This is a genomic window from Streptomyces sp. 35G-GA-8 (assembly GCF_023534745.1).
In the GTDB taxonomy this organism is placed as follows: Bacteria; Actinomycetota; Actinomycetes; order Streptomycetales; family Streptomycetaceae; genus Streptomyces.
The window spans coordinates 276,337-334,007 of record NZ_JAMHJQ010000007.1; the positions used below are offsets into that span (position 1 = coordinate 276,337).

Genomic DNA, 57,671 nt, shown 5'->3' on the forward strand with positions numbered 1-57,671 from the left:
TGCCGAGCCAGTGGGTGACGCCGTCGCGCTCGGTGAGGGTGGCGGCGGACCGTACCCCGATGAAGGAGTAGCGGGACCAGGAGCGGCCGTTCTCCGCGGACTCCAGCAGGAAGGTGCCGGGGCGCTCGGCGGCGAGCTTGCGGTACAGGCCGACCGGGGTGTCGCCGTCCGCGAGGAGGCGCCGGCTGACGGGGATGACGCGGCGGTCCACCGCCAGCTTGCGGAAGGTCTCAAGGTCCATGGCCGCTGACCCTACTCGTTGGACGGGAGGCGTTGGGCGCGGACTGTGGAACACCCGCTCCGTACGGTCACCACGCGCAGGTCACCGCCCGCGAGATGACCCCGTACGGCCACCGCCGGAACACCCTGACGCCCCTGAGGCCGTCACCCGGACGTCAGCGGCCGAGCGGCAGTACGTCGGCGTCGAAGCAGGTCCGCGCGCCGGTGTGGCAGGCGGCGCCCACCTGGTCGACCTGGACCAGGACGGTGTCGGCGTCGCAGTCCAGGGCGACGGACTTCACGTGCTGGACATGGCCCGAGGTGTCGCCCTTGACCCAGTACTCCCGCCGGCTGCGCGACCAGTAGGTGCAGCGGCCGGTGGTCAGGGTGCGGTGCAGGGCCTCGTCGTCCATCCACCCGAGCATCAGCACCTCGCCGGTGTCGTACTGCTGGGCGATGGCCGGGACGAGGCCGTCGGCGCTGCGCTTGAGCCGGTCGGCGATGGCGGGGTCGAGTCCGCCGGCCGGACCCGCGGGTGGGGGCGTGCTGGTCATACGGCCATTGTGCCGCGCCCGCGGGACGGGCGACCTGGACGTCCACTGGGCGGACGGGACCCGGCCGCCGTAGGCTTACGGTATGTCGACCCATGCGAAGCGTGAACGACTCTTGCTCGCCGACCTGTTGGAGGCGGCGGGCCCCGATGCGCCGACGCTCTGCGAAGGCTGGCTGACCCGCGACCTCGCGGCCCATGTCGTGGTCCGTGAGCGCCGCCCCGACGCGGCGGGCGGGATGGTGCTCGCCGCGCTCAAGAACCGGCTCGAACGGGTGCAGGCGGAATTTCTCGCCAAGCCGTACGAGGAGCTGATCCAGCTGATCCGGACGGGCCCGCCCCGGATGTCCCCGTTCGGTGTCAAGCAGATCGACGAGGCCGCGAACACCGTCGAGTTCTATGTCCACACCGAGGACGTACGGCGGGCGCAGCCGGACTGGACGCCCCGGGAGCTGGACAGCGTCTTCGCGAACACGCTGTGGTCGCGGCTGGAGAAGGGCGGCCGGATGATGGGCCGGAAGTCCCCGGTCGGTCTGGTGCTGCGCCGTCCGGACGGCCAGACGGCCGTGGCCCACCGCGGCACACCGGTGGTGACGGTCACCGGCGAGCCGGGTGAGCTGCTGCTCTTCGCGTTCGGCCGGCAGGCGGCGGCGAATGTGGAGCTCGACGGCGACAAGGACGCCGTCGCACGTCTCCAGGAAGCGAAGCTCGGGATCTAGCACCCCTGGCGGCACGGGGGTGTGTTCCGATTCGGCGCCCGACCCACCGGATCCGTCCTCGCGTCAGCGCACCGGATGCCCCGACTCGCGCAGCGCGCCCTTGACCTCCGAGATCCGCAGATCACCGAAGTGGAAGACGGAGGCGGCCAGCACGGCGTCGGCGCCCGCCTCGATGGCCGGCGCGAAGTCACCGAGCCTGCCCGCGCCCCCGGAGGCGATGACGGGCACGGTGACATGCTCGCGTACGGCCGCGATCATCTCCGTGTCGTAGCCGTCCTTCGTACCGTCGGCGTCCATCGAGTTGAGCAGGATCTCGCCCGCTCCCAACTCGGCCGCGCGGTGGGCCCATTCGACGGCGTCGATGCCGGTGCCCCTGCGTCCGCCGTGCGTCGTCACCTCGAAGGCCCCGGACGGGGTGCGCCGCGCGTCGACCGACAGCACCAGCACCTGCCGCCCGAAGCGCTCGGCGATCTCCCGTATGAGGTCGGGGCGGGCGATGGCCGCGGTGTTGACGCCCACCTTGTCCGCGCCGGCCCGCAGCAGCTTGTCGACGTCCTCGGGCGTGCGTACGCCACCACCGACGGTGAGCGGGATGAAGACCTGCTCGGCGGTGCGGCGCACCACGTCGTACGTTGTCTCGCGGTCGCCGGAGGAGGCGGTGATGTCGAGGAACGTCAGCTCGTCGGCGCCCTCGGCGTCGTACAGCTTGGCCATCTCGACCGGGTCGCCCGCGTCCCGCAGGTTCTGGAAGTTGACGCCCTTCACCACCCGGCCGTTGTCCACGTCCAGGCAGGGAATGACCCGTACGGCGAGAGTCATCGGGCACCTCCCCGGTACGCCTCGACCTCGACCTCCACGACCAGACTCGGGTCGATGAAGCCGGAGACGACGATCATCGACGCGGCGGGGCGTACGGCGTCGAACAGCTCCTTGTGTGCGCGGCCCACCTCGTCGGAGTCCCGGACGTGGGTGATGTACATGCGTGTGCGCACCACATGCTCCGCGCCGAGCCCCAGCTCCTCCAGCGCCTTGACGGCGACCCCGAAGGCGACCCTGGCCTGTTCGTAGGGGCCACCCGCCGAGATCCTGCCGTCGACCATCGCCGTGCACCCGGCCACCAGCACAAGGCCGTTGGGGAGTTCCACCGCGCGGGAGTAGCCGATGGACTCCTCCCACGGACCGCCGGACGAGATCTTCCGTACCTCTCCGGCGCGTGCGCCCTCGCGTACGTCGTCGCTCATCCGGACACCGCCGCCAGCGCCTCTTCCAGGGTGAACGCCTTGGCGTACAGCGCCTTGCCGACGATCGCGCCCTCGACGCCCTCGGGCACCAGCGTGGCGATCGCGCGCAGATCGTCCAGCGAGGAGACCCCGCCGGAGGCGACGACCGGCTTGTCGGTGACGGCGCAGACGTTCTTGAGCAGCTCCAGGTTGGGGCCCTGGAGGGTGCCGTCCTTGGCGATGTCGGTGACGACGTAGCGCGCACAGCCCTCGGAGTCCAGCCGGGCCAGTGTCTCGTAGAGGTCACCGCCGTCACGGGTCCAGCCGCGCCCGCGCAGTGTCGTACCGCGTACGTCGAGGCCGACCGCGATCCGGTCGCCGTGCTCGGCGATGATCTTGGCGACCCACTCGGGGGTCTCCAGCGCGGCCGTACCGAGGTTGACCCGCGTACAGCCGGTGGCGAGAGCCGCGGCCAGCGAGGCGTCGTCGCGGATCCCGCCGGACAGTTCGACCTTGATGTCCATGGCTTCGGTGACCTCGGCGATCAGCGCGCGGTTGTCGCCGGTGCCGAACGCCGCGTCGAGGTCGACCAGATGCAGCCACTCGGCGCCCGAGCGCTGCCAGGCGAGGGCCGCTTCGAGCGGGGAGCCGTACGACGTCTCCGTACCGGACTCGCCGTGGACCAGCCGGACGGCCTGGCCGTCGCGGACGTCGACGGCGGGCAGGAGTTCAAGCTTCGGCACAAGGGCCTCGGGTGACATCAGAGGGTTCCGATCCAGTTGGTCAGCAGCTGGGCGCCGGCGTCGCCGGACTTCTCGGGGTGGAACTGGGTGGCCCACAGGGCGCCGTTCTCCACGGCGGCGACGAACGGCTCGCCGTGGGTGGCCCAGGTGACCTTGGGGGCGCGGATCTTGGGGTTGGTGACCTCAAGGCCCCACTCGTGCACGGCGTAGGAGTGCACGAAGTAGAAGCGGGCCTCCGGGTCGAGCCCGGCGAACAGCTCACTGCCCTCCGGCGCCTCGACGGTGTTCCACCCCATGTGCGGCACGATCGGAGCCTTGAGCGGCGAGACCGTACCGGGCCACTCGTCAAGGCCTTCGGTCTCCACGCCGTGCTCGATACCGCGCTCGAAGAGGATCTGCATCCCGACGCAGATCCCCATGACGGGCCTGCCACCGGCGAGCCTGCGGCCGATGATCCACTCGCCGCGGGCGGCGGTGAGCCCCTTCATACAGGCGGAGAAGGCCCCGACGCCCGGTACGAGCAGGCCGTCGGCGTTCATGGCGCGGTCGAAGTCGCGGGTGATCTCGACATCGGCGCCGGCTCGCGCGAGAGCGCGCTCGGCGGAGCGGACATTGCCGAATCCGTAGTCGAAGACGACGACGTTCTTGCTCATCCCCAGATCCCCTGGATACGCAGGACTCCGGCCACCAGACACAGCACGGAGCAGATCCCCAGCAGCACGATCACACCTATGGGCAGCTTCTGCTTGTGGAACGAGTACACACCGCCGGCGAGGAAGAGCCCCACGATGATCAGAATGGTCGACAGACCTGTCACAGGGCACCCTTGGTAGAAGGAAGAATCCCAACAGCACGCGGATCGCGCTCGGAGGCGTACCGCAGGGCACGGGCGAGCGCCTTGAACTGGCACTCCACGATGTGGTGCGCGTTGCGCCCGTACGGAACGTGTACGTGCAGCGCGATCTGCGCCTGCGCGACGAACGACTCCAGGATGTGCCGGGTCATGGTCGTGTCGTACTCGCCGATCATCGGCGCCATGTTCTCGGGCTCGGTGTGCACGAGATACGGCCGCCCCGACAGGTCCACCGTCACCTGGGCCAGCGACTCGTCCAGCGGGACGGTGCAGTTGCCGAAGCGGTAGATGCCCACCTTGTCGCCGAGGGCCTGCTTGAAGGCGGCGCCCAGGGCCAGCGCGGTGTCCTCGATGGTGTGGTGCGAGTCGATGTGCAGATCGCCCTCGGTCTTCACCGTGAGGTCGAACAGGCCGTGCCTGCCGAGCTGGTCGAGCATGTGGTCGTAGAAGCCGACTCCTGTCGAAACCTCCACATCGCCGTGACCGTCGAGATCGATCTCGACGACGACGGAGGTCTCCTTCGTACTGCGTTCGACACGGCCGATGCGGCTCATGCGCGCTCCTTCTTCAGTTCACGTACCGCGTCGAGGAACGCGTCGTTCTCGGACGGGGTGCCCGCGGTGACCCGCAGCCAGCCCGGTACGCCGTTGTCACGGATGAGGACACCCCGGTCGAGGATCCGCTGCCAGGCCGAGTGGGAGTCCTCGAAACGGCCGAACTGGACGAAGTTCGCGTCCGACTCGGTGACCTCGTAACCGATCGCCCGCAACTCCCCTACCAGCCGGTCCCGCTCGGCCTTGAGCGTCTCGACGTACCCGAGCAGCGTATCCGTGTGCTCCAGCGCGGCGAGCGCGGTGGCCTGGGTGACGGCGGAGAGGTGGTACGGCAGGCGCACCAGCTGGACGGCGTCGACCACGGCGGGGTGCGCGGCGAGATAGCCCAGGCGCAGCCCGGCCGCCCCGAACGCCTTGGACATCGTGCGGGACACGACGAGCCGCGACCGGCCCTCGATGAGCGGCAGCAGGGAGTCCCGGTGACTGAATTCGACGTATGCCTCGTCGACCACGACCAGGGACGGCTTGGCGGCCTGGGCGGCCTCGTAGAGCGCGAGGACGGTCCCGGCATCGACCGCCGTGCCCGTGGGGTTGTTGGGCGAGGTGATGAAGACGACGTCGGGGCGGTGCTCGGCGATGGCCTTGCGCGCCGCCTCGACATCGATGGTGAAGTCCTCGTTGCGCGGTCCCGAGAGCCAGCCGGTGCCGGTGCCGCGGGCGATCAGGCCGTGCATCGAGTACGAGGGCTCGAAACCGATCGCCGTACGGCCGGGACCACCGAAGGTCTGCAACAGCTGCTGGATGACCTCGTTGGAGCCATTGGCGGCCCAGACGTTCGCGGCGGTCAGCGGGTGCTTTCCGGTCCGGCTGAGATACCGGGCCAGCTCGGTGCGCAGCTCGACCGCGTCCCGGTCCGGGTAGCGGTTGAGGCTCCGCGCGGCCTCGCGGACGCGCTCGGTGATCCGCTCGACCAGCGGCTCGGGCAGCGGGTACGGGTTCTCGTTCGTGTTCAGCTGTACGGGGACGTCCAGCTGGGGCGCGCCGTAGGGGGACTTGCCGCGCAGCTCGTCCCGTACCGGCAGCTCATCGAAGTCAGGACTGCCGAAGGTCACTTTCCCGGCACCTTCCACGCGAACCTCGCCTTGATCGCCGCGCCGTGCGCGGGCAGGTCCTCGGCCTCGGCGAGCGTCACCACATGGTGGGCGACCTCGGCGAGCGCCTCCTCGCTGTAGTCCACGATGTGGATGCCGCGCAGGAAGGATTGGACGGAGAGCCCCGAGGAGTGGCAGGCGCAACCGCCGGTCGGCAGTACGTGGTTGGAGCCCGCGCAGTAGTCGCCGAGCGAGACCGGGGCGTACGGTCCGACGAAGATCGCGCCGGCGTTGCGCACCCGCGCGGCCAGCGCGGCGGCGTCGGCGGTCTGGATCTCCAGGTGCTCGGCGCCGTACGCGTCGACGACCCGCAGGCCGTCCTCGACGGAGTCGACCAGCACGATCGCGGACTGCCGGCCGGAGAGCGCGGGGACCACCCGGTCGTCGATGTGCCTGGTCGCCGCCACCTGCGGCGCCAGCTCCTTCTCGACCGCGTCGGCCAGCTCGGCCGAGTCGGTGACCAGGACGGCGGCGGCGAGCGGGTCGTGCTCGGCCTGGCTGATCAGGTCGGCCGCGACATGCACCGGGTCGGCGGTCGCGTCCGCGAGGACCGCGATCTCGGTCGGGCCCGCCTCGGCGTCGATACCGATCCGGCCGGTGAAGTAGCGCTTGGCGGCGGCGACCCAGATATTGCCGGGGCCGGTGACCATGTTGGCGGGCTCGCAGCCGTCGGGGCCCGGGACGCCGTACGCGAACATCGCGACGGCCGAGGCGCCACCGGCCGCGTACACCTCGTCGATCCCCAGCAGCGCGCACGCGGCGAGGATCGTCGGGTGCGGCAGCCCCCCGAATTCCTTCTGCGCGGGAGAGGCCAGGGCGATCGACTCGACACCGGCCTCCTGGGCCGGCACCACGTTCATGATCACGGATGAGGGGTAGACCGACCGGCCGCCGGGCGCGTACAGCCCCACCCGCCCGACCGGCACCCACTTCTCGGTGACCGTGCCGCCGGGCACGACCTGAGTGGTGTGCGAGGAGCGCCGCTGCGCGCGGTGGACCAGCCTCGCGCGCCGGATCGACTCCTCCAGCGCGGCCCGTACGGCCGGATCAAGCGCTTCCAGGGCGTCAGCGAGGGCCTTTTCGGGCACCCGGACCCGCTCCAGCGTCACTCCGTCGTACTTCTCCGCGGACTCGATCAGTGCCGCCGTGCCCCTATGGCGCACGTCCTCGCAGAGCGGGCGCACCTTCTCCAGGGCGGCTTCCACGTCGAACTCGGCTCGGGGCAGCAGGTCACGCAGGTCTCCACCCTCGGGGAGGGTGTCGCCACGCAGATCGATTCGTGAGATCACGGGGTCAATTCTCGCAGACCGGATCAGGCCGTCGGTCGCGCGTATCACTGGCTGATACACGCCATGTTCACTACGGGTCACCATTAGCGTTCAGCACGTCACTCAGCGGGAACAACGCATGTACGACCACCTTTCATCAGTCGCACAGACCATCCGTCATCAGTTGTACGGACCATCCGTACGCACAGGGGAAGCGGAGGCGCGGCCGTGACCGAGCCGCAGAACGACGAATCTCCGGACTGGCTCAGCGCGGCGGAACTCGGCATGTGGCAGTCGTTCCGCAACGGCAGCACGTACGACCTGAGCACTCCGGACGCCTTACTGAACGACCCCTTCGCGCCGCGTCCCTGGGGCACGGACCGCAGCGTCCGCGCCAGGGTCATCGCGCTGCTGCTGCTCAACGGCCCGGCCGCGCTGCCCGGCCGGGTCGCCGCGCTCAAGCTCCGCGGGGTGCAGATCACCGGCACGCTCAATCTCGCGGGTGGCACCATCGCCCCGTACGTCGAGCTGAACCACTGCCGTTTCGAGAACGAGGTGGTGCTGCCCGAGTCGCACTTCACCACCCTGCGCATGGTGGGCTGTGCCATCCCCCGGCTGGAGGCGGCCCGGCTGCACACCGAGGGAGATCTCCATCTGCCGCGCTGCCGGGTCGAGCGTGGCATCCGGCTGACCGACGCGCAGATCGGTACGGATCTGCTGATCAGCCAGATCGATGTACGTCCCGACCGGCTGGGCCGGGCGATCACCGCGGACGGAATGTCCGTCGCCCAGGACCTCCAGGCCGATCAGATCGAGACATATGGCGAGGTCAGTCTGCGCGGCGCCAAGATCGGCGTGTCACTGAGCCTGCGCGGCAGCCGGCTGCGCGCCGCGGAGGAGCGGCGGGCGCTCAACGCCCCGCAGCTGACGGTGGAGCGGTCGCTGTACATGACGGGCGCGTGGGTGAGCACGGACACCGGCGATCCGGGGATGACGCCGCCGCACGGCGTCGGCAGCGTCGCCACACCGCTCCTCGGCACGCGGTTGCAGCGCTTCGAGTGCCGGGGCGGGGTGCGGCTGGACGACGGCCGCTTCGGCGACGCGGTCGACATGGACCAGGCGCGGTTCTATCTCGCGCCCACGGAGGAGCTGTCGCTGCGCCGGATCAACACCCCCGAGCTGCGGTTCAAGTGCGAGCGGGTGGAGGACGGCAGGGTCGTCCTGAGCGGTGCGAAGATCATCACGCTGGTCGACATGTCGACCAGCTGGCCGGGCCCCGGCGGGCTCGCGATGGGCGGTTTCGCCTACGAGAACCTCGTACCGTTCGGCCACTTCCCGCTGATCAGGCGGTTGGAGTGGGTGGCGGCGGCGACCCCGGAGTACTCCCCCGAGCCGTACGAGCGGCTGGCCCAGGTCCTGCGCAACAGCGGCGAGGACGCGGACGCGCGCGAAGTACTCCTCGCCAAGCAGCGCAGGCGGCGCGAGACGCTGCCGCTCGCGGCGAAGCTCTGGGGCTATCTCCAGGACTGGACGGTGGCCTACGGCTACCGGCCCGGCCGGGCGGCGCTGTGGATGGCGGTGCTGTGGGGAGCCAGTACGGTCGCCTTCGCCCGGCACGCCCCGCCGCCGATCAAGGGCGACGGACACCCGGCGTGGAACCCTGCGCTGTTCGCCCTGGATCTGCTGATCCCGGTGATCGATCTGGGCCAGGACGGCCACTGGCTGCTGGAGGGCGGCTGGCAGTGGGCGGCGGCGGTGCTGATCATGCTGGGCTGGATCCTGGCGACGACGGTGGCGGCGGGAGCGTCCCGACTGCTGCGGCGAGGCTAGGGCGTGTATCGAAAGTCCCGCCTGGCTCGCGACGCCCGGCACGCACGCTCGCTGCGTTGTCGGAGTCGTCCAAGTAGCTCCGCTACGAGGACGATCCTCCGCCTTGCGATCGCACGCGCCGGACGCCGCGAGCCCCGCCCTGCGGGCGGACGGCGCTACTTTCGATACACGCCCTAGTGCCCCTCCCGGCAATAGATCCTGTCCGGCCGGACAGGACCCAAGGGCCCCGACCCAGCCGGATCCGCACCCGGGATGTAACGGCATCCCGGGGTTTCTTTACCTTGCCTTGACTTTGGGCGCTACAACCTTTTCGCCCGATACGAAAGCTTCACAGCCGCCCCCTGGCGCGTCCTCGACCTGCGGTTTTCAATGGTCCGCACCATGTCATTGCTCCGCGCCCTGATCAGCACCGCGCGTATGGTCCGGCACACCCCGCAGCTCGCCGCCGGGCTGCCGCCGGACGACGCGGTGCTGCTCGACGCTCCCGACGAGCGGCTCGCTCCCGCGCTCGTCGCCGCCGCTCTCGGCGAGTACGAACCCGCGGCGAAGCTGCTCGCGACGACGCGCGAGGCCGCCGAGTGGGAGAACCGCGACCGCTATGTGATGCGGCTCGCCGCGTTCGCGCACGGCCGTGACGGCTGGCTCACGGCCTGGCTGCGATCGGCGCCCCGCGATCCCGACGCGCTGCTCGTCCGGGCCGAGCTGGTCATCCGCAGGGCCTGGGAGTCACCGGCCCGCGCCGAGCGGCTGCGCGAGACGGGCCCGATGATCGACGCGGCGGCCGACGGCGATCCACGCGATCCGGTGCCCTGGCGGGTCGCGCTCGACCACGCGCGCGGTACGCACGCCACCCACACCGCCTTCGAGTCGCTGTGGGAGCAGGCCGTGCGCCGCTCCTCGCACCACTACGGCTGCCATGTCGCGGCCCTCCAGTACCTCTCGGCCGAGTGGTACGGCTCGCACCGCGAGTGCTTCGACTTCGCCGAACAGGCGGCGCACGACGCCCTGCCCGGCTCCCTCGTACGCGCGCTGCCCGTGCGCGCCGCCCTCACCCTGCTGCTGAGCGGCGAGCCCACCTCCGTACAGGCGGACCGGATCGACGCGGCGGCCGATCTCGCCATCGCGGTCTCCGCCGAGTACGCGGCGGGCGACCCGTGGCTCGCCGAGGTGCGCAATCTGCTGGTGTACGTACTGCTTGAGCGGGGGCGCTGGAAGGAGGCGCTGGAGCAGTTCCGGCTGATCGGGCCGCACGCGACCTCCTTCCCGTGGACCTCGTTCACGGACGATCCGCTGGGTCAGTTCCTCGAATCGCGGCACGCCGTACGGATCCAAGTGGCCTCGGCGATGCCTTTGCGGAGCAGGACAGAACGGAGAGGGCCCCGCGGCCACTACGCTTGACCGTTGTGACCACCGCACGCCTCCCTCTCTTCCCGCTGAACGCGGTGCTGTTCCCGGGCCTCGTCCTGCCTCTGAACGTGTTCGAGGAGCGCTACCGCGCGATGATGCGCGAGCTGCTCAAGACCGATGAGTCCGAGCCGCGCCGCTTCGCCGTGGTCGCCATCCGCGACGGACACCAGGTCGCGCCGACAGCGGCCGGGATGCCGGACGGAACGGCGCTGACCCATCGCGGGCCCGCCGCCGGCTTCGACCCCGACCCCCTGAAATCCTTCCACCCCGTGGGGTGCGTCGCGGACGCGGCGACGATACGCGAGCGCCCCGACGGCAGCTTCGAGGTGGTCGCCACCGGCACCACCCGGGTCCGGCTGCTCTCGGTCGACGCCAGCGGCTCGTATCTGACGGCCGAGGTGGAAGAGCTGCCCGAGGAGACGGGCGACGGCGCGGGCGCGCTCGCCGAGGGCGTGCTCCGCGCGTTCCGGAGCTACCAGAAGCGGCTGGCCGGGGCGCGCGAGCGCTCGCTCTCCGGCGACGAACTGCCCGACGAGCCCTCGGTGGTGTCCTATCTGGTCGCCGCGGCGGCCGTACTCGACATCCCGGCCAAGCAGCGGCTGCTCGAGGCCCCGGACATCGCGGCCCGGCTGCGTGAGGAGCTGAAGCTGCTGCGGGCCGAGACGGCGGTGATCCGCCATCTGCCCTCGCTGCCCGCCGTGACCCTGACGCACACGCCGTCCAGCCCCAACTGACCCAGCTCAACTCACCGGGGGAAGACCCGCCTTGGCGAAGAAGTCCAAGAAGCAGCAGTCCGGTGGCACGCCGGCGACGGTCGCCCTGACGGCCGCCGGCACGCCGTACACCCTCCACGCGTACGAGCACGACCCGGCTTCGCCCTCGTACGGCGAGGAGGCGGCCGATGCCCTGGGTGTCTCTCCCGACCGGGTCTTCAAGACCCTGGTCGCGGACGTCGACGGCGAACTGACCGTGGCCGTCGTGCCGGTCGCCGGTTCGCTCGATCTGAAGGCTCTCGCGGCGGCGGTCGGCGGCAAACGCGCCTCGATGGCGGACCCGGTGACCGCGGAACGTACGACAGGTTATGTACGCGGGGGAATCTCGCCCTTGGGGCAGCGCAAGCGGCTACGGACCGTAGTGGACGCCTCCGCGGAGGCGCATGCGACGATCTGTGTCTCGGCGGGCCGCCGGGGCCTGGAGGTCGAGCTGTCCCCGGCGGATCTGGCGTCGCATACGTCGGCGGTCCTGGCCCCCATCGGCCGACGCTAGGTTCTGTCCGTCGGGGCGTCGTCGGGCGCCGGACCGTACGCCGGGCCCCAGCCGTCCCAGCGCGGCTCCGGATCGCGCGGACCGAACAGCGCCGTCAGGGCCAGATGGACCACCATCGCCGCGATCGGCCACGCCAGCAGCGCGCCCTTCGCGTTCAATTCGAGCGGCGCGTCGAACGTGACGCCCTTGCCGACCGCCCTGGCGTGCGCCACCACGTCCGACGTGGGGCCGAACCAGACACCGATCCGCCAGGCGAGCACCGCGCCCAGCAGCCCGCCCAGCGCCAGGCCCACCACCAACGGGATACCGCCGCGCCTGCGGAAGAGGAAGACCAGCACCGCGCTGACCACCCCGAAGGCGAGCGCCAGCAGCAGGAACGTACCGTCCACCGCGATCGCCTCCTCGCCCTCGGTGTCCTTGAGGAACACCGCCGTCTCGTCCGAGATCAACGGGATGCGCGGCGAGAGCCACAGCCACAGCAGTCCGAGCGCCAGACCGGAGAGCGCGACCACCACCATCACCACGACGGCCTGGCGCAGTTCGGTCGCCATATCGGGCCCCTTCTCCGCTTCGGCCCCGGAATAGGGCGATCCCCCGGCCTGCGGTGTCTGCCAGGGATCGTCGTGCGGCGGTTGGTGGGGCGGTGTCAAAGGTGCGGTCACTGTGCCATCGTGCCAGTCCTGGCCAGGGGGTGCCTCATCGGACCGCCGCCCGCCGGTATGCCCAGGTGGCCACAGCCAGCGAGCAGACCCCCACCGCCGCGCACACCGCGAGATCGAAAGCCACCACCGGCCAGTCGGGACGGGCGTCGAACGTACGGGCAAGAGCCTCCACCCCGTACGTGGAAGGCAGCAGATCACGCGCGTACGCGATCGGTCCTGGCAGCCGGTCACCGGGCAGCACGCCCAGCAGCAGCGCCGCCGACATGCCCAGCTGGCCCAGCAGCGTCGCCAGCTCCTGCCGGGGCGCGAGCAGCCCGAGCGCCGCCCCCAGACCGGCGAGCGCCGCACCCGACAGCGGGATCACCGCGACCAGCACCCAGAGATGGGTGAGCGGCAGTTGGAAGAGCACACTGCCGGTGACGGCCGTGACCGCCGTGCCCGGCACCGTGAACGAGGCATAGGCACCGGCCGCGCCGAGCACCACCGCCGCGGGCGGCACGGGCAGCGTGGCGTAGTGGTCGAGCCCGCCGCTCGCGCGCAGCTGACCGAAGTACTGGGCGAGCAGATTGAGCGCCACGAACGCGACGACGAGCACACTCGACCCGGCGACCACCGCCCGTGCCTCGTCACCCCCGTCCACCACGCCCCGCATCAGGATCATGATCCCGACCGACTGGAACGTCGCCACGAAAAGCAGCGGGATCCGCGCGACCCGGGCCCGGGACAGCTGGGCGCGGTACACGGCGGCGAGCGAGGGCAGCAGCCGCGCCCGGGGCGCGAGCGGCGCGGGCGCACCGTCCGCCGGCTCGTTCGCGGTCGCGGTCCCGACCCTCCCGGACACGGCCTCCGCGGGCACGATGCTCACGTGGTACTGCTCCTGTTCGGTACGGGCGTACATCCGTCGCTCACGCCTTGACCAGCCCCTTCGCCCGGCCGCCGAGCGCCAGATAGACATCTTCCAGACTCGGCGTCGCCAGGGTGAAATCGTCCAGCGCCGCGAAGGCGGCGCCACCGGTCACCGCGGCGACCGCCGCGCGCGCCTCGTCCGGTGCGAGCCGCAGCACCCAGCGGCGCCCCGACTCCTGCGCCGAGTCCCGCAGCGCCGCGACCTCGGGAACATCGAGCGGCGCGCGCTCGCGCCACACCAGCTCCACCCGCACCTCGCCGGCGACCTCTTCCTTGAGCCCGGACGGGGTGTCACAGGCGATGACCTTGCCCCGCTCCAGCACGGCCACGCGGTCCAGCACGGTCTCGGCCTCGATGACGTTGTGGGTGACGAGCAGTACGGTCACACCGTGCTCGGCCCGCCGCCGGTCCACGGCCGCCCACACCGCGCGCCGCGCGACCGGGTCCATCCCGGTGGTCGGCTCGTCAAGTACGAGCACGGGCCGCTCCCCCACCAGCGCGGCGGCGAAACAGGCCAGCCGCCGCTGGCCCCCCGACAACTTCTTCAGGGGCCGCCCGGCGATCTCGGTGAGTCCCAGCTCCGCCAGCACATCGTCCCGCGCGGCCCGAGCGACCCGCAGCGACAGTCCACGCAGCCGGCCGGTGGTCTCCGCCGCGAGCGCGACGGTCAGTTCGTCCAGCGCGGTCGACTCCTGGCCGAGATAGCCGATGAGCCGGGAGGCGCGCTCGGGATGCCGCACCAGATCGTGCCCCAGGACCTCGACCTCACCGGAGTCGGGCCGCATCAGACCCGTGAGCTGGCGTACGAGCGTGGACTTACCCGCGCCGTTGGGCCCGAGCAGACCGAAGATCTCACCGCGCCGCACATCGAGGGAAACCCCATCGGTGGCCCGCACCGCGGGCGTCCCGGGAACGCCGCGTCTGCCGCGCGCGGCGGGGTACGTCTTGACCACATCGCGCACCACGCACACCGTACTCACGAGCAAGGACCTTACGTTGTAGGGGTTCGCCGGTCTTTGGCCGGGGCGGGTTTTCGTGTGCGGGTTGTCGCCGGGGTGCGTTTCGGCTAAGTCCGGTGGTGGTGTGCGGGTTGTCGCCGGTGGTCGCTCCGGGCCCGCGCCCGGGACTGCATGCTGTGCTTTCCCGGGGGACACCCCCGGACCCCCGTACGGCGCGCAGCTGCCCAGACGTTGGTTCGGGCGTTCGCGCGCCACAAATCACGCTCTACGTCCCGGACACGACCCCTGCGCGCCCCCCTTCACCGCCCGCACAAGCAGCCCAGCCGACCGCGAGGGCAAGTGCGCCCACGGGCAGGAGGGGGCCGGGGTCGGAGGAGGTGCGTGTCCGGACACTAAAGCGTGATTTGTGGCGCGCGGACGCCCGAACCAACGACAGGCCAGAACCGCGCCGTAAATCATGCCGTCCGGACATGTACCTCCGGAGGCCCCGGCCCCCGGCANCACTAAAGCGTGATTTGTGGCGCGCGGACGCCCGAACCAACGACAGGCCAGAACCGCGCCGTAAATCATGCCGTCCGGACATGTACCTCCGGAGACCCCGGCCCCCGGCACCACAACGCACGCACCCGCGCCCGCAAACCCCGGACACCTACGGCGAAGCCGTATCCGCCGCCGCCCGCACATCGATCTCCCGCCAGAACCCCGCCCGAATCGCATACCGATCATGCTCATCGATCTGGTCGTCCTTGTGCGCCAGCAGCCCGAACCGCGCCGCATACCGCAGCAGCTCCCCATCGATACGGTGCGGAACCCGCGGATACATCACGGACAGCTTCTGCACATGCCCCGCGTCCGGCAGCCGTTCCATCCACCGGCGCGCGAACACCTGCCCCACCTCGAACGGGTCACCCCCCACCGTCGTGATGTCCTCCTCCCGGTCCGCCCAGCGCTGCTCCGCGCTGGTGAGCTGGGCCAGGGTCGGCAGCGAGGCCGTCTCCGGCGGCTCGCCCGCCGTGCCGCTGCCCGGCCGCTCGACCCATCCCTTGTCGGAGGACCACCGCAGCGTCGCCCCCGCCGGATGCTGCCCGGACTGCTGGCCGGACTGCTGCCCGGACGGGCCCTGGGCCGAGGCGGCGGGCCCCCGCAGGCCCGCCAGGTCCTTGGGCGTCGGGACGCCCTTGCTGCCCGTGCCCGCGGGATGGGGTTCCGCACCGGGCCCTCCGGGCGCGGACGCCGACGACGAGCCGTTCCGCTCGGCACCAGCGGCACCGGCGACACCGGAAACACCACCGACACCACCGACACCAGAGACACCGGCGGCTCCGCCGCCCCCCGCCTCCGCCGCCCGCTCCGCAGACGCGGCCAGCGCGGATTCGGGCAACGGCGCCGAAAGAATCGCCGCGATCTCGGGCCGCGGCGCCGGCGGTGGCGCGCAGACGCCGCCCAGGTCCTTGGCCCGTACCGCCTTGGTGATCCAGGCCCGGTCGAGCACCCGCCGCTCATCGGCCTCGGCGACCAGATCCTCGGACTGGTTGTAGTCGCCGTCGGCGGCCTGCACGGCCCAGAGATGGACCGCGACGCCATGCTCCTTCGCGGACATCAGGCCGGGTAGCAGATCCCCGTCCCCCGTCACCAGCACCACATCCGAGCACGCACGATTTCTGGCCAGCTCGGTCAGCTCCGCGTGCATCGCCGCGTCCACCCCCTTCTGCGCCCAGCGCCCGTCGCTGCGCGTGAGCGCGCCGAGCCGGACGGTGACGCGTGACATGACCCGCAGCCGACGGTGCTCGGGTTGGGGGACCCGGTCGGGGGCGCCGTCGAACCAGTAGATGCGGAGCAGCGGCTGTTCCGTATCGGCCTCGGCCCGTTCTCGAAGGCCCTGGATGAGGGCGGCGTGGTCGACGGTGATGCGGGAACGGGCCGGTTCTCCGGCGAGGAGACTCGCGGCGGCGCCCAGCAGATAGCCGGCGTCCACCAGGACGACGCAGCGGTCCACGTGTTCCACCTTCTTTCGGGAACCTCGGGATCGTGAGATCGGGAGTTACTGCGGGTTTCCTTCGAGTCTGCCCGACGGCAAGAGGGTTAACGTCCGGAACTCGATCATCGGCGTGGCGTATCGATGCCCCGGAAGCCGATCAAGCCGCTGACAAGGGACCACTACACACGGCAATGATCCAAAATGCGCCAATTGGCGGCTTATGTGAGGCTGAACCCGGCCTGGCATCCAAACCCCGGCAGGAGGCAGCACCATGGCCAAGAACAAGAACCGGGATCGCAGCAACAAGCAGCACGCGCAGCACGCGCAACACGCCCGCTCCGACGCGGAGCGTGGCACCGAAGAGTCGAAGTCCTCGTCGATGGAGGACCGGTCGGAGCAGGTGCAGTCGAGGATCACGCCGACGGATGAACCCCACAAGGGCAAGCAGAAGCGATTCGGCCACAACTGACCCCACCACCCGCCGTCCGTAACCGTATGAGGGGCATCCCCTGTGCTGGGGGTGCCCCTCATACGCGTCCGTCCACCGTGGCGCGGCTACCCGGCCAGGCAGGACGGGCCGAGCAGGACCTTCAGATCGCCGAAGAGCGCCGGGTCGGGCTGGACGCGGTGCCGGTCGAGCCGGAGCACCGTGGTCTTCCTGGCGCCCTGGAGTTTGATCCTGACCTCGGAGTTGCCCCGGTGGTGGCTGAGGATCTCACCGAGCCTGCTGACCATCGGAGGGGTGAGCTTCACCGTCGGGATGGTGATGGTGACGGGAGCGTCGGTGCCCGCCGACGACACGTCCGGGACCTGGAGTTCCATGGCGACGAGGCGGGGGATGTCCTCGCGCTTGTCGAGCCGGCCCTTGACGAAGACGACCGTGTCCTCGACCAGTTGGGTGGAGACCAGCTGATAGGTCGCGGGGAAGAACATGCACTCGATGGAGCCGGCCAGATCCTCGACCGTCGCGATCGCCCACGCGTTGCCCTGCTTGGTCATCTTGCGCTGGAGACCGGAGATGATGCCGCCGATGGTGACCACCGCGCCGTCCGCGTGCTCACCGCCGGTCAGTTGGGAGATCGCGGCGTCGGACTTGTCGGACAGGACATGCTCGATACCGAAGAGCGGGTGGTCGGAGACGTACAGCCCGAGCATCTCCCGCTCCTGGGCGAGCAGATACGACTTGTCCCACTCGATGTCCGAGAACTCGACGTCGAGTCCGAAGCCGGGCTCGCTGGTCTCCTCCTCGCCCATGCCGCCGAAGAGATCGAACTGCCCCTCGGCCTCCTTGCGCTTGACCTGCACGACGTTGTCGATCATCGGCTCGTGATGGGCGACCAGCCCCTTGCGGGTATGGCCCATCTCATCGAAGGCACCGGCCTTGATCAGCGATTCGACGGTCCGCTTGTTGCAGACGACGGCCTCGACCTTGTCGAGGAAGTCGGGGAACGTCGCATACTTCCCCTTCGCTTTACGGCACCGAATGATCGAATCCACCACGTTCTGCCCTACGTTCCTGATCGCCGTCAGGCCGAACAGGATCACATCGTCACCCTGCGCGGCGAAGTTCGACTGCGACTCATTCACATTGGGCGGCAGCACCTTGATGCCCATGCGCCGGCATTCGTTGAGATAGACCGCCGACTTGTCCTTGTCGTCCTTCACCGAGGTGAGCAGCGCCGCCATGTATTCGGCGGGGTGGTTCGCCTTGAGATACGCGGTCCAGTAGGTGACCAGGCCGTACGCGGAGGAGTGCGCCTTGTTGAAGGCGTATCCGGCGAACGGGACCAGCACGTCCCACAGGGCCTGGATCGCCTCGTCCGAGTAATTGTTCTTCTTGGCCCCGGCCTGGAACAGGACGAAGTTCTTCGCCAGTTCGTCGGCCTTCTTCTTGCCCATCACGCGGCGCAGGATGTCGGCCTCGCCGAGCGAGTAGCCGGCGATGATCTGGGCGGCCTTCTGGACCTGCTCCTGATACACGATCAGACCGTGTGTCAGGCCGAGGACCTCCTTGAGAGGCTCCTCCAGCTCCGGGTGGATCGGCGTGATCTCCTGCTGGCCGTTCTTGCGCAGCGCGTAGTTCGTATGCGAGTTCATGCCCATCGGGCCCGGCCGGTACAGGGCCGAGACGGCGGAAATGTCCTCGAAGTTGTCGGGCTTCATCAGCCGCAGCAGCGAACGCATCGGTCCGCCGTCGAACTGGAAGACACCGAGCGTGTCGCCGCGGCAGAGCAGTTCGTAGGTCTTCGGGTCGTCCAGCGGCAGGGCGAGCAGGTCGAGGTCGATGCCCTTGTTGGCCTTCACCATCTTGACGGCGTCGTCCATGATGGTCAGGTTCCGCAGGCCGAGGAAGTCCATCTTCAGCAGGCCGAGCGACTCACAGCTCGGATAGTCCCACTGTGTGATCGTGACGCCGTCGGTGTGCCGCACCCAGACCGGCACATGATCGGTGATCGTCTCACTCGACATGATCACGCCGGCCGCGTGCACACCCATCTGCCGGACCAGGCCCTCCACACCCTTCGCGGTGTCGATGACCTTCTTCACATCCGGCTCGTTCTCGTACATCCCCCGGATCTCCCCCGCCTCGCCGTAGCGGGGGTGCTTGGGGTCGGTGATGCCGTTGAGGTCGATGCCCTTGCCGAGGACATCGGCGGGCATGGCCTTCGTGAGCCGGTCGCCCATCGCATACGGGTAACCCAGCACCCGCGCGGAGTCCTTGATCGCGTTCTTCGCCTTGATCTTGCCGTACGTACCGATCATGGCGACCTTGTCGTGGCCGTACTTCTCCGTCACATAACGGATCACCTCACCGCGCCGACGCTCGTCGAAGTCGATGTCGACATCGGGCATGGAGATGCGCTCGGGGTTGAGGAACCGTTCGAAGATCAGACCGTGCTCGATCGGGTCGAGGTCGGTGATCCCCATGGCGTACGCGACGATCGAACCGGCGGCGGAACCACGGCCGGGGCCGACCGCGATGCCGTTGTTCTTGGCCCACATGATGAAGTCGGCGACCACGAGGAAGTACCCCGGGAAGCCCATCTCGATGATGATGCCCATCTCGTACTCGACCTGCTTGAGCCGGTCCTCCGGGATGCCGTTCGGGTAGCGGCGGGCCATGCCGCGCAGCGTCTCCTCACGGAACCAGGTGACCTCGGTGAAGCCCTCGGGCACATCGAACTTGGGCATCAGATTCCGCTCCTGGAACCAGCCCTCGGTGTCGATCTGCTCGGCGACCAGGCGCGTGTTGGCGCACCCTTCCTGCCAGGCGTCGGAGGAGTCCACGGCGTACATCTCATCGGTGGACTTGAGGTAGTAGCCGGTGCCGTCGAAGCGGAAGCGGTCCGGGTCCGAGAGGTTCTTGCCGGTCTGGATGCAGAGCAGCGCGTCGTGGGCGGTGGCCTCGTTCGCGTACGTGTAGTGCGAGTCATTGGTGACCAGCGGCGGGATCCCCAGCTTCTTGCCGACCTCGAGCAGCCCGTCCCGCACGCGCCGCTCGATCTCGATGCCGTGGTCCATCAGCTCCAGGAAATACCGGTCCTTGCCGAAGATGTCCTGGTACTCGGAGGCCGCCTTCAGCGCCTCGTCGAACTGGCCCAGGCGCAGCCGGGTCTGGAGCTCCCCCGAGGGACAGCCGGTCGAGGCGATCAGCCCCTCCGACCATTTGGCGATGGTCTCCTTGTCCATCCGCGGCCACTTCTGGAGCCAGCCCTCCGCGTACGCGTCCGAGGACAGCCGGAAGAGATTGTGCAGACCGGTCTGGTTCGCCGCCCAGATCGTCTTGTGCGTATAGCCACCGGAACCGGACACATCGTCCCGCTTCTGATGCGGCTGGCCCCACTGGATCTTCCGTTTGACGCGCCGCGACTCCGGCGCCACATACGCCTCGATCCCGATGATCGGCGTCACCCCCGCCTTCTTCGCCTGATGGAAGAAGTCGTAGGCGCCATGCAGATTGCCATGGTCCGTCATCGCGATATGCGACATGCCCATCTCTTTGCAGGCGTTGAACATGTCCCCCAGCCGCGCGGCACCGTCCAGCAGCGAGTACTGGGTGTGAACGTGCAGGTGCGTGAACGGCGGCTTGGTCACGGCGAGGGCCTCCAGCGAGCGGACGACACGGTGTGGTTTCCAGGAGTGAACCTGTTGTTTCCAGGGCTGAACCCCGGGTCCCACAGCGCTGCGGACAGTCTGGGGGGACAGCCTCGAAGTCTACGTCTCGGGACTGACAGCGGCGGGCACTCGCGAGTAGCGTCACGCGTTGCCCACACCGAGGGGCGGCCACGCCCCTCGCTCCACTGTCATGCACCAGGAGGCACCCCGCGATGTCCGTCCCGCGACCCGTTGAAACAGCTGATGAGCAGCGCGGCGAGGAGATCCTCGCCGTTTTCGACACCGCGTTCGGTGAGCTCCTGGCGGCCGATCCCGCCGCTTTCCGGGTGAAGTTCCGGAAGATGGCGGCGTCCGCGTTCGCCTTCTACCGGGGCACGGCGTGCCTCTTCTACCACGACCAGGAGCGGGAGCACGGGGCCACCGGCTCGTTCCTCGACGAACGCACGGGCCGGGTGTGGATCCACGGCGATCTGCACGCCGAGAACTTCGGCACGTACATGGACGCCAACGGGCGGCTGATCTTCAACGTCAATGACTTCGACGAGGCGTACGTCGGCCCCTTCACCTGGGACCTGAAGCGCTTCGCCGCCTCCCTCGCCCTGATCGGCTACACCAAGGCACTCAGTGACGAGCAGATCACCGAACTGGTGGAGATCTACGCGGGCGCCTACCGCGAGCGGATCCACGCGCTGGCCACCGGCGCCAAGAACGACGAGGTCCCGCCGTTCACCCTGGACACGGCGCAGGGCCCGCTGCTCGCCGCCCTGCGCTCGGCCCGCTCGCTGACCCGTTTCGGGCTGCTCGACTCGATGACCGAGATCAGGGAGTACGAGCGCCGCTTCGCGCCGGGCGGCGGCTCCATCGAGCTGGACGCCGCCACCCGCTACAAGATCCTCGCGGCCTTCGACGGCTATCTGGAGACCCTTCCGGAGTCCAGCCTGGCCCGCCCCGACTCCTACCGCGTCAAGGACGTCGTCGGACGGCGCGGCATCGGCATCGGCTCCGCGGGGCTGCCCTCGTACAACATCCTGCTGGAGGGCAACAGCGACGCCCTGGAGAACGACGTCGTGATCTATATGAAGCAGGCGCAGACCCCGGCGGTCTCGCGGCACATCACCGACCGGGCGGTACGGGAGTACTTCCAGCACGAGGGCCACCGCACCGTGATCTCACAGCGGGCGCTCCAGGCCCACGCCGACCCGTGGCTGGGCTGGACCGAGCTGGCGGGTACGGGACAGCTGGTGGCGGAGGTCTCGCCGTACGCCGTGGATCTGGACTGGTCGGATCTGGACGATCCCGAGGAGATCGCGGCGGTCGTCGCCGACCTCGGCCGCGCGACGGCCACGATGCACGCGGCGGCGGACAACGAGAGCGGCCACTCGCTGGTGCCGTTCTCCACGGAGCGCTCCATCGACGCGGCGATCGCGGCCGACGAGGAGAGCTTCGGCGCGCTGCTGGTGGACTTCGCGCACACATACGGAGCCCGGGCCAGGGCCGACCACCAGATCTTCGTCGACCTGTTCCGCAACGGCAGGCTGGGCTGAGCCCGGGCCGCCCGGACGGATCCTTAAGGACCGCTTACAGGGACGCATGGCACACTCGGCGACGATGGACATATCGGGGACGCGGCTCAGGGCGGCGCGGGCAGCACTGTTCACGGCACTGGTCGTGACACTGTCCGCGGGCTCGCATGTGCTGCTGTCCCGGGCCCCGCTGCCCCTGACCGTCGTCGCCGTGCTCAGCGTCGTGGTGTTCCTGGTCGCCTACGCGGCGGCGGGCCGCGAGCGGGGCTTCTGGCGCATCGCGGCCCTGCTCGTCCCGCTCGAACTGGCCGCGGACACCGTCTTCACCAGCGGTCAGCACGCCTGTTACGGCCCGGCCGGCGGTCCCGTGGCGGGGTCGCTGCGCTCGGTCGGCTTCGATGTCCTGTGCGGGGGCGTCTTCGGTACGCCGCTGCCCGGTGTGGTCTCCCCCGAGGGCGCCGCGGCCACGCTGCTGAACTCTCCCGACCCGGCTCTGCCCTGGCTGCTGCTGGCCGCCCATGTCTCGATCGGGCTGCTCGCCGCGTTCTGGCTGCGGCACGGCGAGTCCGCGCTGTCCCGGCTGGTCCGGGCCGCGGGCGCCCGCGCCTTCCGCCCGCTGCTGATCGCTGTCGCGGCGGCGGGCACGGTCCGCCGGACCGTACGGCGCGGGCCGCGCCCGGCGGACCGCCCGCGGCCGTCCCGTACCCGCCTTCTCGTGCACTCCGTAGGACGGCGGGGGCCACCGCGCCTCGCGCTCAGCACTGTCTGAGCCCCGCGCCCGTCCCCCAGCAGTAGTCATGTCATCACACGGAGTGAATCATCATGAGCGCACGTAACAACAAGGCCAACAAGGCGGCAGCCCGCGAGCGACTGCGCGAGGAGCGCGAGCGGCAGGCGAAGAAGGACAGGGTCCGCCGGCAGCTCGTCGTCCTCGGCTCGGCCGTCGTGGTCCTCGCGATAGCCGGCGGCGTGGGCTTCGCCGTCGTCCAGGCCAACAAGCCCTCGCACTGGGAGGCGATGAAGGACGAGACGTCCGTCGTCGCCCCGAAGAACACCGAGGGCACGAACGGTACGACCGTCGTCATCGGCAAGGCCGACGCCAAGAACACGCTGGAGCTGTACGAGGACTCCCGCTGCCCGGTCTGCGCGACCTTCGAGCAGACGGTCGGCGAGACCGTGCAGAACGGTGTCGACTCCGGCAAGTTCAAGATCAAGTATGTCGGCGCGACCTTTATCGACAACTCCGACAACGGCACCGGCTCGAAGAACGCCCTGTCGGCGCTGGGCGCGGCGCTCAATGTGAGCCCCGAGGCGTTCCTCCAGTACAAGACCGCTCTCTACTCGGCGGAGTTCCACCCCGAGGAGACCAACGACAAGTTCGCCAAGGACAGTTATCTGATCCAGGTGGCGGACTCGGTGAGCGCGCTCAAGGGCAACAAGGCGTTCCAGAAGGACGTCACGGACGGTACGTACGACGCCTGGGCGATGAAGATGTCCGCCGTCTTCGACAAGAGCGGGGTGGGCGGCACCCCGACGCTGAAGCTGGACGGCAAGAAGCTCACCAGCGAGGGCACCGAGAACCCGCCCATGACGGTGGCGGAGTTCAACGCGGCGGTCACCAAGGCCCTCAAGGGCTGAGGCCCCGGAGGCGGGCCCCCGGTCCGGAGCGAGTCCCCGGTCGGCGGGCGGGCCCCCGGTCCGGAGGCGCGAACCCTCCGGGCCGTGACCGCCGGGCAGCCGGTGTTCGACGGGCAGGCGAATTTTCCCGATTCGCCTGCCCCGTCGCCGTACCGGTCAGTAATCTGATCGTCCGTGACCAGTCTCCCGGCTCCTTCGCCGCGTCGCCGCACGGTCGTCAAGGCCGCTGCCGCCACCGCCACCGCCGCCGCTCTCGCCGCCCCGGTCGTTCTCGGCGGCACCACCACCGCCTCCGCCGCCGAGGCGCCCGCCTTCCTCCACGGTGTCGCCTCCGGCGATCCGCTCCCCGACGGTGTCCTGCTGTGGACCCGCGTCACCCCCGCGCCCGACGCCGTACCCGGCTCGGGCAGGGGAGCGGACACCGAAGTGCTCTGGGAGGTCGCCGAGGACGAGCGGTTCACGTCCGTCGTCGCCCGGGGCACCACCACCGCGCGCGCCGCGTCGGACCATACGGTCAAGGTCGATGTAAGGGGTCTGCGCCAGGCGGCCGTTCATTACTTCCGGTTCACCGCGGGCGGCACCGTCTCCCCCGTCGGCCGTACGCGTACGACGTCCGCGCCCGACACCGCCGCTCCCGGTGTGCGCTTCGGCGTGGTCTCCTGTGCCAACTGGGAGGCCGGTTACTTCTCCGCGTACCGGCATCTGGCCACCCGCCCCGACCTCGACGCCGTCCTCCATCTCGGCGACTACCTCTACGAGTACGCGACCGGCGGCTTCCCGGGGACGGACGGTGTCGTACGGCAGCACGAACCGACCCACGAGATCATCAGCCTCGCCGACTACCGCGCGCGGCACGGCCGCTACAAATCCGATGCCGACCTGCGGGCGCTGCACGCCGCCCACCCCGTGATCGCCATCTGGGACGACCACGAGTTCGCCAATGACGCCTGGTCGGGCGGCGCGGAGAACCACACGCCCGGCACGGAGGGCGCCTGGGCCGACCGGGCGGCGGCTGCCAGGCAGGCGTACTTCGAGTGGATGCCCGTCCGCGCCTCCACCGAGGGCACCGTCTACCGCAGGCTGCGCTTCGGCGCGCTCGCCGACCTCCATCTGCTGGATCTGCGGTCGTTCCGCTCCCAGCAGACGACGATCGGCGACGGCGCGGTGGACGATCCGGACCGTACGATCACCGGCCGCGCCCAGCTCGACTGGCTGAAGGCGGGTCTGGCGGGATCGGACGCCGCCTGGCAGCTGGTCGGCACGTCAGTGATGATCTCGCCGGTCGCCTTCGGCTCGCTGCCCGCCCATCTGCTGGGCCCGATAGCCGAGTTGCTTGGCCTGCCCAAGGAAGGTCTCGCCATCAATGTCGACCAGTGGGACGGGTATACGGACGACCGCAAGGAACTGCTCGCGCATCTGACCGGGCGCGGGATCCGGAACACGGTCTTCCTGACCGGTGACATCCATATGGCGTGGGCCAACGATGTGCCGGTCACGGCGGCCACGTATCCGCTCTCCCGCTCCGCCGCCACGGAGTTCGTGGTCACCTCGGTCACCTCCGACAACCTGGACGACCTGCTGCATGTGCCGGCGGGGACGCTCTCGGTGGTCGCGTCCGCCGCGGTCAGGGCCGCCAACCGCCATGTGAAGTGGGTGGACATGGACCACCACGGCTATGGCGTGCTCGATGTCACGACCGAGCGTACGCAGATGGATTACTACACGATCTCCGACCGGACCGATCCGGCCGCCACCACCGCCTGGGCCCGCTCGTATCGCACGGCGTCGGGCTCACAGCGGGTGGAACGGGCCGATCAGCCCGTCCGCTGACCGGCGCGCGGGCCGCGGAGCTCGCGCGCCGCAGCGCTCCCCGGCCCGCCGCCGCGCGAATCTCAGAGCGAGTCGATGAAGGCGAGGCCGGTCCGCCAGGTCTCCTCGGCGGCCGACTCGTCGTAGTCCGGCAGATCGGGGTCGGTATAGAGATGCCCTGCCCCCGGGTAGCGGTAGATCTCCACATCGGCCCCGGCCTGCCGCATCCTCAGATACCAGGCGGTCAGCCAGTCGTGCGGCTCGAACGGGTCCGGGTCCGCGACATGCAGTTGTACGGGCAGATCGTCCACGGACGCGTTCTCCGCGATGTCGGACGTACCGTGCATCAGCAGCAGCCCGCGCGCCTTGGTGTCGCCGAGCGCCAGCGTCTGCGCGATCGAGCCGCCGAGCGAGAAACCCGCGTACACCAGACCGCGATCCGAATACGGCGCGGCGGCCAGCACCGCGCGGCGCAGCAGTTCGTCCTTGCCGATCTTGTCCTTCAGGGCCCTGCCCTCCTCCACAGAGGCCGCGGTTTGGCCCTCGAAGAGGTCGGGCACGCGCACCTGGTGTCCGGCGGCACGCAGCCGGTCCGCGGCGGCGTGCACGGCAGGGCGCAGACCGTGGACGGAATGGAAGAGCATGATGTCCATCAGGACATCCTGCCAGCCCGTATCGGAACCCGACGAGGGAGCCATGGAGAACGTACTGCGCCCACTTCTCGTGCTCGGCGGCTCGGTGCTGCTGACGCTCGCGCTCGGCTGGGTCGTCGATCTGGTGCTGCGCCGCGCGGACGCCCGGCACTCCGAGACCCCGCTGTGGGGGCTGCTGCGGCGCTGCCGGCTGCCGCTCCAGGTGGTCGTGCTCACGGCGCTGCTGCGCGGTACCTTCCGGGAGACCCGGTGGCGGATCATCGAGAGCCACCACGACGGGATCGGCCGGGCGCTCTCACTGGTGCTCATCGGCGCCGGTGCCTGGCTGGTGGTGGGGGTCGTCTCGGCGGCGGTGGAGTCCACGTACGCCCGGTACGCGGCCTCGACCCGGGACGCGGCCCGCCTGCGCCGGGTCCGTACACAGGTGACGCTGATCATGCGGATCGTCACGGCCGTCGTCGTGGTGGTCGCGGTGGCGGCGATCCTGCTCACCTTCCCCGACATGCGTGCGGTCGGCACCTCGATCCTGGCCTCCGCGGGCATCATCGGCATCGTCGCCGGTGTGGCCGCGCAGTCCACGCTCGGCAATCTCTTCGCGGGCTTCCAGATCGCGTTCGGGGACATGGTGCGGATCGGCGACACGGTGGTGGTGGACGGCGAGTGGGGCGTGGTCGAGGAGGTCACGCTCACCTTCCTCGCCGTACGGACCTGGGACGAGCGGCGCATCACGATGCCGGTGTCGTACTTCACCAGCAAGCCCTTCGAGAACTGGTCGCGCGGCGGGGTCCAGATGACCGGCACCGTCTTCTTCCAGCTGGATCACTCGGCGCCGATGGGGCCGATGCGCGAGAAGCTGCACGAGATCCTGCTGGCCTGCCCGGCCTGGGACGGCAGGGCCTGGAACCTGGCGGTCACCGACACCGCGACGACCACGATGGAGGTGCGCGCGGTGGTCACGGCCAAGGACGCGGACGACATCTGGACGGTGCGCTGCGCGGTACGCGAGGAGATGATCGGCTGGCTGGTGGAGAACCATCCGTACGCGCTGCCCAGGATCTCGACGGATCTCGCCCACGGACTTCTTCCGCGCGGCCGGAGCCCGCTGCCCGCGGAGCGGACCGAGCGCGACGAGCGTGATACCGGCGAGCGGCGGGACCGCGAGTCCTCCGGGAACAACGAGGACGCCGAGAACACGGAGGACACGGACCGTCCCCGCACGGGCCGCGCCTGAGACCACGCCCCCGGCTCAGCGGCGGCGGCTCAGCGGTATCGGCTCAGCGGCGCCGGCTCAGCGCATGCTGCGCACGTCCAGATGGCGCAGGACACGGTCCACGATCTCGGGGTCCGAGCCCGGCTCGTTGCGGGCCGACAGCACCTCGTGACGGGCCGCCGACATCATCTCGCGCTGAATGCGCTGGACGGTCTTCACGCGCTCCACCCGCTTGGTGAACCACTCACGCCGCTCGTCATCGATCAGATCGGGGCTGATCCGCACACCGATGTCACCGGCGCCCCGCTGGAGCCGTTCGCTGACCTCCTCCGGCAGGTCCTCGACATCCTCGATCTCCCTGAGCCGGCGCTTGGCCGCCTTGGCGGCGCGGATCGCGAGCGAGTGCTCCAGCTCGCGTTCCGCGTCCGCGTCCGCCCGTACGCCGAGCTTCCGCACCAGCCAGGGCAGGGTCAGGCCCTGGAAGACCAGCGTCGCCATGATGACCGCGAACGCGATGAAGATGATCTCCTCGCGGCCGGGGAACGGCTCGCCGCTGTCGGTCTTCAGCGGGATCGCCAGCGCCAGGGCGACCGAGGCCACCCCGCGCATCCCGGCCCACCACATGATCACGGTCTCGCGCCAGCTGGTCGGGATCTCCTCGTCGTAGTCCCGGAGTTTGTGCATCCGCTTGGCCAGCCAGGTCGCGGGCAGCAGCCACAGCAGCCGTACGAACACGACGACCCCGATGATCGCCGCGCCCCAGCCCAGCATTTCGTACGCGTGGCCGCCGGCCGCGCCGAAGGCGTTGTGGAGCTCCAGCCCGATCAGCCCGAAGGCGACCCCGGTCACCAGGGTGTCGACGACCTGCCAGAAGGAGTTGCCGGCCAGCCGCCCCATCACGTCGTCGGCGTCCGCCGTGTGCGTGGCGAGGAAGAGCGCGGTGGTCAGGACGGCGAGCACACCCGAGCCGTGCAGCTCCTCGGCCAGCACATAGCTGACGAACGGCACCAGCAGCGAGAGCCCGATCTGGAGTGTCGCGTCACCGAGCACCGACATCAGCTTGTTGGAGATCCAGCCGAGCACGAGCCCCACCGCCACGGCGACCACCGCCGACAGAACGAGCGAGCCGGCCGCGCCCGGCCAGGAGAACGTTCCGCTGACGACCGCGGCGATCGCCACGTGGTAGAGGACGATCGCGGTGACATCGTTGAACAGCCCCTCGCCCTCCAGGATCGAGACCAGCCGCCGGGGCAGTCCGAGGGAGCCCGCGACGGCGGTCGCGGCCACCGGGTCGGGCGGGGCGACGAGCGCCCCGAGCGCGACCGCGGCGGCGATCGGCAGTCCGGGCACGATGGAGTTGGCCACCACCGCGACGGCCGCCGTCGTGACGAAGACCAGCGCGACCGCGAGCAGCAGGATAGGACGCACATTCGCCGCGAACTGCCGCCAGGAGGTGCGTTGCACGGCGGCGTACAGCAGCGGCGGCAAGAGAAGCGGAAGGATAAACTCCGGCGGCACGTGCACATTCGGTACGAACGGCAGCAGGGCCAGGACGATCCCCACCAGGGTCATCAGCACCGGCGAGGGCAGCCCCAGCCGCTCCCCGAGCGGCACCGTGACCACCGCACCCAGCAACAGCACGAGCAGCAGCGCCAACTGGTCCACGGTGGGCCCTCCCGTGATCGAAAGCCTGACGGCAGACATCGGTGATCAGGGGCTCCACCCTGTCACGCACGCTGTCCGGATCTCCCCAGGGGGTGGCTGAAAAACGCTACGGAGGCGACCCCGCCCGCTAGGCCAGCCTCTGGAGCGTCCGGCGCATCGACCGGTGGGCGATGCCCGCGTCCTGGAACTCGGGGCCGTACGCCGCGTATCCCAGCCGCTCGTAGAAGCCCAGCGCGTGCGACTGCGCGTGCAGGTCCACCACCGTGAGGCCGCGCTCGCGGGCCGCTTCCTCGACGGCCCGTACCAGCGCCACGCCGATACCGAGCCCCCGGGCCGACGCGACGACCGCCAGCCGTCCCAGCGAACCGACGGACGGGTCCCCGCCGGTGCGGTCGGCGGCCTCGGGCCCGTACAGCAGCCGAGCGGTGCCCAGCGGTGTCCCGTCCTCGCGGAGGGCGAGCAGGTGGAGCGCCCGCTCGTCACGGCCGTCGTACTCGATGTCCTCGGCGACCCGCTGCTCGACGACGAAGACCTCCTTGCGGACCGCGAAGCACGCCTCGATGTCCGCCGGTCCGGTCGCGATCCGCACGAGGAAGCCGGAGCCGTCGCCGCCCGGGGTCATATGTTGCTCTCCGCCCTGACCTTGTCCAGCGCGCTCTGGAGATCGTCGGGGTAGCCGCTGGAGTACTCCACCCACCGCCCGTCCGACGGGTGCTCGAAGCCGAGCCGTACGGCGTGCAGCCACTGCCGGGTCAGCCCCAGCCGCTTGGCCAGCGTCGGATCGGCGCCATAGGTCAGATCGCCCACGCACGGATGGCGGTGGGCGGACATGTGCACCCGGATCTGGTGCGTACGGCCCGTCTCCAGCTTGATGTCGAGCAGCGAGGCCGACCGGAACGCCTCGATCAGGTCGTAGTGCGTCACCGACGGCTTGCCCTCGGCGGTGACCGCCCACTTGTAGTCGTGGTTCGGGTGGCGGCCGATGGGGGCGTCGATGGTGCCGCTCATCGGGTCGGGATGGCCCTGCACCAGCGCGTGGTAGCGCTTGTCGACGACCCGCTCCTTGAACTGCGCCTTGAGCAGGGTGTACGCGCGCTCCGACTTGGCCACCACCATCAGCCCGGAGGTGCCGACGTCCAGCCGGTGCACGATGCCCTGCCGCTCGGCCGCCCCCGAGGTGGAGATGCGGTAGCCGGCGGCGGCCAGACCGCCGATGACGGTCGTACCGCTCCAGCCGGGGCTGGGGTGCGCGGCGACACCGACCGGCTTGACGATCACCACGATGTCGTCGTCGTCGTGCACGATCTCCATGCCCTCGACGGGCTCGGCCACGATCTGCACGGGGACGGCGGCCCCCGGCATCTCGACCTCCAGCCAGGCCCCGCCGTTCACCCGCTCGGACTTCCCGACGACGGAGCCGTCGACCTGTACCTTCCCGGAGGCGGCCAGCTCGGCCGCCTTCGTACGGGAGAACCCGAACATACGGGCGATGGCGGCGTCGACGCGCTCGCCCTCCAGGCCATCGGGCACGGGCAGCGTTCTGATCTCGGGAAAGCTCACCTGTCGAGTATGCCTTGTCGTCACAAGGCACCGGACCGCACAAGGCACCGGACCGCGCGCCCGGGGACCCTCAGTCCTTGTGAACGGTCCCGTCGGGGTCGAGGCCACGGAACGACAGCAGCACGATGAGGATGCCCCCGCAGACGATCGCGGAGTCGGCGAGGTTGAAGACCGCGAAGTGCGCGGGCGCGATGAAGTCGACCACGGCGCCCTGGAAGACCCCCGGCGCACGGAAGATCCGGTCGGTGAGATTGCCCAGCGCGCCACCGAGCAGCAGCCCCAGCGCGATCGCCCAGGGCAGGCTGTAGAGCTTGCGGGCCAGCCGCGCGATCACCACGATCACCGCCGCCGCGATACACGTGAAGATCACCGTGAACGCCTCGCCGATACCGAAGGCGGCGCCCGGGTTCCTGATCGCCTCGAACTTCAGCAGCTCGCCGATCACCTCGATCGGCTCGTGGTGCTCCAGCTTGGCCACCACGAGCATCTTGCTGCCGAGGTCCAGCAGATAAGCCACCACGGCGACGGCGAAGAGCGCGGCGATCCTGCGCTTCCCTCTGGGCCGCTCGGCGGCAGCCGCGGCCTCGTCGTCAACCTCCGGCGTACCGATGCTGCGCTCCGCCTCTGCCACGTAAGTTCCTCAACCCTCTAGGTACCTGACTGAGGACGAGCGTACGGCACACCTGTACGCGTTCAGCCTCGACGTTCCTGTTTCTGCTTGTCCTCGACACAGAGTGTGGCCCGGGGGAACGCCTGCATCCTGGCCTTGCCGATCGGCTTTCCGCAGATCTCGCAGAGCCCGTACGTCCCGGCGTCGAGCCGCTGGAGCGCGCGCTCGGTCTGCTCCAGCATCTCGCGGGCGTTGGCGGCGAGCGACATCTCGTGCTCCCGCGTGATGTTCTTCGTGCCGGTGTCCGCGTCGTCGTCACCGGCGCCGTCCCCGGAGTCCCGCATCAGCCCGGCCAGCGCGGTCTCGGACGAGGTGATCTCGGCGCGCAGTCTGGCCGCCTCGCTCTCCAGCACGGCGCGGGCCGCCGCGACCTCCTCCGGCGTCCAGGGATCCTCGCCCGGCCGTACGGCCAGCTCCTCCGGGGATGTGGCGGTGGCGCGCGCGACGGGCACCGCCGTCGCGGCCCCCGATCCACGCCGACCGGCCGCCGTACCCCCGCCGTCCGCGGTCTTCTTCGCTCCCACCGTGCTGGCTCCCGTCTGTTCCGCGGCCTGGGCCGCCCCCTCGGCCGCGGACGCGGCCTTCTTCGCGGTCTCATCGGCGGACGCCCGGCCGGGCGCCGCCTTCTTGGCCGCGGACTTCCTCGCGGCCGACTTCTTCGCCGGTGCCTTCTTGGCCGCCTTCTTCGCCGCGGACTTCTTCGCCGGTGCTCTCTTGGCCGCCGCTTTCGTGGCCGGTGTCTTCTTGGCCGGTGCTTTCTTGGCCGCCGTCTTCTTGGCCGGTGTCGTCTTCGCCGCCGACTTCGCTGTGGCCTTCGCCGTGGTCCTGGCCGCGCCCTCGGTCGCCGGTTTCGCCACGGTCGTCTTCTTCGCGGCGGTCTTCTTCGCCACCATGGCCGCGGCCCCTTCACATAGGGTGATCTTGCTCGCGAATCGTGCTGGGACGATAAATCGACCCCAGCCGCGCGGCAACGGGGCACGCCGCCGGATCGACCCTCCCCACGTCCGCGACAAGACCAGCCTGCATCCGTTGTGCCCAGCTCGCCGCCCGGTAATCCGCCGGGGGCCCGCGGCCGAGCCTCCGGGGCCGGTATAACCATTCGGGTCATACGCTCGGCCGTACGGCGCTCCCCCCGAAAACCGGTCGGCCGCGCTCCGCCCGGCCCCGTACACTGGGGCGAGCGAGAGGCGTGGATGGGGACGAGTAGCGTCGTACGCGGCCATGAGCGACCCGGGGACGGTGAGAGCCCGGGGGCAGAGCGCGAGGTGAAGCATCACCCCGGAGCCGCCGGAAGAAAGCCCCGGTCCCACCGGAGCGAGTAGAACCGGCAGCGCGACCCCAATGAGGGGGCCGCGGGCGGCGCACGCCCGGGGCCAAGGAGGGTGGTACCGCGGGAGCGCTGCTCTCGTCCCTCCGACGGAGATGCCGCAGTTCCGCCGGAGGAAGCGCCCCATGACACCAGTGACCCCGCCCCAGTACCGCCAGGTGCCCGCCCAGGTCGACCTGCCCGCGCTGGAGCACGCCGTGCTCGATTTCTGGCGCGAGAGCAAGGTCTTCGACAAGAGCCTCGAACAGTCCGAGGGCCGCCCCGAGTGGGTCTTCTACGAGGGCCCGCCCACCGCCAACGGCATGCCAGGCGCGCACCACATCGAGGCCCGTGTCTTCAAGGACGTCTTCCCGCGCTTTCGCACCATGCGCGGCTACCACGTCGCCCGCAAGGCCGGCTGGGACTGTCACGGCCTGCCCGTGGAGCTGGCCGTCGAGAAGGAGCTGGGCTTCACCGGCAAGAAGGACATCGAGGCGTACGGCATCGCGGAGTTCAACGCCAAGTGCCGCGAGTCCGTCACCCGGCACACCGACGCCTTCGCCGAGCTGACGACCCGCATGGGGTACTGGGTCGATCTGGACGACGCGTACCGCACGATGGACCCGGAGTACATCGAGTCCGTCTGGTGGTCGCTGAAGGAGATCTTCAACAAGGGCCTGCTGGTCCAGGACTACCGCGTCGCGCCCTGGTGTCCGCGCGACCAGACGGGCCTGTCCGACCATGAGCTGGCCCAGGGATACGAGACGGTCGTCGACCCCTCCGTCTTCGTACGCTTCCCGCTCACCTCGGGCCCCCTCGCGGGCGAGGCGGCGCTGCTGGTCTGGACGACCACCCCCTGGACCCTGGTCTCCAACACCGCCGTCGCCGCGCACCCCGACGTCAGCTATGTCGTCGCGACGAACGGCGAGGAGAAGCTCGTCATCGCCCGGCCGCTGCTGGAGAAGGCGCTCGGCGAGGGATGGGAGACCACCGGCGAGTCGTTCACCGGCCGCGAGATGGAGCGCTGGACCTACGACCGCCCCTTCGCGCTGATCGACTTCCCTGAGGGCACCGAGGCGCACTACGTCGTCAACGCCGAGTACGTCACGACCGAGGACGGTACGGGTCTGGTCCACCAGTCCCCGGCCTTCGGCGAGGACGACCTCAAGGTCTGCCGCGCGTACGGCCTCCCGGTCGTGAACCCGGTCCGCCCCGACGGCACCTTCGAGGAGAGCGTCCCGCTGGTCGGCGGGGTCTTCTTCAAGAAGGCGGACGAAGCGCTCACCGAGGACCTGCGCGCGCGGGGGCTGTTGCTGCGCCATGTGCCCTACGAGCACAGCTACCCGCACTGCTGGCGCTGCCACACCGCGCTCCTCTACTACGCGCAGCCGTCCTGGTACATCCGCACGACGGCGATCAAGGACCGACTGCTGGCGGAGAACGAGGGGACCAACTGGTTCCCGGACTCGGTCAAGCACGGCCGGTACGGGGACTGGCTGAACAACAACGTCGACTGGGCGCTGTCCCGTAACCGCTACTGGGGCACCCCGCTGCCCATCTGGCGCTGTGCGGACAACCATCTGACGTGCGTGGGCTCGCGCGCGGAGCTGAGCGAGCTGACGGGCACCGACCAGTCGGCGCTGGACCCGCACCGCCCGTTCATCGACGCGGTCACCTTCGGCTGCCCCACCGACGGCTGTTCGCTGGAGGCCGTCCGGGTCCCGGAGGTCATCGACGCCTGGTACGACTCGGGTTCGATGCCGTTCGCGCAGTGGGGCTACCCGTACAAGAACAAGGACCTCTTCGAGAAGCGCTACCCGGCGCAGTTCATCTCGGAGGCGATCGACCAGACGCGCGGCTGGTTCTACACGCTGATGGCCGTCGGCACGCTGGTCTTCGACAAGTCGTCGTACGAGAACGTGGTCTGCCTCGGCCATATCCTCGCCGAGGACGGCCGCAAGATGTCCAAGCACCTGGGCAATATCCTCCAGCCGATCCCGCTGATGGACCAGCACGGCGCGGACGCGGTCCGCTGGTTCATGGCGGCCGGCGGCTCCCCGTGGGCGGCCCGCCGCGTCGGCAACGGCACAATCCAGGAGGTCGTCCGCAAGACGCTGCTCACGTACTGGAACACGGTCGCCTTCCAGGCCCTGTACGCGCGCACCTCCAACTGGGCGCCGAGCGAGGCCGATCCGGCGCCGGCCGACCGCCCGCTGCTCGACCGCTGGCTGCTGAGCGAACTGCACGCGCTGGTCGACCAGACCACCCAGGCCATGGAGGCGTACGACACCCAGCGCACCGGCAAGCTGCTCTCGGCGTTCGTCGACGATCTCTCCAACTGGTACGTACGCCGCTCGCGCCGCCGCTTCTGGGGGGGCGACAAGGCGGCGCTGCGGACACTGCACGAGGTGGTCGAGACGGTCACGCGGCTGATGGCCCCGCTGACCCCGTTCATCACCGAGCGGGTCTGGCAGGACATGATCGTGCCGGTGACGGCCGAGGCCGAGGAGTCGGTCCATCTGACGAGTTGGCCGGAGGCCGACCTCACGGCGATCGATCCGACGCTCTCGCGGCAGATGACGCTCGTACGCAGGCTGGTCGAGCTGGGCCGCGCGACGCGCGCCGAGTCGGGCGTGAAGACCCGCCAGCCGCTGTCCCGCGCGCTGATCGCGGCGACGGGCTTCGAGGACCTCTCCGCCGAGCTGCGCGCCCAGATCACCGAGGAGCTGAACGTCTCCGCGCTGGCGACGCTCTCCGAGGTGGGCGGCTCGCTGGTCGACACCACGGCCAAGGCGAACTTCCGCGCGCTGGGCAAGCGCTTCGGCAAGGGCGTCCAGGCGGTGGCCAAGGCCGTCGCCGAGGCGGACGCGGCGGCCCTCTCCGCCGCCCTGCGCGACGGTACGGCCACGGTGACCGTGGACGGCGAGCCGATCCCGCTCGCCCCCGACGAGGTGATCATCACGGAGACCCCGCGCGAGGGCTGGTCGGTCGCCTCGGACTCCGGCGCGACGGTCGCCCTGGACCTGGAGATCACCCCGGAACTGCGCCTCGCGGGCCTGGCCCGTGACGCGATCCGCCTCATCCAGGAGGCCCGCAAGAACAGCGGCCTCGACGTGGCGGACCGCATCGCGGTCCGCTGGACGGCGTCGTCCCCGGCCACCACGGAGGCCCTGACGGCCCACGCCCCGCTGATCGCCGAGGAAGTCCTGGCGGCGGACTTCGCCACGGGCGAGGCGGACGAGGCGTACGGCACGGCCTTCACGGACGAGGGCCTGTCCCTCACGTTCCACCTGCGCAAGATCTGACACACCCCTCGGCACGGCCCGGCCCGGAACCCCCGGGCCGGGCCGGACCGGTGCCCCAACGCCAGGCCCGCACGACAGGAGCGCGGAAGCCGCCCAGCCGTCCGCACCGCGCCGGCCACCACCTCCGCCGCCCCCTGCGCCGCAAAGCCCGCGCCCCCACAGGACCCCGCCCCGGCCATCCCCACCCCCACCGGACCGGTGGCACCGAGGCCCGGGGCAGCGCCCCGAACCGCGCCGGCCACCGCCTCCGCCGGACCCCTGCACCGCACAGCTCGCGCACCCACAGGACCCCGCCCCGCCATCCCCACACCCACCGGAACGGTGAGCACCGGGGCCCGGGGCAGCGCCCCGAACCGCACCGGCCACCGCCTCCGCCGGACCCCGCGTCGCAAAGCCCGCGCCCGCACAGGACCCCGCCCCGCCATCCCACCGGAACGGTGGCACCGGGGCCCGGGGCAGCGCCCCGGTTTCGGGAAGGGGCGGGCCAGGGGACAGCCCCGCGCAGCGCCCCGACCCCGCACCCGCACCCGCACCCGCACCCGCACACAAAAAGGGCTGGGCCCGAGGTAAAAACCCCGGGCCCAGCCCCCAGCCTGCCGACGGCTACGCGCTGCTCACGCGCACGCCGCCCCTCAGTTGTCGTCCTCGTCGATCAGAAAGCCCCGCATCGGCGACGGCGCCTGCTGCATCGGCTGCGGCGCCTGCGGCCGCACCGGTGCCATCGGCTGGGTCATCGCCGGCGACATCTGCTGCTGACCGCCGTACGACGGGCCCGGCGAGGGCGTGTGGCCACCCATGGAACCGCCCATGGACGGGTTGCCGCCCATGCTGTGTCCCATCGCGCCCGCACCGGCCGGAGCCATGGACGGCGACGGCGGCAGCGACGCGGTGGCCGGAGTCCTCGGCGGGGCCAGCGAGTCGTCGGCCTGGGTCTCCAGCTGACGCAGCTGGCTCTCCAGGTAGGACTTCAGCCGCGTACGGTACTCGCGCTCGAAGCCGCGCAGGTCCTCGACCTTGCGCTCCAGCGTCGCGCGCGCGGACTCCAGGGAGCCCATCGCCACGCGGTGCTTCTCCTGCGCGTCCCGCTCCAGCGCGTCCGCCTTGGCGCGTGCGTCCCGCTCCAGACCCTCGGCACGGCTGCGCGCCTCGCCGACGATCTTGTTGGCCTCGGAGCGCGCCTCGGCGATCGCCTGGTCGGCGGTCTGCTGGGCGAGGGAGAGAACCCGCGCCGCGCTGTCGCCGCCGGGGCCCTGACCGGGCTGTCCCATCTGCGGGCCGTGGCCGCCCATGGGGCCGCCCATCGGTCCACCCATGGGGCCGCCCTGCTGCATCGGGCCACCCTGGCCCATCGGACCGCCCTGCATGGGGCCACCCTGCATGGGACCGCCCTGCATCGGACCGCCCTGCATGGGGCCGCCCTGCTGCATGGGACCGCCCTGACCCATCGGACCGGGGCCGTGCTGGCCCCGCGGGTCATGACCGCCCGGACCGGGGCCATGGCCGTGACCGCTCGGACCCGCGGGCAGCTGCGGAGCACCACCGGGCAGCTGGGGCGGACCCATCTGCGGGGGCTGCTGCTGCTGCGGCGGTCCGGATATGGCGGCGGGTACCGGGGCACCCGGCCGTTCCTGCTGTTCAGGAGGCTTCCGCATACCCTGCTGCTGTTGGTTCTGCGCGGCGGCACGCGTAGCGGCGGCCAGCTTGGCGCGCAGGTCCTCGTTCTCGCGGAGCAAGCGGGTCAGTTCCGCCTCGACCTCGTCGAGAAAGGCATCGACCTCGTCCTCGTCGTAGCCTTCTCGGAGGCGGACGGTCGTGAACTGCTTGTTCCGCACGTCCTCAGGGGTCAACGGCATCTCTACTTCACCTCTACGTAGTCGTCGGCAGTCGGCAAGACCGTATCGTTCACAATCCCCTCGCCAGGTTGCTCACAAGCGTGATCAGGATGTAAACGATGATCATCAGAACGAAGAAGGACAGGTCGAGTGCCACGCCCCCGAGACGCAACGGCGGGATGAACCGCCGCAGAAGCTTGAGCGGTGGATCCGTGACAGTGTAGGTGGCCTCCAGAACGACCACCATCGCCTTGCCGGGCTGCCATGAGCGGGCGAACTGGAAGACGTAGTCCATGACCAACCGGAAAATAAGCACGATGAGGAAGCACATCAGCGCGATGTAAACCACCTGTAGTGCGACGCCCATCCCGCTGCTTCCCTCTCCCCTGGCTCACTCTGGTCCGGCCGTCCGCCGGGTCTTTCCCGCCGTTCGACCGGGTCGTTCCCGGTGCTGCTTCCTAGCTCTGGTTGAAGAACCCGCCCTCTGCGATGCGGGCCTTGTCCTCCGCCGTGACATCGACGTTAGCAGGAGACAGCAGGAACACCTTCTGGGTCACTCGCTCAATGCTGCCATGGAGACCGAAGACAAGTCCCGCGGCAAAGTCGACAAGTCGCTTCGCATCGGTGTCGTCCATCTCGGTCAGATTCATGATCACCGGGGTGCCCTCACGGAAGTGTTCCCCGATAGTACGGGCCTCGTTGTAGGTCCTCGGGTGCAGCGTGGTGATGCGGTAGGGCTCCCGCTCGGACACAACCTTGGGCATGATCACCGGTGCGTTCTTCTCCAGGCTCGGACGTTCAGGTGTGATGGACGCCACGGGGGCGATTCGGGCGGGACGTCCGCTTTCTGCCGCTAGGGACACCGGCTCACGTTCGCGCTGCGCGGGCGGCTGGGCCATCCGCACCGGCTCTTCCCGCTCCGGCTGGCGCACGGGCTGGTGACGCCGGTGATCCCGTTCGGGCTCCGGCTCGGGTTCGAAATCGTCGTCGGGGTCGAAGCCCCGGCCGTCGTACCCATCGTCCTCCACGAGGCCGAGGTAGACCGCCATCTTGCGCATCGCGCCGGCCATGCTCTGAGTCCTCCGCTCTGTGGTGGATCGGCCTCGTCACCAAGTGCCCGCGATCCACGAGGTCTGTCCGCTTTTTGGCGAAATGACCATATTTTCTGCTGTGGTCCGACTTGCTTCGCGACGTTACCCGAGGCTGGGTCGGACTCCGAGTACCGCCGTACCGACGCGTACATGTGTCGCACCGGCCTTCACGGCGTCCTCAAGGTCCGCACTCATCCCTGCTGAGACCATGTTCGCAGCCGGATGGTCCGCGCGCAGGCGGGATGAGAATTCCAGCAGCCGCTCGAACGCCGCCTGTTGCCGTCCCGCGTACGGTCCGGCGAGCGGCGCCACGGTCATCAGACCGCCGAGCCGCAGTCCTGGTGCACCGGCCACCGCCGTGGCCAACTCCTCGATTCCGTCGGGTGCCGTGCCGCCCCGCTCACCTCGTTCGCCGGACTCGGCGTCGAGGGCGACCTGAATCAGACAGATCAGCTCACGCTCCGCGCGCACCGCGGCGGCGGAGAGTGCCGAAACCAGCTTGATCCGGTCGACAGACTGCACGACTTCGGCGTAACTGGCTACGGAACGAGCTTTGTTCGTCTGCAATTGACCAACAAAGTGCCAGGTCAGCGACAAATCCGCGCAGGCGGCGGCCTTGGGGGCGGCGTCCTGGTCCCGGTTCTCGGCGACCTGCCGCACGCCGAGTTCATGGAGGAGCCGGACATCGCTCGCGGGGTAGGTCTTGGTGACCACGATCAGGGTCACGTCCTCCCGCGGACGTCCGGCGGCGGCGCAGGCGGCGGAGATACGTTCCTCCACCATCGCCAGATTCTCGGCGAGTTCGGTCTTCCGATCCTTCATGTGCTTATCAGTCCAGCCAGACATAACCGGCGAGCCGTCCGGTGGTGCGGTCGCGGCGGTACGAATAGTGGTCGTCCGACTCCAGTGTGCAGACCACCGAGCGCTGCCGGTCCCGGACCCCGAGCGCGTCGAGCTGGGCATGGACTCCGGCGACGACATCCACGGCCGGGGTGGACCAACTGGTCTCGGAGTGGGCCTCCGGTACGACGGCGGCGACCTCGTCCCGCATCCGCTCGGGGACTTCGTAGCAGCGACCGCAGACGGCCGGTCCGGTACGGGCGGTGATCCGGGACGGCTCCGCGCCGAGTGTGATCATCGCCTCGACGGCGGCCGGTACGATCCCCGCGACCAGACCGGGCCGGCCCGCGTGGGCGGCGGCCACGATCCCGGCGACCGGGTCGGCCAGCAGCAGCGGAACGCAGTCCGCGGTGAGTACGGCGAGTGCCAGTCCGTGCCGCTGAGTGACGATCGCGTCGACGGCCGGGATGTCCGCGCGCGTCCAGGGCCCGTCGACCACGGCCACTTCGCGGCCGTGCACCTGATTCATCCAGACGACCCGCGCGGGGTCGAGTGCCAGGGACTTCGCGGCGAGTTCGCGGTTGGCGCCTACGGCCCCGGGGTCGTCGCCGACCGCGCCGCCGAGATTGAGCTGATCATACGGAGCGGCGCTCACCCCGCCCCACCGGTCGGTGAAGGCGAAGTGCGCGCCGCTCCGTGTTTCGTGCTGCCGTATCACTTCAAGAAGTCCGGGACGTCCAGTTCCTCGGCCTGACTGTCCTGGTACGGACGGGCCGGGGGAACCTGCGGCGGGTTCACCGGGGAGAGCGGCTTCTCGTTGACCGTCGGGATGGGCTCGGGCTTGGCCGGGCCGTCCTCGCGCGGCGGTACGGTGCCCAGTCCGCCGGAGCGGCCGGTGTCCGAGGACCGGGAGGGCGACGGCTGCTCGTCGCGCTTCGCGGAGCCCGCGCCGAGTACGGTCTCGCGCCGGGTCGGCGGCTGGCCGCCGTCGAAGCCGGCCGCGATCACGGTGACCCGCACCTCGTCGCCCAGGGCGTCGTCGATGACGGCGCCGAAGATGATGTTGGCCTCGGGGTGGGCCGCCTCGCTGACCAGCTGCGCCGCCTCGTTGATCTCGAAGAGACCGAGGTCGCTGCCGCCGGAGATGGAGAGCAGGACACCGCGGGCGCCGTCGATGGACGCTTCGAGGAGCGGCGAGGAGATCGCCATCTCGGCGGCGGCCACCGCGCGGTCGTCGCCGCGGGCCGAGCCGATACCCATGAGCGCGGAGCCCGCCTCGGACATCACGGACTTGACGTCGGCGAAGTCGAGGTTGATCAGGCCGGGGGTGGTGATGAGGTCGGTGATGCCCTGGACACCCGACAGCAGCACCTGGTCCGCGGACTTGAACGCGTCGAGGACGCTGACCTGGCGGTCCGAGATGGACAGCAGCCGGTCGTTGGGGATGACGATGAGGGTGTCGACCTCTTCGCGGAGTTCGGCGATGCCGTCCTCCGCCTGGTTCGCGCGACGGCGGCCCTCGAAGGTGAACGGGCGGGTGACCACACCGATCGTGAGGGCGCCCAGCGAGCGGGCGATATTGGCGACGACGGGCGCGCCGCCGGTGCCGGTGCCGCCGCCCTCGCCGGCGGTGACGAAGACCATGTCGGCCCCCTTGAGGACCTCCTCGATCTCCTCGCGGTGGTCCTCTGCCGCCTTGCGGCCGACTGCCGGGTTGGCTCCGGCGCCGAGTCCGCGGGTGAGTTCACGGCCGACGTCGAGCTTGACGTCGGCGTCGCTCATCAACAGGGCTTGCGCGTCGGTGTTGATCGCGATGAACTCGACGCCCTTGAGGCCGACCTCGATCATTCGGTTGATGGCATTGACACCACCGCCGCCGACACCGATGACCTTGATGACTGCGAGGTAGTTCTGCGGTGCTGCCACGTCGAAGGCCTCTCGCCTCGAGTTACGTGTCGTCGCTTCGCTGATGTGGCGCCGCGACGACTGATGCCGATGGGACGGTCCGAAACGCCGACCCAAACCCTCACGTTGAAGTTCAGGGTTACCAGTGTGTCCGCTTCTTGGACTCTTCCGAACAGGACACTAAGTCGACAAGTGGCGCACGTTCAACGAACACGCCGAACCTCCCGTTTTTCTTTTCACCCTATGTGATCACCCATAGCGCTGACCAACCAGGGTGCTGGCCAGCACATATGCGCGTCAACTCCCCGACGCCGCAGGCGCGGTGGGTGCGCTCACATCGAAGTGCCCCGCCGTGGGGACGGCTTTCATGAGAGCCGTGAGCGCACGCGCCTTGGCCGTACCGTCCTCTCCGCTTCCCCACATCACCGTACGGCCGCCGGTCAGCTCCAGGGAGATCGAGTCGTACGAACGGACTCGTACGACCCTGATGTTCCCGGCCACTTTCTCCGGCAGTTCGGCGTGGACCCGTACCGCTTCACGCGTCAGCCGCTCTGTTCCGAAGCGTCGCGTCGCGGCCGACCGGTCCACCGCCAATTCGAGGAGGGGGACATCCTTGGGCGCCTTCTCGACGGTGGCGAAACGCACCCCTCCGGCGTCCACTTCGATGAACTTTGCTCCATTTTTGAGAAGCAGCACGGGCTTTCGTTCGATCACTTTCAGCCCGATGTCGTTCGGCCATGAACGCACCACCTCGACCGAATCGATACGCGGCAGCTTCCGGCGGAGCCGTGCCTCAATCCCGTCCGTGTCGACGGAAATCAGCGGAGCCCCGACCGGCACGTCGGCGGCGGCCACCACCTCGGCGCGGGTGAGCGCGTCGGTGCCCGAGGTGTTCACCTTCTCGATCCGCAGCCACGAGGAGCCGTACAGCGCCCAGATGCCGCCGGCGACCAGCAGGGCCGCGGCGAAGAACACGATCAACACACGGGAGGAGACACGGAGGCGGGGGAGCCCGAACCGGCGGCCCGGCGGCCCCTCGTCGGGGCGGCCGGACTCCGACCGCGGTCGGGCGCCACGCTCGGCGGTCGTCGGTCCGGCCACGCTCCCCTGCCTCCCTGCGCCGCTACGCCTGGCGGCGTGCGGCGATCGCCTCGTACACCATTCCTACGAGCAGATCATCAGCGTCCCGACGGCCGAACTCGGAGGCCGCGCGGGACATCTCGTACAGCCGGTGCGGATCGGCGAGCACCGGGAGCACATGGCTCTGGACCCACTCGGGGGTCAGTTCGGCGTCGTCGACCAGCAGTCCACCGCCGGCCTTCACCACCGGCTGGGCGTTGAGCCGCTGTTCACCGTTGCCGATCGGCAGCGGTACATAGGCGGCCGGCAGTCCGACGGCGGAGAGTTCGGCGACGGTCATCGCGCCCGCGCGGCAGAGCATCATGTCGGCCGCGGCGTACGCGAGGTCCATCCGGTCCACATACGGTACCGGGATATAAGGCGGCATTCCGGGCATGTTGTCCACGCGCGGCATTTCATTCTTCGGACCGACCGCGTGCAGGATCTGGATTCCGGAGCGCTGGAGCACCGGCGCGATCTGCTGGATCACCTCGTTGAGCCGGCGCGCGCCCTGGGAGCCGCCGGAGACGAGCAGTGTCGGCAGATTGGGGTCGAGCCCGAACGCCGCGCGCGCCTCGGGGCGTACCCGGGCCCGGTCGAGGGTGGCGATGGTGCGGCGCAGCGGGATGCCGATGTAGCGGGCGCCGCGCAACTTGCTGTCCGGGGTGGAGACGGCCACACCGGCCGCGTACCGCGAGCCGATCTTGTTGGCCAGTCCGGGCCTGGCGTTGGCCTCATGGACGATGATCGGCACGCCGAGCCGTTTGGCGGCCAGATAGCCGGGCAGCGCGACATAGCCGCCGAAGCCCACCACACAGTCCGCCTTGGTGCGCTCCAGGATCTGCTCGGCGGCCTTGATCGTGCCGCGCAGCCGCCCGGGGACGGTGATCAGTTCGGGCGTGGGTTTGCGCGGCAGCGGTACGGCGGGGATCAGCCCCAGTTCGTACCCCCGCTCCGGTACGAGCCTGGTCTCCAGTCCGCGCTCCGTGCCGAGGGCCGTGATCCCCACGGTGGGGTCCTGCCTGCGCAGGGCGTCCGCGAGGGCGAGCGCGGGCTCGATGTGGCCGGCGGTCCCCCCACCGGCGAGTACGACATGCACCGAAATTCACCGCTCTCCGGACGGACGCTTCTTGACGCGCCGTCTCATCGTCTTCCATCTCACCCCGGGCCGTCGCATGGCCAGGGCCGCTTTCGCGGCGGGATCCTCTCGCGCGAACGCGATCAGCAGCCCGATAGCGAACATGGTCGGCAGCAGGGCCGACCCTCCGTAGGAGAACAGCGGGAGCGGGACTCCGGCGATCGGCAGCAGGCCGAGCACCGCACCAATGTTGATCACGGCCTGCACCGTGATCCAGGTGGTCACACCTCCCGCGGCGTACCTCACGAAGGGATCCTCCGTGCGTCCGGCCACGCGGATACCCGCATAGCCTAGAGCCGCGAACAGTGCGAGTACCGACAGCGTCCCCGCCAGACCCAGTTCCTCCCCGGTGATGGCGAAAATGAAGTCGGTGTGCGGTTCGGGCAGTTGACCCCACTTTTCCACACTCGCGCCGAGGCCGGAACCGAACCATCCGCCGGAGGCCAGCGCGTAGATCCCGTGGACCGCCTGCCAGCACTCCCCGTCCGGGCCCAGATCGATCGCGCCGACGCAGGCGAACCGGGACAGCCTGTTCTCGCTGGTCTTGATGAGCGCGAAGCTGATCACCCCGGCGACCGCCAGCACCCCGGCGAAGAGCCGGGTGGGGGCGCCGGCCAGCCAGAGCAGTCCGAAGAGGATCGCCGTGAGGATGATCGCGGTCCCCATGTCGCCGCCGAGCATGATCAGTCCGAGCAGCAGCAGGGCGACCGGGACGAACGGCACCAGCAGATGTTTCCACTGGGTCAATAGCCGCTTGTCGTGTTTACGGGCAAGCAGATCAGCACCCCAGAGGATGAGCGCCAACTTGCCGAACTCACTGGGCTGGAGCTGGAACGGGCCGCCCAGATAGATCCAGTTCTGGTTGCCGTTGACGGAACGCCCTATCCCCGGGATCTGGACGAGCGCCATCAGGAAGACCGTCCCGACCAGGACGGGGTACGAGAGCGCGCGGTTGAGCTTGATCGGCATCCGGGAGGCGAGCAACAGCAGACCGGTGCCGAGGACCACCGCGAGGAACTGCTTGCGGAAGAAGTACGTGGAGGGCAGCGACAGCTGGAGCGCGTAGATCATCGACGCGGAGTACACCATCACCAGACCGAGCACGGTGATCAGCAGACCGCTGCCGAGGATCAGGTAGTACGCGGTGAGCGGCCGGTCCCAGGCGCGCCGCATCCGTTCGAAGAAGCGCCGGGGGCCACCACGCGGCCGACGGGGGGCGCCGCTCCTGCCGCCTCCGCGCCGGGCCCTGGGCGGCTGCCCCACGGCGGCTCCGGCGGCCCGGCCGCGCAGCACGAGCCCGGTCAGGCTCCTCGCGCGGGCGTCCGCACCGGCGTGCGCGCTCTCCTCGGGGGTGTCCACGCCACCCGGCGCCCCCGCGAGAGCGGGAGCGCCCGGAAGTGCGCCCAGGTAGCCCCAGCCGCGCCGGACAGGCCCCGGCGCGGGCCGCGGATCTCGGTCCCCGGTGTCGTCGGCCGGCATCGTCGCTGTCCCCTCCAGTCGTGCCTGGCGCGGCTGGCGCGGGTGGTCAGTGGGCTGCGGCCTGCTGCTGCGACACCGGGTCAGGCGTGCTCGGCGGCGAGGGCGTGAACCGCGTCCGCGAACGCCTCGCCCCGCTTGTTGTAGTTGACGAACATGTCCATCGAGGCGCAGGCCGGGGCCATCAGAACCGTGTCCCCCGGCTGCGCGAGCCGTGCCGCTTCGCGGACCGCGGCCGACATCGCCCCAGTGTCGGTCCGGTCGAGGTCCACGACCGGGACTTCGGGGGCGTGTCGCGCGAGGGCTTCCCGGATGAGCGCGCGGTCCTTGCCGATCAGCACCACACCGCGCAGCCGCTTCGCGGACGCCCCGACGAGTTCGTCGAAGGTCGCGCCCTTGGCGAGACCGCCCGCGATCCAGACGATCGGGTCGTACGCGGCGAGCGACGCCTCGGCGGCATGGGTGTTGGTGGCCTTGGAGTCGTCGATGTAGGTGACGCCCGCGACCTCCGCGACCCGCTCGATCCGGTGCGGGTCGGGGCGGAAGGCGCGCAGTCCGTCGCGTACGGCGGCCGGCTCGACGCCGTACGCGCGCGCCAGCGCGGCGGCGGCGAGCGCGTTGGCGATGTTGTGCGGGACGGGCGGGTTGACGTCGGAGACGTGGGCGAGCTCCTGGGCCCGCTCCCGGCGGTTCTCGACGAAGGCGCGGTCGACCAGGATGCCGTCCACGACGCCGAGTTGGGACGGTCCCGGGGTGCCGAGGGTGAAGCCGATCGCGCGGCAGCCCTCCTCGACATCGGCCGCGCGCACCAGGTCCTCGGTGGCCGGGTCGGCCACGTTGTAGACACAGGCGACGCTGTTGCCCTCGTAGATCCGGCCCTTGTCGGCGGCGTACGCCGCCATGGAGCCGTGCCAGTCCAGATGGTCGGGCGCGAGGTTGAGCACGGCGCCGGAGTGGGCGCGCAGGCTCGGCGCCCAGTGCAGCTGGTAACTGGACAGCTCCACGGCGAGTACGTCGTATGTCTCCTCGCCGGTGACCGCGTCCAGCAGCGAGACACCGATATTGCCGACGGCGGCCGTACGCAGCCCCGCGGCGGCCAGGATCGAGGCGAGCATCCTGACGGTCGTCGTCTTGCCGTTGGTGCCGGTGACGGCGAGCCAGGGGGCCGCGCCGGGCCCGCGCAGCCGCCAGGCCAGCTCGACATCGCCCCAGATCTCCACCCCGGCCGCCTCGGCGGCCAGGAAGAGCGGCTTGTCCGGCTTCCAGCCGGGGGCCGTGACAACGAGTTCGGTCGCCTCGGGCAGCGTCGCCCCGTCGCCGAGACGGACGGTGACGCCCAGCTTCTCCAGCTCGGCGGCCTGGGCGCGGGCCCGCTCGTCGTCGCCGTCGTTGACGACGGTGACCTCCGCGCCGAGTCCGTGCAGCACCCGGGCCGCCGGGATCCCGGAGACCCCGAGACCCGCGACGGTGACCCGCTTGCCCTGCCAGTTCACTTCTCGGCCGCCCACCCTGCGTAGAAGAGCCCCAGACCCACGATGACGCACATGCCCTGGATGATCCAGAACCGCACCACCACAAGGACTTCGGACCACCCCTTGAGTTCGAAATGGTGCTGGAGCGGCGCCATCCGGAAGACGCGCTTGCCGGTCATCTTGAACGAACCGACCTGGATGACCACGGACATGGTGATCATCACGAACAGGCCGCCGAGGATGGCCATCAGGAACTCCGTACGGGAGCAGATCGCCAGACCGGCCAGCGCGCCGCCGAGCGCGAGCGAACCGGTGTCCCCCATGAAGATCTTGGCCGGTGAGGTGTTCCACCACAGGAAGCCGAAGCAGGAGCCCATCAGCGCCGAGGCGACGACCGCGAGGTCCAGCGGATCCCGTACCTCGAAACAGGCGTTGGGGTTGGTCAGGGTCGTCGCGTTGGCACAGGACTCCTGGAACTGCCACAACCCGATGAAGGTGTACGCGCCGAAGACCATCACCGAGGCGCCGGTGGCGAGACCGTCGAGACCGTCCGTCAGGTTCACACCGTTGGACATCGCGAGAATCATGAACAGCGCCCAGACCACGAACAGCACCGGGCCGATCGACCAGCCGAAGTCCGTGACGAACGACAGCTTGGTGGAGGCGGGGGTGTTGCCGCGGTAGTCGGCGAACTGGAGCGACAGCACCGCGAAGGCGATACCGACGATCAGCTGGCCGGCCATCTTCGCCTTGGCCCGCAGGCCCAGCGACCGCTGCTTCACGATCTTGATGTAGTCGTCGAGGAACCCGACGAGCCCCATCCCGGCCATCAGGAACAGCACCAGCACACCCGAGAAGGTCGGGTCCTCACCGGTGATCACCTTCGCCAGGGCGTACGCGATGAGCGTGGCCAGGATGAAGGCGATGCCGCCCATGGTGGGCGTGCCCTTCTTGCTGCCGTGCGTGCGCGGGCCGTCGTCCCGGATGAACTGCCCGTATCCCTTGCGGGCCAGGAGCTTGATCAGCAGCGGGGTGCCGATCAGGGTCAGGAAGAGCCCGATGGCTCCCGCGAAGAGGATCTGCCTCATCGGCCGGCGACCTCGCCCTCGGTGGCGTTCTCAAGCAGTGCCAGGGCGACTCGCTCAAGACCGACCGACCTCGAAGCCTTCACCAGCACGACGTCTCCCGGACGCAGTTCACTGCGCAACAGGTCGACCGCCGCCTGCGCGTCGGACACGTGCACCGACTCCTCACCCCACGAACCCTCGTTGTAAGCGCCCAATTGCAGCCAGGACGCTTCCCTGCCCCCGACTGCCACGAGCTTGCTGACGTTGAGCCGGACGGCGAGCCGTCCGACCGCGTCGTGCTCGGCGAGCGATTCGTCACCCAGCTCGGCCATCAAGCCGAGCACCGCCCACGTACGGCCCCCCGTGGCCCGTGAGGCACCACCCATGGCGACCAGCGCGCGGAGCGCCGCTCTCATGGATTCCGGGTTCGCGTTGTAGGCGTCGTTGACGATCGTCACGCCGTCCGAGCGCTCGGTGACCTCCATACGCCAGCGGGAGAGGGTTCCCGCCTCGGAGAGCGCCACGGCGATCTCGTCGACGGACATGCCCAACTCATGGGCGACGGCGGCCGCGGCGAGCGCGTTCGACACGTGGTGCTCACCGTACAGCCGCAGCGTCACGTCGCTGCACCCGGAGGGTGTTCGAAGCCGGAAAGCGGGCTGTCCGGTCTCGGTGAGGCGGACGTTCTCTGCCCGTACGTCTGCTTCGTCTGACTCTCCGAACAGGACGGTACGGGCCTTGGTGCGGGTGACCATCGCGCGGACGAGCGGGTCGTCGGCGTTGAGCACCGCCACCCCGCCCTCGGCCGCGGACGGCAGGGACTCGACCATTTCCCCCTTGGCCTGGGCGATCTGCTCCCGGCCGCCGAACTCGCCGATGTGGGCGGTGCCGACGTTCAGGACGAGACCGATGCGGGGCGGGACGAGTCCGGTGAGGTAGCGGATGTCGCCGATGTAGCGCGCGCCCATTTCGAGGACGAGGTAGCGGGTGTCCTCGACCGCCCGCAGAGCGGTCACCGGCAGGCCGATCTCATTGTTGAGATTGCCCTCCGGCCAGATCGTGGGCGCGCTGCGCTGGAGCAGCTGGGCGATGAGGTCCTTGGTGCTGGTCTTGCCGGCCGAGCCGGTCAGCGCGACGGTGGTGGCGCCGAGGCGCTCCACGACGGTACGGGCGAGGGCGCCGAGGGCGCGTACGACGTCGTCCACGACGATCGCGGGCACCCCGACGGGGCGGGTGGCCAGTACGGCCACCGCGCCCGCCTCGACGGCGCCGCGCGCGTAGTCGTGGCCGTCGACGCGCTCTCCGGCGAAGGCGGCGAACAGGCTGCCGGTCTCCACCGCGCGGGAGTCGTAGACGACGGATCCGGTGACGCGGACGGCCGGATCCGGTATGTCGTGCGGCTGCCCGCCGACGATGGCGGCGATCTCGGCGAGAGAGAGGGCGATCACTGGGTCATCCCTGACTGTTGTTCTCGTGACGGTGCTCATGGCCGGGCTCACGGCCCGGCCGGTGGCGGAGGGAGCGCTCGATGGCCTCGCGCAGGACCCGACGGTCGTCGAAGGCGCGTACCACCCCGGCGATGTCCTGGCCCTGCTCATGCCCCTTGCCCGCGACCAGTACGGTGTCGTCGTCCTCGGCCAGCGCCACCGCGGCGGCGATGGCGGAGGCCCGGTCGGCGTCGACCAGGACGTCCCCGCGCTCATGGATCGGCACCTCCGCGGCGCCCGCGAGCATGGCGGCGAGGATGGCGAGCGGGTCCTCGCCACGCGGGTTGTCGGAGGTCAGTACGGCGGTGTCGGCGAGCCGGGCCGCCGCCGCGCCCATCGGGCCGCGCTTGTTCCTGTCGCGGTCGCCGCCGCAGCCGAGGACGATGTGCACCTTGCCCTTGGTGACCTTGCGCAGCGAGCGCAGGACCGATTCGACGGCGTCCGTCTTGTGGGCGTAGTCGACGACGGCGAGATACGGCTGACCCGCCTCCACCCGCTCCAGCCGGCCCGGCACACCGGGGACGGCGGCGATCCCGTCGGCCGCGGTGTGCGGGTCGATCCCGGCGACGGCGAGGGTGACGATCGCGGCCAGGGTGTTGGCGACATTGAACGGTCCCGGCAGCGGTGCCTCGGCCCGTACCCGCTCGCCCTTGGGGCCGATCGCGGTGAAGGTGGACCCGTGCGAGCCGACCTCGACGTCCTCGGCGCGCCAGTCGGCGTCCGGGTGGCCCTCCGCCGAGAACGTGATGACCGGGACGGTCGCCTCCGAGACGAGCCGGCGGCCGTACTCGTCGTCGAAGTTCACGACGCCGATCCTGCTGCGCTCCGGGGTGAAGAGCCGCGCCTTCGCCTGGAAGTAGTCCTCCATGCCGGAGTGGAACTCCATGTGCTCCGGGCTGAGGTTGTTGAAGACGGCGACATCGAACACACAGCCGTCGACCCGGCCGAGCACCAGGGCGTGGCTGGAGACCTCCATCGCGACGGATTCGACACCGCGCTCGCGCATGACGGCGAAGAGCGCCTGGAGGTCGGTGGCCTCGGGGGTGGTGCGCTCCGACTTGATGCGCTCGTCCCCGATGCGCATCTCGACGGTGCCGATCAGACCGGTACGGCGGCCGGCGCCGCGCAGTCCGCCCTCGATGAGATACGCGGTGGTGGTCTTGCCTGAGGTGCCGGTGATCCCGATCTGAAGGAGATCCCTGCCGGGGTGTCCGTAGATCTCGGCCGCGAGCTGTCCCATACGGCCGCGCGGGTCCGGCACGACCAGGACCGGCAGGCCGGTGGCGGCGGCGCGCTCGGCGCCCGCCGGGTCCGTCAGGATCGCGGCGGCCCCGAGGTCGGCGGCCTGGGCGGCGAAGTCGGCGCCGTGGAAGCGGGCGCCGGGGAGTGCGGCGTACACGTCACCCGGGCGTACGGCGCGCGAATCGTGGGTGATGCCGGTCGCTTCCCCGGGGCCCCTCACCTCCCCCGGATCCGGTGCCTCGGCGCCCAGCCGGGCCGCCAGCTCCGCGAGGGAGGTCGGGCGTACCCGGTCCGGACGGGGCGTCCCCGGATGGTTCACAGGGGCGTCCTTCGGGGTGGTTCGGTACTGATCAGCTTGTGGCACGGCGGTGAGCGTACCGGGCTCCGCGGGCCCTGAGCCACGTGAGGGGGACTGGTGCGCGGGGGGTTCCGGGTGGTTCCCGGAATCGGGGGTGATGGTTGTCACTGGGGCTTTCCCTGGGGTCACTCGCCGGGTTTGAAGGTGACCGGCAGCCGGGCGGGTTTACTGCCGGTCGGTTCGACCTGCAGGGTCTTGAGAGCGAACTCCATGACCTTCTTGTAGATGGGTCCGCAGATCTGTCCGCCGAAGTAGCTGCCCTTGGTGGGGTTCTGAATGGCGCAGTAGACGGTGATCTGCGGGTCGTCGGCGGGCGCGAAGCCGGCGAAGGAGGCGGTGTAGCCCTTGTAGACGCCGAGCTTCGGGTCGACCCGGTTGGCCGTACCCGTCTTGCCCGCGACGCGGTAGCCGGGGATGGCGGCCTTGGTGCCGGTCCCCTCCTCGTTGCCGACGACCGACTCCAGCATGGTGGCGACCGTCTTGGCGGTCCGCTCGCTCACCACGCGGGTCTTCTTGGGCGCGGGGGCGGCGGTGAAGCGGCCGTCGGGGCCTTGGGTGCCGCGGACCAGGGTGGGTTCGATCCGTACGCCACCGTTGGCGATGGTCGAGTAGACCGAGGCGGCCTGCATCGCGTTCAGGGAGAGTCCCTGGCCGAAGGGGATCGTGTACTGCTGTGAGGTGGACCAGTCCTGCGGCTCGGCCAGGATGCCCTGGGTTTCGCCGGGATAGCCGAGACCGGTGGGCCGGCCGATGCCGAACTTGCTCAGATACGAGTGGAGGACCTTGTTGGCCTCGGGCTGTGTCCTGCCGAGCTGGCCGGTCGCCAGGATGGTGCCGATGTTGCTGGACTTGGCGAGGACGCCGTTGAGGGTCAGGTTCCAGGTGGGGTGGTCGATGTCGTCCTTGAAGAGCCGGTCCCCGCGGTGCAGCCGGTTCGGGACCACCACATGGGTGGCGGGGGTGGCCACCTCCTCCTCCAGTACGGCGGCCATCGACATGACCTTGCTGGTGGAGCCGGGCTCGTACACGTCCTGGAGGGCCGCGTTGCCCATGGCGGCGGCGTTGGCGGCGGAGACGTCGTTGGGGTCGAAGCCGGGGGCGTTGGCCATGGCGAGCACCTCGCCCGTCCGGGTGTTCTGGACCACCACATAGCCGCGGTCCGCCTTGGACTCCTTCACCTGGTCGGTGATGGCCTGCTGGGCGGCCCACTGGATGTCCCGGTCGATGGTCAGCTCGATGTCGGAGCCGGGCACGGCGGGGGTCTCGTGGGAGCTGGCGGTGGGGACGCGGCGGCCTCCCGACTGGGCGTAGGTGACCTTTCCGTCCTCGCCTGCCAGCTGCTTGTCCAGCATGGATTCGACACCGCCCGCGCCGCGGCCCGCGGCGTTGACGTACCCCAGTATCCCGGCGGCGAGATCGCCGTTGGGGTACACGCGCTTGCTGCTGGCCTCCTGGAGGACGCCCGACAGCACACTGACGACGGTGGCCTTCCCCTTGGACGCCCTGCTCGCCTTGCTCGCCTTCTCGGCGAGTACGCGCTTGAGGTCCTTGATCTGGTTCCAGACCTGCGGGGTCTGGCGGCGTGCCAGCACGGTGTAGCGGGGAGAGTCGGGGGTCCTGAGCTTCTTCACGATGTCGGCGCTCTGCGCCCCCAGGATCGGGGCGAGCAGCGCGGCGGCCTGTTCGGGGGCGTCCGGGACCTTGGTGAAGTCGGCGGTGAACATCGACGGGTCGGCGGTGATGTCGTACGCGTCGACGCTGGTGGCGAGGGCGATCCCGGAGCGGTCGGTGATCTTCCCGCGCTCGGCCGCGATCGTGTGGCTGAGGTAGCGGCTCTTCTCCGCCTTGGCGGCGTACGCGCTGGCGTCGATCGCCTGCACCTGGAGGAGCCGTACGACGAACGCCAGCATGACGAGGGTCAGTCCGAGGCTGACCAGCCGCAGCCGTGGGCGGGGGCTGCCGAGCCTGATCTGCCGCGAGGAACGGGACCCGGGCGGCGGGCGGCGCGCGGCGGGCCGGGACGCGGGGCGGGACCGTCCGTCGTTCCCGGAGCGCGCGGGCTTGGGCACCCGGCGGCGCGGGGGTTCCTGGGAGGGCACTGGGTCACCTGCCGGGGGTCGTCGGGGCCGGCGTGCCGGATGCCGGTACGGGGACCGGCTCGGGGGTCTCGCGCGCGGTGAGGGAGGGGAACGTCGAGGGGAACGGGAGCGGGGACGGGGCGGCCGTGTCGGAGGGCGCGGGCAGCAGCGACGGGACCTCCGCGGGCGTGCCCTCCTCCATGGGGGAGGGCTGTCCCTGCGACTGGGCCGACGGCTGGGCGGAGGGCGACGCCCCGGCGCCGGGCACGCCGCGGACCGTACCGTCCGGATTGAGGAATGCGGGGCTGCCGCCGGGCACCATGCCCAGCTCACGGGCGCGCCGCTCCAGGGCGTTCGGCGCGGAGCGGTCGTCCACGTCCCGTTGGAGTGCCTGCTCCTCGTCGGTGAGGTCGGTCGTCCGCTTCTTGAGTTCGCTCAGCTGGAACGAGCCCTCGTTGAGGGAGGAGTTCAGCAGCAGCAGGGTGATCAGCCCGCCGCCGAGGAGCAGCACGACCAGCAGGACGAAGGGGGTGCGCGCCGCCGAACTTGTGCCGGAGGGCATCAGCTGGGCGAGCCGCGCGGCCCGCCCCCTCAACTGCTTGGCCGGTCCGCTCACAGAGCGTCCTCCCGGATCCGCTGCGCCCCCCGCAGCCGCGCCGGAGCCGCGCGGCGGTTCTCCGCGATCTCTTCCTCCGTGGGCAGTTCGGCGCCGCGAGTGAGGAGCCTCAGCCGGGGCTGGTAGCGCTCGGGTACGACGGGCAGGCCGGGCGGCGCGGTGTTGGTGGCCCCGGCCGCGAAGACCTGCTTGACGAGGCGGTCCTCCAGCGAGTGGTACGAGAGGACGGCGATCCGGCCGCCGACGGCGAGGGATGTCACGGCGGCCGGAATGGCCCGCTCCAGGACGGACAGCTCGCCGTTGACCTCGATACGCAGGGCCTGGAAGGTGCGCTTGGCGGGGTTGCCGCCGGTGCGCTTGGCGGCCTGCGGGAGGGCGTCGCGGATCAGTTCGACCAGCCGGGCGCTGTGCGAGAAGGGCTCCTTCTCGCGCTCCCTGACCACCGCGGAGACGATCCGCTTGGCCTGCTTCTCCTCGCCGTACGCGCGCAGGATCCGGACCAGCTCGCCGGGCGGGTAGGTGTTGAGGACCTCGGCGGCGCTGACTCCGGACGACTGGTCCATGCGCATGTCGAGGGGGGAGTCCTGGGCGTAGGCGAACCCGCGCTCGGCCTCGTCCAGTTGCATCGAGGAGACGCCGAGGTCGAAGAGCACGCCCTGGACGCGGGGGATCTCCAGCCGGGCGAGCACGTCGGGCAGTTCGTCGTAGACCGCGTGGACGAGGGTGGCGCGGTGGCCGAACGGGGCGAGCCGTTCGCCGGAGAGCCGCAGCGCCTCCTGGTCGCGGTCGAGCGCGACCAGCCGTGCGGCGGGGAACGTGGAGAGCAGGGCCTCACTGTGTCCGCCGAGACCGAGGGTGCAGTCGACCACGACCGCGCCGGGCTCGGCGAGAGCCGGGGCCAGCAGGTCGAGGCACCGCTGGAGCATCACGGGAACATGGCGGACCTGATTCACACGGACCCCTCGCGGCGTGCGCGGCCTTCATGAAGGCCGTGGGCCCGGGGGGCGTCCGTACGACGTTCCGCGGGCGCGCGGCTCTCCATGACTCGCTCGCTGCGCTCGCTCATGCGCCCTCTCAGATCCGGCGCGGCCGTACGTACCGCCGGGTCCCCGCCCGCTCAGAAGGGGAGGTGGTCCGCCGGCGCCGGAAGAGGCGTCGACCGACCGCCGAGCGGGAGGAGGCCGAGCCGCACGTACGCCGCGACATGCGGGAATATTGTGGTGGGTTCGGAATGTGTCCGGGATGTGTCCGTGAACTTCGCGTCACTTTAGTCCACTCGTCCTTCCGGTCAATCAACCGGTCAGCGCGTCGCGCGGGTCACTCACCACAAGACCATAAACAGCACAATTCACCCACTCGGCCTCGCCGGACTCACCCGTGTGGGTTAGCTCACACCAGGCCACGTTGACGTTCTTTGTCCCCTCCCACAGCGGGCTTCACGGCGCGGCGACGACTACCGTCATAGGTATGTCGACTTCCGCACACTCCCCCGCAGAGCCCGTTCCGGCTCCCGCCGGCGCGGCCCGCACCGGCGGGACGGTCACCGACCGGCTCATCGACGCCAACCTCCTCTACGCCGCCGGGTTCAACGACCCCGGCATGGACGCGCGCCCCGTACTGCGGGTCGCCGTGGTCGCCTGCATGGACGCCAGGCTCGACCTGCACGGCGCGCTCGGGCTCTCCCTGGGCGACTGCCACACCATCCGCAACGCGGGCGGTGTAGTCACCGACGACGTCATCCGCTCCCTGACCATCAGCCAGCGGGCGCTGGGCACGCGCAGCGTCGTGCTGATCCATCACACCGGCTGCGGCCTGGAAAGCCTGACCGAGGAGTTCCGGCACGACCTGGAAATGGAGGTGGGACAGCGGCCCGCCTGGGCCGTGGAGGCCTTCCGCGATGTCGATCAGGACGTACGGCAGTCGATGCGGCGAGTAAGGACCTCGCCCTTCCTGCCGCACACCGACGATGTCCGCGGTTTCGTCTTCGACGTGAAGACGGGCCTGCTGCGGGAGATCGACACCGACGCCTGAGCGCCACCGTCGGACAGGTCATCACGAGATAACCAGCAAACCCGACATATCGCGCCCACTTATCCACAGGCGGATGACACGAAGCGGTAACGGCAACAACAATGCGTGTGGGACACCGTTCCGGAGCCATCCGGAAACGGTGTCCGTGTTTCGGGGTGGGCCGGGCCGTCTGATGAGCATCGGCCCGAGGAAAGGGCCGAGGAGGGCCGGGTGACGACCTATGACGATCGAGCGAGCCTCACAGATCTGACCACCACAGCGGAGCGGGTGCGCGCGTCGGTGGAGGGTGTGATCGAGGGCAAGCCGGAGGTCGTACGGCTTTCGCTGACCGTGCTGCTCGCCGAGGGACATCTTCTGATCGAGGATGTCCCCGGCGTGGGCAAGACCATGCTGGCCAAGGCGCTGGCGCGCTCCATCGACTGTTCGGTGCGGCGCATTCAGTTCACCCCCGACCTGCTGCCTTCGGACATCACCGGAGTGTCGATCTTCGACCAGCAGCGACGGGACTTCGAGTTCAAACCGGGCGCGATATTCGCCCAGATCGTGATCGGCGACGAGATCAACCGCGCCTCGCCCAAGACCCAGTCGGCGCTGCTGGAGTCCATGGAGGAGCGCCAGGTCACCATCGACGGGCAGACCTATGAACTGCCCGACCCCTTCATGGTGGTGGCCACCCAGAACCCGGTGGAGATGGAGGGGACGTATCCCCTGCCCGAGGCGCAGCGCGACCGCTTCATGGCCCGGGTCTCGATCGGCTATCCCAGCGCGGAGGCCGAGTTGCAGATGCTGGACGTGCACGGCGGGATATCCCCGCTGGACGACCTCCAGCCGGTGGCCCACGCGCACGACATCGTGAAGCTGATCGACGCGGTGCGCACGGTCCATGTCGCCGAGTCCGTGCGGCGGTACGCGGTCGAGCTGGTCGGGGCGACCCGTAACCACCCCGACCTCAGACTCGGCGCCTCGCCGCGTGCGACGCTCCATCTGCTGCGCGCCGCGAAGGCCGCGGCGGCGCTGAGCGGACGGGACTACGCGCTGCCGGACGATGTGCAGTCCCTGGCGACGGCGGTGCTCGCGCACCGGCTGCTGCCCACGGCCCAGGCGCAGCTGAACCGCCGTACCGCCGAGCAGGTCGTGCTGGAGATACTCCAGCGCGTCCCGGTGCCGACGGCGGGCGGCGGCCAGGTCCCCGGGCGCCAGACACCGGGCGCCGGACCGCTCTACGGCCAGCAGCCCGGGGTACGGCGCCTGTGATGACACCCGGGGGGCCGGTGGCCGAGAGCGGCGAGGACAAGGGCGGGGCGCGGGCCGCGCTGTCCGGACTGACCACGCGCGGCCGGTCGTTCCTCGCGGCCGGGGTCGCGGCGGCTGTCTGCGCCTATGTCCTGGGCCAGTCGGATCTGCTGCGCGTGGGGCTTCTGCTCGCCGTGCTGCCGCTGCTCTGCGTGGGGGTCCTCTACCGCACCCGCTACCGGGTCGCGGGCAGCCGGCGGCTGTCGCCCTCCCGGGTGCCCGCGGGCTCCGAGGCGCGCGTGCAGCTGCGGATGGACAACGTCACGCGGATGCCCACCGGGCTGCTGATGCTCCAGGACCATGTGCCGTACGTGCTCGGCCCGCGCCCCCGGTTCGTGCTCGACCGGGTCGAGCCGGGCGGTCGCCGCGAGGTGTCCTACCGGGTCCGCTCGGATCTGCGCGGGCGGTATCCGCTGGGACCGCTCCAGCTGCGGCTGAGCGACCCCTTCGGGATGTGCGAGCTGACCCGCTCGTTCAGCGCGTACGACACCCTGACCGTCGTTCCGCGCACCGAACCGCTGCCACCGGTACGGCTCGGGGGCGAGGCGTCGGGGTACGGCGAGGGGCGGCAGCGCTCGCTGTCACTGGCCGGTGAGGACGATGTGATCCCCCGCGGCTACCGGCACGGCGACGATCTGCGCCGGGTGCACTGGCGCTCGACGGCCCGCTACGGCGAACTGATGGTGCGCCGTGAGGAGCAGCCGCAGCGGGCCAGATGCACGGTGCTGCTGGACACCCGGCGAAGCGCCTACCAGGGCGCGGGCCCCGACTCCGCCTTCGAATGGGCGGTGTCGGGCGCGGCCTCCGCCCTGGTGCATCTGCTCGAACGCGGCTTCGCGGTACGGCTGTTGACGGACACCGGCAGCTCGATGCCCGGCGAGGGCGC

The 57,671-nt window shown here is 70.2% G+C and carries 52 protein-coding genes (2 of these 52 only partly in view); 15 read left to right on the forward strand and 37 right to left on the reverse strand.

Annotation, left to right across the window (positions count from 1 at the left end; all coding sequences use genetic code 11):
* Together M1203_RS18050 and hisI are read right to left on the reverse strand one after the other, a co-directional pair.
* Window positions 1-241: the start of an anthranilate synthase component I gene (locus M1203_RS18050; protein ID WP_249950757.1), read on the reverse strand. It extends 1,247 nt beyond the left edge of the window; the window shows 241 of its 1,488 coding nt (coding positions 1-241); it begins with the start codon at window positions 239-241; its stop codon lies beyond the left edge, outside the window.
* A 154-nt stretch (window positions 242-395) separates the two neighbouring features.
* On the reverse strand, window positions 396-773 hold the full coding sequence (gene hisI, locus M1203_RS18055; RefSeq protein ID WP_249950758.1) for a phosphoribosyl-AMP cyclohydrolase: 378 nt from the start codon (window positions 771-773) through the stop codon (window positions 396-398).
* A gap of 82 nt (window positions 774-855) precedes the next feature.
* Here hisI and M1203_RS18060 point away from each other — a divergent pair, with 82 nt between their 5' ends.
* Window positions 856-1,488 (forward strand): TIGR03085 family metal-binding protein, encoded by a 633-nt coding sequence (locus tag M1203_RS18060; RefSeq protein WP_249950759.1) that lies wholly within the window; start codon window positions 856-858, stop codon window positions 1,486-1,488.
* 63 nt (window positions 1,489-1,551) lie between these two features.
* On the opposite strand, the gene hisF is transcribed toward M1203_RS18060, so the two are convergent.
* From hisF to hisD, 8 genes are read right to left on the reverse strand one after another with little or no spacing between them, the layout of a single operon-like run.
* Complete coding sequence (gene hisF, locus M1203_RS18065) at window positions 1,552-2,307, reverse strand: imidazole glycerol phosphate synthase subunit HisF (protein ID WP_249950760.1); 756 nt, start codon at window positions 2,305-2,307, stop codon at window positions 1,552-1,554.
* Window positions 2,304-2,729 carry a RidA family protein gene (locus M1203_RS18070; RefSeq protein ID WP_249950761.1) on the reverse strand — a complete coding sequence of 142 codons (426 nt, stop codon included), beginning with the start codon at window positions 2,727-2,729 and terminating at the stop codon, window positions 2,304-2,306. The genes hisF and M1203_RS18070 overlap by 4 nt, the downstream gene beginning before the upstream one ends.
* Entirely contained in the window at window positions 2,726-3,451 is a 726-nt protein-coding gene (priA, locus tag M1203_RS18075; protein ID WP_249950931.1) for a bifunctional 1-(5-phosphoribosyl)-5-((5-phosphoribosylamino)methylideneamino)imidazole-4-carboxamide isomerase/phosphoribosylanthranilate isomerase PriA, read from the reverse strand. The genes M1203_RS18070 and priA overlap by 4 nt, the downstream gene beginning before the upstream one ends.
* 17 nt (window positions 3,452-3,468) lie before the next feature.
* A complete protein-coding gene (gene hisH, locus M1203_RS18080) occupies window positions 3,469-4,104 on the reverse strand; it encodes an imidazole glycerol phosphate synthase subunit HisH (protein WP_249950762.1) in 636 nt (211 codons plus the stop codon).
* Complete coding sequence (locus M1203_RS18085; RefSeq protein WP_249950763.1) at window positions 4,101-4,268, reverse strand: hypothetical protein; 168 nt, start codon at window positions 4,266-4,268, stop codon at window positions 4,101-4,103. The genes hisH and M1203_RS18085 overlap by 4 nt, the downstream gene beginning before the upstream one ends.
* Window positions 4,265-4,858, reverse strand: a complete 594-nt coding sequence (gene hisB, locus M1203_RS18090; protein ID WP_249950764.1) for an imidazoleglycerol-phosphate dehydratase HisB — start codon at window positions 4,856-4,858, stop codon at window positions 4,265-4,267. Before hisB ends, M1203_RS18085 begins: the two co-directional genes overlap by 4 nt.
* Window positions 4,855-5,970, reverse strand: a complete 1,116-nt coding sequence (locus M1203_RS18095) for a histidinol-phosphate transaminase (RefSeq protein ID WP_249950765.1) — start codon at window positions 5,968-5,970, stop codon at window positions 4,855-4,857. The genes hisB and M1203_RS18095 overlap by 4 nt, the downstream gene beginning before the upstream one ends.
* Entirely contained in the window at window positions 5,967-7,298 is a 1,332-nt protein-coding gene (gene hisD / locus M1203_RS18100) for a histidinol dehydrogenase (RefSeq protein WP_249950766.1), read from the reverse strand. The genes M1203_RS18095 and hisD overlap by 4 nt, the downstream gene beginning before the upstream one ends.
* Before the next feature lie 207 nt (window positions 7,299-7,505).
* On the opposite strand from hisD, the gene M1203_RS18105 reads away from it, so the two are divergent.
* The 4 genes from M1203_RS18105 to ybaK all read left to right on the forward strand — a co-directional run bounded on the left by M1203_RS18105 (window position 7,506) and on the right by ybaK (window position 11,780).
* Window positions 7,506-9,107 (forward strand): oxidoreductase, encoded by a 1,602-nt coding sequence (locus M1203_RS18105; protein ID WP_249950767.1) that lies wholly within the window; start codon window positions 7,506-7,508, stop codon window positions 9,105-9,107.
* A gap of 369 nt (window positions 9,108-9,476) precedes the next feature.
* Complete coding sequence (locus M1203_RS18110; RefSeq protein WP_249950768.1) at window positions 9,477-10,505, forward strand: hypothetical protein; 1,029 nt, start codon at window positions 9,477-9,479, stop codon at window positions 10,503-10,505.
* Between the two features lie 5 nt (window positions 10,506-10,510).
* On the forward strand, window positions 10,511-11,248 hold the full coding sequence (locus M1203_RS18115) for an LON peptidase substrate-binding domain-containing protein (RefSeq protein WP_249950769.1): 738 nt from the start codon (window positions 10,511-10,513) through the stop codon (window positions 11,246-11,248).
* A gap of 31 nt (window positions 11,249-11,279) precedes the next feature.
* Window positions 11,280-11,780, forward strand: coding sequence for a Cys-tRNA(Pro) deacylase (gene ybaK, locus M1203_RS18120; RefSeq protein ID WP_249950770.1), 501 nt, complete (start codon window positions 11,280-11,282; stop codon window positions 11,778-11,780).
* Here ybaK and M1203_RS18125 read toward each other — a convergent pair.
* The 4 genes from M1203_RS18125 to M1203_RS18140 form a co-directional block, all read right to left on the reverse strand.
* Window positions 11,777-12,442, reverse strand: a complete 666-nt coding sequence (locus M1203_RS18125) for a DUF2567 domain-containing protein (RefSeq protein ID WP_249950771.1) — start codon at window positions 12,440-12,442, stop codon at window positions 11,777-11,779. The two genes, ybaK and M1203_RS18125, sit on opposite strands and share 4 nt — an antisense overlap.
* A gap of 34 nt (window positions 12,443-12,476) precedes the next feature.
* A complete protein-coding gene (locus M1203_RS18130; protein ID WP_374403289.1) occupies window positions 12,477-13,307 on the reverse strand; it encodes an ABC transporter permease in 831 nt (276 codons plus the stop codon).
* 40 nt (window positions 13,308-13,347) lie between these two features.
* Entirely contained in the window at window positions 13,348-14,319 is a 972-nt protein-coding gene (locus M1203_RS18135; protein WP_249950933.1) for an ABC transporter ATP-binding protein, read from the reverse strand.
* Window positions 14,320-14,956: 637 nt separating this feature from the next.
* Window positions 14,957-16,312: an NYN domain-containing protein gene (locus tag M1203_RS18140; RefSeq protein WP_249950772.1), complete on the reverse strand. Its 1,356-nt coding sequence runs from the start codon at window positions 16,310-16,312 to the stop codon at window positions 14,957-14,959.
* A gap of 244 nt (window positions 16,313-16,556) precedes the next feature.
* Between M1203_RS18140 and M1203_RS18145 the strand changes: the two genes are divergently transcribed.
* The gene (locus M1203_RS18145) at window positions 16,557-16,754 is read left to right on the forward strand and encodes a hypothetical protein (RefSeq protein ID WP_249950773.1); all 198 of its coding nucleotides are present in this window, start codon (window positions 16,557-16,559) and stop codon (window positions 16,752-16,754) included.
* A gap of 86 nt (window positions 16,755-16,840) precedes the next feature.
* Here M1203_RS18145 and dnaE read toward each other — a convergent pair whose 3' ends face one another.
* Window positions 16,841-20,380, reverse strand: a complete 3,540-nt coding sequence (dnaE, locus tag M1203_RS18150) for a DNA polymerase III subunit alpha (RefSeq protein WP_249950774.1) — start codon at window positions 20,378-20,380, stop codon at window positions 16,841-16,843.
* 233 nt (window positions 20,381-20,613) lie between these two features.
* On the opposite strand from dnaE, the gene M1203_RS18155 reads away from it, so the two are divergent.
* The 4 genes from M1203_RS18155 to M1203_RS18170 all read left to right on the forward strand — a co-directional run bounded on the left by M1203_RS18155 (window position 20,614) and on the right by M1203_RS18170 (window position 25,392).
* Window positions 20,614-21,945, forward strand: coding sequence for a DUF2252 domain-containing protein (locus M1203_RS18155; protein ID WP_249950775.1), 1,332 nt, complete (start codon window positions 20,614-20,616; stop codon window positions 21,943-21,945).
* Window positions 21,946-22,009: 64 nt separating this feature from the next.
* On the forward strand, window positions 22,010-22,693 hold the full coding sequence (locus tag M1203_RS18160; protein ID WP_249950776.1) for a hypothetical protein: 684 nt from the start codon (window positions 22,010-22,012) through the stop codon (window positions 22,691-22,693).
* Between the two features lie 53 nt (window positions 22,694-22,746).
* Complete coding sequence (locus M1203_RS18165) at window positions 22,747-23,562, forward strand: DsbA family protein (protein ID WP_249950777.1); 816 nt, start codon at window positions 22,747-22,749, stop codon at window positions 23,560-23,562.
* A gap of 174 nt (window positions 23,563-23,736) precedes the next feature.
* Entirely contained in the window at window positions 23,737-25,392 is a 1,656-nt protein-coding gene (locus M1203_RS18170; RefSeq protein ID WP_249950778.1) for an alkaline phosphatase, read from the forward strand.
* 62 nt (window positions 25,393-25,454) lie between these two features.
* Here M1203_RS18170 and M1203_RS18175 read toward each other — a convergent pair whose 3' ends face one another.
* Window positions 25,455-26,024, reverse strand: coding sequence for a dienelactone hydrolase family protein (locus tag M1203_RS18175; protein WP_249950779.1), 570 nt, complete (start codon window positions 26,022-26,024; stop codon window positions 25,455-25,457).
* A gap of 43 nt (window positions 26,025-26,067) precedes the next feature.
* Here M1203_RS18175 and M1203_RS18180 point away from each other — a divergent pair, with 43 nt between their 5' ends.
* The gene (locus tag M1203_RS18180; RefSeq protein ID WP_249950934.1) at window positions 26,068-27,255 is read left to right on the forward strand and encodes a mechanosensitive ion channel family protein; all 1,188 of its coding nucleotides are present in this window, start codon (window positions 26,068-26,070) and stop codon (window positions 27,253-27,255) included.
* 57 nt (window positions 27,256-27,312) lie between these two features.
* On the opposite strand, the gene M1203_RS18185 is transcribed toward M1203_RS18180, so the two are convergent.
* From M1203_RS18185 to M1203_RS18205, 5 genes are all read right to left on the reverse strand, one after another.
* Complete coding sequence (locus tag M1203_RS18185) at window positions 27,313-28,899, reverse strand: Na+/H+ antiporter (protein WP_249950780.1); 1,587 nt, start codon at window positions 28,897-28,899, stop codon at window positions 27,313-27,315.
* Between the two features lie 127 nt (window positions 28,900-29,026).
* On the reverse strand, window positions 29,027-29,521 hold the full coding sequence (locus M1203_RS18190) for a GNAT family N-acetyltransferase (protein WP_249950781.1): 495 nt from the start codon (window positions 29,519-29,521) through the stop codon (window positions 29,027-29,029).
* On the reverse strand, window positions 29,518-30,459 hold the full coding sequence (locus M1203_RS18195; protein ID WP_249950782.1) for an RluA family pseudouridine synthase: 942 nt from the start codon (window positions 30,457-30,459) through the stop codon (window positions 29,518-29,520). Before M1203_RS18195 ends, M1203_RS18190 begins: the two co-directional genes overlap by 4 nt.
* 70 nt (window positions 30,460-30,529) lie before the next feature.
* Window positions 30,530-31,090: a signal peptidase II gene (gene lspA / locus M1203_RS18200; protein ID WP_249950783.1), complete on the reverse strand. Its 561-nt coding sequence runs from the start codon at window positions 31,088-31,090 to the stop codon at window positions 30,530-30,532.
* Between the two features lie 62 nt (window positions 31,091-31,152).
* On the reverse strand, window positions 31,153-32,022 hold the full coding sequence (locus M1203_RS18205; protein ID WP_249950784.1) for a TraR/DksA C4-type zinc finger protein: 870 nt from the start codon (window positions 32,020-32,022) through the stop codon (window positions 31,153-31,155).
* 568 nt (window positions 32,023-32,590) lie between these two features.
* On the opposite strand from M1203_RS18205, the gene ileS reads away from it, so the two are divergent.
* Window positions 32,591-35,740, forward strand: a complete 3,150-nt coding sequence (ileS, locus tag M1203_RS18210) for an isoleucine--tRNA ligase (RefSeq protein WP_249950935.1) — start codon at window positions 32,591-32,593, stop codon at window positions 35,738-35,740.
* A gap of 632 nt (window positions 35,741-36,372) precedes the next feature.
* On the opposite strand, the gene M1203_RS18215 is transcribed toward ileS, so the two are convergent.
* From M1203_RS18215 to rsmH, 16 genes are all read right to left on the reverse strand, one after another.
* Window positions 36,373-37,593 (reverse strand): DivIVA domain-containing protein, encoded by a 1,221-nt coding sequence (locus M1203_RS18215; RefSeq protein ID WP_249950785.1) that lies wholly within the window; start codon window positions 37,591-37,593, stop codon window positions 36,373-36,375.
* A 49-nt stretch (window positions 37,594-37,642) separates the two neighbouring features.
* Window positions 37,643-37,939 (reverse strand): YggT family protein, encoded by a 297-nt coding sequence (locus tag M1203_RS18220; protein WP_129766844.1) that lies wholly within the window; start codon window positions 37,937-37,939, stop codon window positions 37,643-37,645.
* A gap of 91 nt (window positions 37,940-38,030) precedes the next feature.
* Window positions 38,031-38,642, reverse strand: coding sequence for a cell division protein SepF (locus M1203_RS18225; protein ID WP_249950786.1), 612 nt, complete (start codon window positions 38,640-38,642; stop codon window positions 38,031-38,033).
* Window positions 38,643-38,765: 123 nt separating this feature from the next.
* The gene (locus M1203_RS18230) at window positions 38,766-39,485 is read right to left on the reverse strand and encodes a YggS family pyridoxal phosphate-dependent enzyme (protein ID WP_249950787.1); all 720 of its coding nucleotides are present in this window, start codon (window positions 39,483-39,485) and stop codon (window positions 38,766-38,768) included.
* A 7-nt stretch (window positions 39,486-39,492) separates the two neighbouring features.
* Window positions 39,493-40,221, reverse strand: coding sequence for a peptidoglycan editing factor PgeF (gene pgeF / locus M1203_RS18235; RefSeq protein ID WP_249950788.1), 729 nt, complete (start codon window positions 40,219-40,221; stop codon window positions 39,493-39,495).
* The gene (gene ftsZ / locus M1203_RS18240; protein WP_249950789.1) at window positions 40,218-41,429 is read right to left on the reverse strand and encodes a cell division protein FtsZ; all 1,212 of its coding nucleotides are present in this window, start codon (window positions 41,427-41,429) and stop codon (window positions 40,218-40,220) included. The genes pgeF and ftsZ overlap by 4 nt, the downstream gene beginning before the upstream one ends.
* Before the next feature lie 276 nt (window positions 41,430-41,705).
* Complete coding sequence (locus M1203_RS18245) at window positions 41,706-42,509, reverse strand: FtsQ-type POTRA domain-containing protein (RefSeq protein ID WP_249950790.1); 804 nt, start codon at window positions 42,507-42,509, stop codon at window positions 41,706-41,708.
* A 22-nt stretch (window positions 42,510-42,531) separates the two neighbouring features.
* Window positions 42,532-43,626: an undecaprenyldiphospho-muramoylpentapeptide beta-N-acetylglucosaminyltransferase gene (murG, locus tag M1203_RS18250; protein WP_030353511.1), complete on the reverse strand. Its 1,095-nt coding sequence runs from the start codon at window positions 43,624-43,626 to the stop codon at window positions 42,532-42,534.
* 6 nt (window positions 43,627-43,632) lie between these two features.
* Window positions 43,633-45,144: a putative lipid II flippase FtsW gene (gene ftsW / locus M1203_RS18255; protein ID WP_249950791.1), complete on the reverse strand. Its 1,512-nt coding sequence runs from the start codon at window positions 45,142-45,144 to the stop codon at window positions 43,633-43,635.
* An 80-nt stretch (window positions 45,145-45,224) separates the two neighbouring features.
* Window positions 45,225-46,649: a UDP-N-acetylmuramoyl-L-alanine--D-glutamate ligase gene (murD, locus tag M1203_RS18260; protein ID WP_249950792.1), complete on the reverse strand. Its 1,425-nt coding sequence runs from the start codon at window positions 46,647-46,649 to the stop codon at window positions 45,225-45,227.
* Window positions 46,631-47,701: a phospho-N-acetylmuramoyl-pentapeptide-transferase gene (mraY, locus tag M1203_RS18265; RefSeq protein ID WP_030353508.1), complete on the reverse strand. Its 1,071-nt coding sequence runs from the start codon at window positions 47,699-47,701 to the stop codon at window positions 46,631-46,633. The genes murD and mraY overlap by 19 nt, the downstream gene beginning before the upstream one ends.
* Window positions 47,698-49,128 (reverse strand): UDP-N-acetylmuramoyl-tripeptide--D-alanyl-D-alanine ligase, encoded by a 1,431-nt coding sequence (gene murF / locus M1203_RS18270; protein ID WP_249950793.1) that lies wholly within the window; start codon window positions 49,126-49,128, stop codon window positions 47,698-47,700. The genes mraY and murF overlap by 4 nt, the downstream gene beginning before the upstream one ends.
* A 4-nt stretch (window positions 49,129-49,132) precedes the next feature.
* Window positions 49,133-50,875 carry a UDP-N-acetylmuramoyl-L-alanyl-D-glutamate--2,6-diaminopimelate ligase gene (locus M1203_RS18275; RefSeq protein WP_374403300.1) on the reverse strand — a complete coding sequence of 581 codons (1,743 nt, stop codon included), beginning with the start codon at window positions 50,873-50,875 and terminating at the stop codon, window positions 49,133-49,135.
* A gap of 17 nt (window positions 50,876-50,892) precedes the next feature.
* Entirely contained in the window at window positions 50,893-52,866 is a 1,974-nt protein-coding gene (locus M1203_RS18280) for a penicillin-binding protein 2 (RefSeq protein WP_249950794.1), read from the reverse strand.
* 4 nt (window positions 52,867-52,870) lie between these two features.
* Window positions 52,871-53,461 carry a hypothetical protein gene (locus tag M1203_RS18285; protein ID WP_249950795.1) on the reverse strand — a complete coding sequence of 197 codons (591 nt, stop codon included), beginning with the start codon at window positions 53,459-53,461 and terminating at the stop codon, window positions 52,871-52,873.
* On the reverse strand, window positions 53,458-54,414 hold the full coding sequence (rsmH, locus tag M1203_RS18290) for a 16S rRNA (cytosine(1402)-N(4))-methyltransferase RsmH (protein ID WP_249950796.1): 957 nt from the start codon (window positions 54,412-54,414) through the stop codon (window positions 53,458-53,460). The genes M1203_RS18285 and rsmH overlap by 4 nt, the downstream gene beginning before the upstream one ends.
* 451 nt (window positions 54,415-54,865) lie before the next feature.
* Between rsmH and M1203_RS18295 the strand changes: the two genes are divergently transcribed.
* The 3 genes from M1203_RS18295 to M1203_RS18305 all read left to right on the forward strand — a co-directional run.
* Window positions 54,866-55,492 (forward strand): beta-class carbonic anhydrase, encoded by a 627-nt coding sequence (locus tag M1203_RS18295; protein WP_374403304.1) that lies wholly within the window; start codon window positions 54,866-54,868, stop codon window positions 55,490-55,492.
* A 210-nt stretch (window positions 55,493-55,702) separates the two neighbouring features.
* The gene (locus M1203_RS18300) at window positions 55,703-56,746 is read left to right on the forward strand and encodes a MoxR family ATPase (RefSeq protein ID WP_249950798.1); all 1,044 of its coding nucleotides are present in this window, start codon (window positions 55,703-55,705) and stop codon (window positions 56,744-56,746) included.
* On the forward strand, window positions 56,746-57,671 hold the 5' portion of the coding sequence (locus M1203_RS18305) for a DUF58 domain-containing protein (protein WP_249950799.1). The gene runs 433 nt beyond the window's last position; 926 of the gene's 1,359 nt are visible here — the first part of the coding sequence; its start codon is at window positions 56,746-56,748; the stop codon falls past the right edge of the window. The genes M1203_RS18300 and M1203_RS18305 overlap by 1 nt, the downstream gene beginning before the upstream one ends.

What these genes read in the sequence shown, in the direction of transcription:
- hisI (WP_249950758.1), bottom strand. Translation starts at nt 773, where the DNA reads ATGACCAGCACGCCCCCACCCGCGGGTCCGGCCGGCGGACTCGACCCC.
- M1203_RS18060 (WP_249950759.1), top strand. Translation starts at nt 856, where the DNA reads ATGTCGACCCATGCGAAGCGTGAACGACTCTTGCTCGCCGACCTGTTG.
- hisF (WP_249950760.1), bottom strand. Translation starts at nt 2,307, where the DNA reads ATGACTCTCGCCGTACGGGTCATTCCCTGCCTGGACGTGGACAACGGC.
- M1203_RS18070 (WP_249950761.1), bottom strand. Translation starts at nt 2,729, where the DNA reads ATGAGCGACGACGTACGCGAGGGCGCACGCGCCGGAGAGGTACGGAAG.
- hisH (WP_249950762.1), bottom strand. Translation starts at nt 4,104, where the DNA reads ATGAGCAAGAACGTCGTCGTCTTCGACTACGGATTCGGCAATGTCCGC.
- hisB (WP_249950764.1), bottom strand. Translation starts at nt 4,858, where the DNA reads ATGAGCCGCATCGGCCGTGTCGAACGCAGTACGAAGGAGACCTCCGTC.
- M1203_RS18110 (WP_249950768.1), top strand. Translation starts at nt 9,477, where the DNA reads ATGGTCCGCACCATGTCATTGCTCCGCGCCCTGATCAGCACCGCGCGT.
- M1203_RS18145 (WP_249950773.1), top strand. Translation starts at nt 16,557, where the DNA reads ATGGCCAAGAACAAGAACCGGGATCGCAGCAACAAGCAGCACGCGCAG.
- M1203_RS18155 (WP_249950775.1), top strand. Translation starts at nt 20,614, where the DNA reads ATGTCCGTCCCGCGACCCGTTGAAACAGCTGATGAGCAGCGCGGCGAG.
- M1203_RS18160 (WP_249950776.1), top strand. Translation starts at nt 22,010, where the DNA reads ATGGACATATCGGGGACGCGGCTCAGGGCGGCGCGGGCAGCACTGTTC.
- M1203_RS18165 (WP_249950777.1), top strand. Translation starts at nt 22,747, where the DNA reads ATGAGCGCACGTAACAACAAGGCCAACAAGGCGGCAGCCCGCGAGCGA.
- M1203_RS18175 (WP_249950779.1), bottom strand. Translation starts at nt 26,024, where the DNA reads ATGGACATCATGCTCTTCCATTCCGTCCACGGTCTGCGCCCTGCCGTG.
- M1203_RS18180 (WP_249950934.1), top strand. Translation starts at nt 26,068, where the DNA reads ATGGAGAACGTACTGCGCCCACTTCTCGTGCTCGGCGGCTCGGTGCTG.
- M1203_RS18190 (WP_249950781.1), bottom strand. Translation starts at nt 29,521, where the DNA reads ATGACCCCGGGCGGCGACGGCTCCGGCTTCCTCGTGCGGATCGCGACC.
- M1203_RS18205 (WP_249950784.1), bottom strand. Translation starts at nt 32,022, where the DNA reads ATGGTGGCGAAGAAGACCGCCGCGAAGAAGACGACCGTGGCGAAACCG.
- M1203_RS18215 (WP_249950785.1), bottom strand. Translation starts at nt 37,593, where the DNA reads ATGCCGTTGACCCCTGAGGACGTGCGGAACAAGCAGTTCACGACCGTC.
- M1203_RS18220 (WP_129766844.1), bottom strand. Translation starts at nt 37,939, where the DNA reads ATGGGCGTCGCACTACAGGTGGTTTACATCGCGCTGATGTGCTTCCTC.
- M1203_RS18225 (WP_249950786.1), bottom strand. Translation starts at nt 38,642, where the DNA reads ATGGCCGGCGCGATGCGCAAGATGGCGGTCTACCTCGGCCTCGTGGAG.
- M1203_RS18230 (WP_249950787.1), bottom strand. Translation starts at nt 39,485, where the DNA reads ATGAAGGATCGGAAGACCGAACTCGCCGAGAATCTGGCGATGGTGGAG.
- ftsW (WP_249950791.1), bottom strand. Translation starts at nt 45,144, where the DNA reads ATGCCGGCCGACGACACCGGGGACCGAGATCCGCGGCCCGCGCCGGGG.
- mraY (WP_030353508.1), bottom strand. Translation starts at nt 47,701, where the DNA reads ATGAGGCAGATCCTCTTCGCGGGAGCCATCGGGCTCTTCCTGACCCTG.